This is a genomic window from Phenylobacterium sp. (assembly GCF_041920015.1).
Classification (GTDB): Bacteria; Pseudomonadota; Alphaproteobacteria; order Caulobacterales; family Caulobacteraceae; genus Phenylobacterium.
Map to the genome: position 1 here is coordinate 1 of NZ_JAYRST010000023.1, position 41,627 is coordinate 41,627.

Here is a 41,627-nt window from a genome sequence, read left to right on the forward strand (position 1 = left end):
GGCCTTCGGGTTCGCCGCGCCGATCTCGAAGCGTCTGGGCAAGAAACAAACCGCCCAGCTCACCAAGGTGCTGGCCTTCGTGATCGCCATCACGCCCATCGCCCTGCGCCTGCTGGACGTGTTCCCGGCCAACGATTCGCCAGCCCTGCTGCCGATCCTGTTCGTCCAGGCGGTGTTCTCGACAGGCTTCTCGATCATCTCGGCGATCCTGATCTCGTCGATGATCGCCGACGTGGTGGAAGACAGCGAACTGCAGACCGGCCGCCGATCGGAGGGCCTGTTCTTCGCCGCCGCCGCCTTCGTGGGAAAGGCCGTATCCGGCGTCGGCATCTTCGCGTCCAGCATGATCCTCCTGGCCATCGGCTTCCCCCAGAACGCCCAGCCGGGCCAGGTCAGCGAGGCGGTGGTGACCAACCTGGGCATGACCTACCTCTTCGTGCTGGGCGGGCTCTACGGCGCGGCGATCGCCTGCGTCTCGCTCTACAGGATCACCCGCGAGGGCCATGCGGAGAACATGCGCAAGCTGGCCGCCCAGGCCGAGCAGGTCGAAGGCGGCGAAGGCCCCGAGCACACGGCCTGATCCAACGAAAAACGCGCCGGACGAAGCCGCCCGGCGCGTCGATCGAAACTTGCGCTCGCCGCGCTACTTGGAAATGCGCAGCGAGTTGATGTCCTGGGCGATGGCCCGGAAGGCGATCTTCAGGTCGTTGCCGTTCGAGGGCATGTAGACGTATTCGGGCGAGGTCGCGCAGTTGCGCATCAGGCTCTTCACATCCTTGTCGGAGCCGACGTTGAACCCGACCGTATAGACGATCACGCCCTTGGCCTTCATGTTGGTGCACAGGGTCTCGGCCTGGTCGAACGGGTCGCCGTTGGTGGCGTTGCAGTTGATGTGGTCGCTGCTGCTGCCGCTGCCCGAGCCCGCATCCTTGGCGATGACCCCCTTGCAGTAAGGGCTGTTGAAGGCGCCGTCGGTCATCAGGATGACGACCTTGAGGGTTTCGGGCGTATCGTAGGCGGCCGGAGCGCTGGCGCCGGTCCAGAGCGCGTTCCAGTTGGGCGAGACCATGTACCAGCCCCAGGCCAGGCCGATCTGACCCGCCGTCGAACCGCCGTGCCGCAAGGCGTCGATCTTGCTCTTCAACATCGTCTTGCTCGAGGATAGCGGGACGATCGGTTGCGAATCGCAGGCGTTGCCGCTGCCGCCGTCATAGAGACGCCCGACCGGCGCAGCGGAGGGCGCGGCGTCCGTGTAGGCCTCCGAGCCGATCCGCTCACTGACGCAATTCCCGATGCTGAAGGTCTTCAGCTTGCTGGACGCATTGGTGAACGAGAACTTCTCGCACCCTTCCTTCAGGCAATAGACCTTGCCGCCACTCGCGTAGCTTCCCGAGAACTTGCTGTTCGAATAGTCGCTGAGCGAAAAGAGATCGTTCGACTCGCGGGTGACCTTGAACTCGGTGCTCATCGAGTTGCTGTCGACCTTGGCGCGGCCCATGTTCTCGAACAGCACGCGGTCGCCGGTCTGGAAGCCGTGGCCGACCGCCTTGACGATGATCTTCTTCTTGGAGCTGTCGGCGGTGACCGAGTCGACCGTGATGGGCCCCTTGTAGCTGCCGCGCGCGGTGTCGGCCCACGAGTCGACATTGACGCCGACCGCATAGGGCACCAGGGCGACTTTGGTGTAATACGGCACTTCCGGCGGCTGCTTGTCCTTGACCACCAGGTCCACCAGGTCCTTGGCGGCGGTGCGCAGGTTTTCCATCTGGTCGCTCATCGAACCGGTGGTGTCGAGCACCAGGGCGACCTCGACGTTGTTCGAGTTGCGCAGGACCTCGGAGTTCGCCTCGATGTCGTTCTGCACCCACAGGCGCGGCCCGATGCTGGGCGGCGAGATCCTGGCCGTGCTGATCACCTTGATCCCGTCGAGGGTGAACCTCGAATAGGTGATCTCCTGACCGCCGGAGAGCTTCAGGTTCGCTCGCAGCGAATTGTCGCCCACCACCTGGATGTCCTCGGTGGTGGTCTTGTCCGACCGCGCCGCATAGAGCGTGGCGGTGTCCAGCGCATCCTGTAGCTGGCTGCGCTGGGTCGTGATCATGTAGACGTCGACCAGCCCCAGCGTCACGGGCGCCATCACCAGCAACCCGATCGCGAAGAAGACGGCGGTCGCGCCGCGTTCGTCCCGCAGCACCGCACGCAGCCTGCCGGCCAATACAGTTCCGCGCCTGGCAGCTTTCACCTTGAAACCGTTCACGCCCTGAGCCCCAGAAAAGTCTTAGGATTTTCAGGGATTTTGACAGGCCAGGGTAAACGAACGGGCGCCGAAGACGGTTAAGGCGAAGCTTATTTCGGCGCCCAACCTGTCGCTACCAGCCGCAGGATTCGCCCTTGTTCTGAACGGTCAGCCAGTCGTTGAGCGGCTTGAAATAGGCGGTCACCGCGCTGGCGTCGCCGGTCTTCTCGCCGGTGAAGGCCTCCATGGCCTGGGGCCAGGGCTTGGAGGCGCCCATCTCCAGCATGGCGTTGAACTTCTGGCCCATCGCCTTCTGGTCGTAGACCGAGCAGCGATGCAGCGGCCCCTTCCAGCCGATCTGGCGGCAGGCGGCGCGGTGGAACTGGAACTGGTAGATGTGGGCCAGGAAGTAGCGGGTATAGGGCACGTTGGCCGGCACGTGATACTTGGCGCCGGCGTCGAAGGCGTCGGCCGGACGCTCGGCCGGCGGGGTAAGTCCCTGATATTTCAGGCGGAGCTTCCACCATTCGCTGTTGTAGGTTTCCGGCGTCGCCTGGCCGGAAAACACCTCCCAGCGCCAGCGGTCGACCATCAGGCCGAAGGGCAGGAAGGCGATCTTGTCGAGCGCCATCTTCAGCAGGAACGGAATATCCTCGTCCGCGCCCGGCGCCTTGTCGAGCAGGCCGATCTGCTGGAGGTAGGTCGGGGTCAGCGCCGACAGGCCGATGAAATCGCCGATCGCCTCGTGGAATCCGTCGTTTGCGCCGTTCTTGAACAGGAACGGCTGATCCTTGTAAGCGCGCTGGTAGAAGTTGTGCCCGAGCTCGTGGTGAACCGTATAGAAATCCTCGCCGTCGACCTTGGTGCACATCTTGATGCGGATGTCGTCGCGGTCGTCGAGGTCCCAGGCCGAGGCGTGGCAGACCACTTCGCGGTCCTTCGGACGGACGATCATCGAGCGCTGCCAGAAGGTCTCCGGCAAGGGCGACTGGCCGAGCGAGGTGTAGAAGCCCTCGCCGATCTTGACCATCTTGGTCGCGTCATAGCCCTTTGAAACCAACAGCTTATCCAGGCTGTAGCTGGAGCTGGCGGTCTTCGGCTGCACCACGTCGTAGATGTTGCCCCACTGCTGGGCCCACATGTTGCCGAGCAGGTCGGCGCGGATCGGCCCCTTCCGCGGCTGGACCGCATCGCCGTACTGGTCGTTCAGCCGCGCGCGCACATAGCAGTGCAGGTTGCGATAGAACGGCTCGACCTGGTTCCACAGCCGGTCGGTCTCGGCGGCGAAGGCGTCGGGGTCCATGTCGTAGTTCGAACGCCAGAGCGCGCCGGTGTCCTTGAAGCCCAGGCCCCTGGCCCCCTCGTTGGAGAGTTCGGCCAGCTTGGCGTAGTCGCTGCGCATCTGCGGGGCGACGGAATGCCAGCCTTCCCACACCGCCTTCAGCTCGGCCGGATCGCGGCTCCTGGCCAGGACGTCCTCGGCGTCGTTGAGGGTCAGGGTCTTGCCGCCGTACTGGAACTTGCCCGAGGAGAAGGTCGAGTCCAGGCGGGTGGCGATGGTGGCGAGCTCGGCCGCCGCGCCCGGCCGGTCAGGCGCGGGCGAGACCAGGAAGAGCTTGAGAAGCTTCAGCTTTCGGGCGGTAACCGGGTCGACGGCGACCCCGTCGTACTTGGCCGCCTCACGGGCGTAGCGGGCGGTCAGCTCGTTCTGTTCGGCCGTCGCCTTGGCTTCCAGCCACTGGGTGTCCTCGGTGATGTAGGTCGCCCGCACCCAGGCCGCCTTGGCGACGTACTGGTTGAAGGCGGCGAGGTCGGCCTCGGCCTTGTCCACGAAGGCCTTGGCCTGCGCAGGCGTGGGCTTGGCCCCTTGCGCGCCGGCGGCGGGGGCGAAGGCGAACAGGACGACCGCAGTGGCGGCCAGCAGTTGGGATTTCATTCTGGTCGACGTCCCTGAAGCGGAATTTGCGACCCTCCCGGCCGCGCTGTCAGGGAAAGGAACGCCTCAGGCGCGAGCCGTCAAGCCGAGAGGCGCGCCTCGGTCGCGGCGATGCGGATCGCGCTCTCCACGGACGCCTGGGCGTCGGATTGCGACAGGTCGACGCCCTGGGCGATGGTCTCGCCGTCCTCGTCGAAGATGCGCCAGGCCCAGCCGCTCTCGGCGTGGGCGAGGGAGTAGGCGAACGGGGAATCCGTCAAAAGCGCCTCCACTTGCTCATGCCGCAATGCAGCATGTCGGCTTTATGACGACTCCAACGCCGCACGGAGTCAAGCGTTGCGACGGTTGCGGCGCCACACGAAAATTTGGCCGGAGCCCAATGACGAGTTGGGAACTTAATAGTCGCGCACGCCGGTCCGGAGGAATTTCCATGTCAGATCAACCATCTGTGGACGAACTGAAACAGGCCGCGCGAGCCCTGATCCGCGAGGCGGCCCTGGTCGCGGGACGATGGGTTCCCGCCGATCCCATCGGCATCTCGATCGTCAATCCTGCCGATGGCGCGACGATCGGCAAGGTCCCAAAGCTGCCGAAAGACGAGGTCGAGGCCGCCATCGCCGCGGCCGCTCAGGCGTTCCCGGCCTGGGCGGCGCGCAAGGGCAAGGAGCGCGGCGAGCTGCTTCTTCAATGGGCTCAGAAGCTTAGCGAGCACGAAAACGCGCTGGCGGCGATCATCGCCCTGGAGAACGGCAAGCCGTGGAAGGAGGCGCTGGGCGAGGTCCGCTACGCAAACTCGTTCGTCACCTGGTTCGGCGGGTTGGCCGAAAGGCTGGATGGAAAGGCGATTCAGAGCCCCAATCGGCAGGATTTGATCCTCGCCTTCCACGAACCTGTCGGACCGGTGGCGGCGATCACGCCATGGAACTTTCCGGCCGCCATGATCACCCGCAAGGCGGCCGCCGCGTTCTGCGCCGGATGCCCGGTGGTGCTGAAGCCGGCCTCGGCGACGCCGTTCACGGCGCTGGCCCTCGCGGCCCTGGCGCTGGAGGCGGGAATTCCGCCGGCCTGCTTCTCGGTGGTGACCGGCGAGCAGGACGTGGTGGGCGGGGCGCTGACCGCGTCCAAGGCGATCCGCAAGCTTTCCTTCACCGGTTCGACCGAGGTCGGGCGCAAGCTGGCGGCCCAGTGCGCGCCGACCTTGAAGCGGCTGTCGATGGAGCTGGGCGGCGCGGCCCCGCTGATCGTCTTCGACGACGCCGACCTGGAGACAGCGGTCGCCGGAACCGTCGCCGGCAAGTTCCGCGCCGGCGGCCAGACCTGCGTCTGCCCCAACCGGATCTATGTGCAGGCCGGCGTCCGCGAGGCCTATCTCGAAGCCCTGGTCCGCGAGGTCGAGCGGCTGAAGGTCGGCGACCCGTTCGCCCCAGACACCGACATCGGCCCGCTGATCGACGAAAAGGGCGTGGCCAAGGTCGAGGCGCACATCGCGCGCACGACCGCGGCGGGCGGCAAGGTGCTGACCGGCGGCAAGCGGCTGGCCGGGACCTTCTTCCAGCCGACCGTGACCTTCGGCGGCGACGACGCCCTGTTCTGCGAGGAAGAGACCTTCGGCCCGCTGGTCCCGGTGTTCGAGTTCGCCAGCGAGGACGAGGCGATCGCGCGGGCCAACGCCTCGGACTTCGGCCTGGCCGCCTTCGTCTTCACCGACGACCTGAACCGCGCCATGCGCATGGGCCGGGCCATCGAGGCGGGTATCGTCGGCGTCAATACCGGCCTCGTCTCGAACGCCGCCAACCCGTTCGGCGGGGTCAAGCAGTCCGGCTACGGCCGCGAAGGCTCGGCCTACGGCGTCGAGGACTATCTGCAGGTCAGGGCGCTGACCCTGGCGCTGCGCTAAGGCGCCACGCATCATCGCAACCTTGGCGCGCGAAAGCCGGCATGCTACGGCCCCGCTCGGGTGGGAGAATGCAAGTGCTGGCTGCCTTTCTCGGTTTGAGCGCATTGGCCCAGGCAGCGGCGCTGCAGGCTGGCGCCGGCCTCGCCGACATCCGCGCGCCAGCCATCGCGACGGCGGCGCCCGTCACGGCGACGCCAGGGGTCGTCCGCCTCCCGGCCGGAACCCAGTTGGAGGTCGAACTGGTCGACCCGCTCAGCTCGGCGACGAGCAAGCTCGGAGATCGTTTCGCGCTGCGGCTGGCCGCTCCTATCGTTCATGACGGCGTCGAACTGGCACCCGCCGGCGCCATGGGCGAAGGAGAGGTCATCGATGCGGCCCGCGCCGGCATGAACGGCAAGCAGGGGAAGCTGATCATCTCGGCCCGCCACCTGGAACTGGCCGGCCGCCAGATACGCATTCGCGGCATGTCGCTGATGGCCGCAGGCAAGAGCCGCGTCGACCTGGCGACCGGAGTGATGCTCGTACCTTATGTCGGCCTCGCCTCGATACTGATCGAGGGCGGCGAGATTCAGATGCCAGCCGGGGTCCGCGGGACGGTGCGGCTGGCCGAAGACGTGGATTTTCCAGCCGGCGGGCCGCCGGCCATCCCGGGGGGAACGACACCATGAGAGCTTTAACCATCTTTGCGACAGGCGCCTGCCTCGCCTTCGCGCTCGGAACCTCCAGCCTCGCGCAGGAAGCTCAGCCCGAGGTCGCGCCCGCACCTGCCGCCGAAGCCGCCGAGGTCGCGCCGATCCCCGACGCCGCCCCCGAAACTGCGCCCGCCGCGTCCGCGGCCGACGACTCGGCAAATGGCAAGGCGCGCATCGTGTTCTTCCGACCGAGCCGCCTGAGCGGCGCGATCTACACCTATCACATCGTCGAGGTCGGCGACGACGGCAAGCCGGCCAAGGACGCCCCGCACCTCGGCGATCTGCCCAACGGGGGCGCCTTCGTGCTCGAGGTCGAGCCGGGCATCCACGCCTACAACATCACCGGACCCATGGCGGTGAACAAGGCCGAGGACCGCCTGCGGATGGAGGCGGAGCCGGGTGAGACCTATTATGTCGAGCAGACCGTCCGCATGGGTCTGGTCACAGGCGGCTTCCGGCTGGCGCCCGCAGACGAAGCCAGGTTCACGGCGTCCAAGGCGAAGCTGGCAAAATAACCCGCCAACCAACCACTCGCGGTTCCACGGAGACACGCGCCCACCTAGGCTCGCGCCATGTTCCACGACGAGGCCTGGCCGGACTGGATGGGTAGGGCGCAGCGGGCGGCGCGCACGCTGACGGCGACGACGCGGGGCGCGCGCGGGGCCGGGCATTCGGTCTATGTAGTGCTGCTGCGCGACCGGCGGCGGGCCGATCCGTAGGGGCTCTATGTCGGCCAGACCTCACGCGATCCCGACCTGCGCTTCGACCAGCACAAGGCCGGCTACAAGGCCAGCGGCGCGACCCGCCGGTTCGGGGTTCGGCTGCTGCCGGCGCTGACCGAGCACCTGAACCCGATGCGGGCCTGGGAGTCGCTGGACCTGGAAGCGGCCCTGGCCGAGGCGTTCCGGGCCGCAGGCGTGCCGTGGGTCGAGGGCGGGCATTAGGAGAATCTGGGATGAACACCTCGCTGCAAATCCGACCCGCGACCGCAAGCGATCTCGACGCCGTGGCGGATGTCTGGCGCGACAGCGCCGCGGCGATGGACGGTGCGCCGCCGGACCTTCCGACCCGCGACGAACTGTGTGCGCGTATCGATCGCGAGTTGGCGGCCGGCTGGGATTTACATCTAGCCACGCGCGGCCAAACGCCGGTCGCCATGCTGGCCCTGAAGCCTGCCGAGGGCGTGCTCGACCAGATCTTCGTGCTGCCAGACCAGCAGGGAAGCGGGCTCGGAACCGCCCTGCTCGGACTCGCCCAACGCCTGATGCCGGGCGGCTTCACCCTGCGTATGGCGGCTGCGAACCAGGCGGCGCGAAGCTTCTACGAGCGGCGCGGCCTGCGGCTGATCGGGCATGAGCGCCATCCACACACCGGCGCGCCGTCGTGCATCTATGGCTGGGAGCCGCGACCTTGGAGGCGGGACTAATGAGCGACTTCAACGAACTGGCGGAGCGGGCCTGGCGGGTGCGCCGTCTCTATGCCGAGTTGGAGACGCGCAATCACGGTCGCGCCTGGACGCGGGAAGAGGTCGCGCTGGGCTTCGTCGGAGACGTGGGAGACCTGGCAAAGCTGGTCCAGGCCATGGAAGGCGTGCGCGCCATTCCCGAAGCGCAAGCCAAGCTGGCGCACGAGCTGGCCGATTGCCTGTGGAGCGTGATGACCTTGGCCCGCCTCTACGACGTGGACCTGAAGGCCGCATTCGAAACCACGATGGGCGAGCTGGAACGCGGGATCGAGGCGCGGCTGGCCGCAGACCGGTGATCGGCCCTCAGCGAACCGCCGCCTCGCGCAGGTGGGCGCGTTCGTTGAGGGCGACGATGTTCCTCTGGCCGCCGCGGGAGCACATGTAGCGGTGGACGCTGGTGTAGCCCGGCTCGAAGAACAGGCGCGGGGTCAGGCCCAGCACATGGGCGGTCCAGACGTTGATGACCCCGCCGTGGCAGAAGACGGCGACGCGCTGGCCCGGGTGGGAGGCGATCACGTCCTCCAGGGCGCCGACCACGGCGGCGCTGAACGCCTCGACATCGATGTCGAGGTTCCCGTTGGCCATGGCGAGCCAGGCTTCGTAGTTCTCGCGCTTGAGCACTTCGGTGGGGATGTAGGAGCCGGAGTCGCGGTCGAACTCGGCCACGCCCTCGTGCAGGGCGATGTCGTGGCCGAGGTGGGCGGCGAAGGGCTGGGCGGTCTGGACCGCGCGGCGCATGGGGCTGGACCAGACCGCATCGGCGCCCTCGTGCGCCAGCCAGCGGGCCACGCGGCTCGCCTGGTCGTGGCCCTCGGTCGACAGGTCCGGATCGGAGCTGTCGTCGCGGCGCACCGGCAGGCCGTGACGGATGAGGATCAGTTCCATGACGCGTTTCCCCGACTGCGCCGGCCAAGCCGGCTATAGCCTGTTTATCTCCGAGCGCGCCGGCCGGCGCCAGAGGTTACGCTGCGGAAAGCGGCGATGAGCGCATCGCCTGGCCCCACGCGTTTGTGCATGTCCTTCGTGCGTCCGGCGGGCGATGGTCGCTTCGGAAGCCTGTGGGAGATTTGAGTTCGTGTTCGCCGCCCGCCTATTTGTCGTGCTCGCCCTCGCCGCCGCGCCGCTCGCCGCCTCGGCGGGGGAGACGTCGCCGAAGGAGACCAAGTGCCGCGAGTATCCCGACGGCTCCAGCCGCTGCGTCGGGCCGGACGGGCATGTGCGGACCGAACGGATCGGCGAGGACGGCCACCGGCGGACGACCTCGACCGATCCGAAGCTGTGGGGGACGTCGAACGGCGACGGCGGCGGGATCACGCCGCCGCCGGGGCTGCTGGACCATCGGCCGGATTATCGCCGCGCGGTCTATGGCCGGGTGACCGAACCCTGGACAGCGCGGAAGGCCGAGCCTCCGCCACCGTCCGCAGGCGTGCGCGTGCCGCGTTCGAACGGTTGCACGGTGGCGGGCGGCGAGATGCGCTGCCGGCGCTGAGCGGGGGACGCGGAACCGCGCCTCAATGTGCGCGGCGGGGACGCCGCTGGGGCGGGCCGCCGCGCGGGAAGGTCATCACGCAGCGCTGACCCTGCCAGACCACCACATGCGAGGCGCCGGGGTGCTCGACCAGCACCTCGATGGCGCGGGTGACGGCGATGGCGTCGGAGGCGCAGTCGGTCGCCTCGAAGCTCGGCGCCAACCCGTCGGGACGGGTCGGATAGAAGGTGTAGAGCGGCATCGGAGCTGTCCGGTTCGAGGATGAGGCCGCGAAAGCGAGTCTCTCACAACGCAAAGTCGAACCTACGCTTTTTGGGGTCGCTCGTGGGGCGAATTCGACGGGTTCGGCGATCACGTTAACGGCGCCGTGGCGAGGCATGGCGCGGCGAACCGCGCAGCTCAGGCCTGGGCGATCTGATCCATCAGCAGGCGCAGCGCCACGTCGAGGCAGGCCAGGCGCAGGGCCGCGCGGCCTGCGTTCCCGAACTCGGCCCGCTGGACTGCGGCCTCGCCGCTGCGGCGGGCGGCGGCGAACCAGACGCGGCCGGCCGGCTGGTCCGGCCCCGGCCCCTGCTCCATCCAGCCGGTGATCGCCGCCACGATGTCCGCCTGCGAGCGGGCCAGGGCGCCGGCGGCCATCGCACGGGCGACGGGCTCGGACACCGGGCCCGGATCTTCGAGCAGATCCGGATCGACCCCCAGCAACCCGGCCTTGGCGGCGTTGGTGTAGACCACGAAGCCGCGCTCGAAGGCGTGGGAGCAGCCGGGGACGTCGGTCAGCAGCGAGGCCAGCAGCCCGCCGGCGCAGCTCTCGGCCGTCGCGAGGCGCAGGTTCCGGCGGCAGGCCTCGGCCAGCACCTGATGGACCAGGCGCTCGGTGGGGGCGGGCAGGATGGGGCTGAGGGCCTCGGCCATGGTCAGCCTTGAACCCGAAGCCGCGCCGATTGTTCCGGTTTGCAAGCCGCCGGGAAGCGGTGGAGAGACGCCTACCGGCGATTGACGGCGCGGGGCCTTTCGCGTCCCCTGCGCGCGACAATCCGTCAATTTACGAGGGACCGATGGCCAGCGACCAGACGCCGGGCAAGCAGGGTTGGCTCCAGAGGCTGCGGACCAGCCGGATGCCGGGGCTGCTGGCCGCGGGGCTGGTGGCCGCCTCGTTCGGCGGCGGCTTCATCGCGGCCAAGGGCGTCGAGGGCTTCAGGCCGTCGGCGGCGGAGTCCAAGGCCGAGCCGGGCGCGCAGGGCTGGTCGCTGTTCGGCAAGCTGCGGGCGGCGAACGCCCCGCGGCGCGGCATCCCCAAGCCCGAGGGCTTCGCCGTCTGGCGCCACCGGATCGAGACCGGCGGGAACCAGCCGGCCGCCTGCATCGAGATGACCCGGCCGCTGGACGAGCGGAAGTCCTATGCCGACTTCGTGCTGGTCTCGCCGGACCTTGGCCGCACGCCGGCGGTGAGCGTCAAGGGCGCGGAGCTGTGCATCGGCGGGACCGGCTTCGCCGACCGGCGGGTGACCCTGCTGAAAGGGCTGCCCTCCAAGGGCGGCGAGACCCTGGCCGCCAACGCCGACGTCGATTTCACCTTCGGCGAGAAGCCGCCCTATGTCGGTTTCGCCGGCGAGGGCGTGATCCTGCCGCGCGAGGACGCCGACGGGATCGGCATCGAGACGGTCAATGTCAGCCGCCTTTCCATCGAGGTCTGGCGGGTGGTCGACCGCAACCTGGTGCGCAAGTCGATCAGCGCCCCCGATCCGACCGGCGAGGGCGAATGGGCGAGCGACTACGGGTCGGACAGCCCGGACGAGGAAGGCCGCGTGGTCTGGAAGGGCGAGGTCGACGTCAGCAGCCAGGGCCATGGCGAGCGGACGACCACCATCTTCCCGCTGGGCGCGGTGCTGAAGGAGATGAAGCCGGGCGCCTATGTCATCAAGGCGCGCGACGCCTCGGGCGGGCGCGACCTGAAGAGCGGCGACGACGACTACGACCCCAATCCCCCGGCCCAGGCGCGGCGCTGGGTGGTGTTCACCGACATGGCCCTGGCCGCCTATGACGGCTCCGAGGCGCTGGACGTGGTGGTCCGCTCGCTGAAGACCGCCAAGGTGATGGCGAACGTCAAGGTGACCCTGGTCGCCCGCAACGGCGAAGACCTGGCTGTCGCCAAGAGCGACGCCCAGGGCCGCGTGAAGTTCGACCGCCCGCTGCTGGAGGGCGAGGGCGCGGCCGACGCCAAGATGGTGATGGCCTATGGCGATCAGGGCGACCTGGCGGTCATGGACCTGGACCGCGCGCCGGTGGACCTGTCGAAACAGGGGATCGGCGGGCGCACGGAGGCTTCCGGCACATCCGGCCGCTCGGTCGCCAGCGCCATCGACGGCTATCTCTACACCGACCGCGGCATCTATCGCCCCGGCGAGACCGTCCACCTGAACGCCCTGCTGCGCGACCGCGAGGCCAAGGCGGTGAAGGACCGCAAGGGCGTGGTCGTGGTGCGCCGCCCTTCGGGCGTGGAGTTCAAGCGCTATCCGTTCGACAAGGCGCCTCTGGGCGCCGTGCCGGTGGACATCGAGCTGCCGGCGAGCGCGCCGCGCGGCCGCTGGACCGCCAAGCTGGAGATCGACGGGCTGGAGAAACCGGCGGGCGAGCTGTCGTTCCAGGTCGAGGACTTCGCCCCGCAGCGGCTGGCGGTGACGGCGGTGGGCCAGGAGGCGACGCCGCTGAAGATGGGCGAGACGCGCAATGTCGAGGTGACGGCGCGGTTCCTCTATGGCGCGCCGGGCTCGGGCCTGCAGACCCAGGGCGAGGCGCGGCTGCGGGTCGACCCCAACCCCTTCCCGGCCTTCGAGGGCTATGAGTGGGGCGACCAGCGCGAGCCCTTCGCCGAGAAGTTCATCGAGGTCGGCGAGAGCGTCACCGACGGGTCGGGCCGTGCGGTGCTGACCGTTTCTTCCGAAGAGGCGGGCGACACGGCCCAGCCGTTGACTGCGGCCTTCGTCGCCAGCGTGTTCGAACCGGGCGGGCGGCCCGTGCGCGAAAGCCTGGACCTGAAGGTCCGTACACGGAACGTCTATCTGGGCGCGAAGGTCGAGCAAGGCGATTCGACTGGCAAGGGCGATCCGGTCACCAGCATCGACCTGATCGCCGTGGACGCGGCCGGGCGGCGGATCGCAGCGCCCGGAACCACCTACGCCCTGATCGCCGAGAACTGGGACTACGACTGGTTCCAGCAGGACGGCCGCTGGCAATGGCGGCGCACCAGCCGCGACGTGGTGATCGCCCGCGCGAGCGTGAACATCGCCGCCAATGCGCCGACCAAGGTCAGCCGCCGGCTGGGCTGGGGCGACTATCGCCTGGAGATCACCGGGCCGGGCGGAGCCAGGAGCGTGATCCGCTTCGCCTCCGGCTGGGGCGCGCCGGCCAAGGACGTGGAGGCGCCGGACTTCGTGCGGGTCAGCGCCGGAACCTCGGCCTATGCGCAGGGCGACACAGTCGAGATCACCCTGAAGGCCCCCTATGAGGGCGAGGCGCAGGTGGCGGTGGCCACCGACCGGCTGATCGACCTGAAGACCGTCAGCATCGGCAAGGACGGGGCCAAGGTGCGGCTGAAGACCAGCGCCGCCTGGGGCGGCGGGGCCTATGTGCTGGTCAGCGTGATCCAGCCGCGCGACCCGGCGCTTTCGCCCAAGCCGCGGCGGGCGCTGGGGCTGGTCTATGTGCCGCTGGAGCCCAAGGGCCGCAAGCTGGAGGTGGCGATCGACACCCCAGCCAAGATCGACTCCAAGGCGGTGCTGGAGGTGCCGATCGTCATCAAGGGCGCGGGCTTCGGCGGACGCGCGCACGTGACCCTGGCGGCCGTGGACGAGGGCATCCTGCAACTGACCAGGTTCCAGAGCCCGGACCCGGTGAAGTGGTACTTCGGCAAGCGGGCGCTGACGCTCGACTATCGCGACGACTACGGGCGGCTGCTGGACCCGAACCTGGGCGCGCCGGCCAATGTCAATTTCGGCGCCGACGGCGTCGGCGGCGAGGGGCTGAGCGTGACGCCGATCAAGACCGTGGCCCTGTGGTCGGGCGTGGTGGAGACCGGGCTGGACGGCAAGGCGACGATCAAGCTGCCGGCCGCCCAGTTCAACGGCGAGCTGCGGCTGATGGCGGTGGCCTGGACCGACACAGCGGTCGGGTCGGCCAGCAAGCCGCTGACCGTGCGCGAGGCGGTGGTGGCCGACCTCGCCCTGCCCCGCTTCCTGGCGCCCGGCGACAAGGCGTTCGCGACGCTGGAGCTGCACAATATCGAGGGCAAGGTCGGCCAGTACGTCGCCGAACTGACCAGCGAGGGCGGGGTGCTGGCGCCGTTCAGAAAAGCCTTCCAACTGCTGCTGGGCCAACGGATCGCCGAGAAGATCGCCTTCGACGCCCCGATGCGGGCCGGGATCGGCAAGATCGGCTTCAAGGTCTCGGGCCCGGGCTTTGCGACCGGCAAGGACTATCCGATCCAGACGCGGCTGGGCTGGGGCGCGGTGACGCGGACCACCTACGAGCTGCAGGCGCCGGGAACGGCCTATACGCCGGCGGCGAGCCTGCTGGCCGGGATGGCGGCGGGGGACGTCACCCTGCACGTCAGCTATTCGCCGTTCCGCGGCTTCGACCCGGCGCCGATCGCGAACGCCCTGTCGCGCTATCCCTACGGCTGCACCGAGCAGACGGTCTCGGGCGCCTATCCGTTGATCTATGCGGCGGAGGTGGCGAGCGATCCGAAGGCCAGGCGCTCCTCGGCGGCCCTGGCCGGGGCGGTCGGGCGGCTGCTGGACCGCCAGACCCTGGACGGGGCCTTCGGTCTCTGGCGGGTCGGGGATGGCGAGGCCGATCCCTGGCTGGGGGCCTATGTCACCGACTTCCTGATCGAGGCGCAGAAGGCCGGAGCGCCCGTGCCGCAGGATGCGATCGACCGGGCGCTGTCGGCCATGCGGCAGGTTTCGCGGCCGGACGGCTGGGCCTCGGTCTCCTACCGGATGGAATATCCGCGCTGGTGGGCGGGGTCCGAAGACGCCTCGAAGAAGGCGACCGAGCGGATGCGCAGCCGCGCCTCGGCCTATGCGCTCTACGTGCTGGCCAAGGGCGGGCGCGGCGACCTGGCGCGCCTGCGCTGGTGGCACGACGTGCAGATGAAGAGCGAGGCCTCGCCCCTGGCCAAGGCGCAGGTCGGGGCCGGGCTGGCGATGATGGGCGACAAGGCCCGAGCGCGCTCGGCCCTGCGCCAGGCGTCCGCCTCGCTCGGCTGGCGCGACGAGGCCGACTGGTATCAGAGCCCGCTGCGCGACATCGCCGCCGTGGTCGCCCTGGCCTACGAGGCCGGCGAGGCCGACATCGCGCGCAGCCTGCAAAAGCGGCTGGAAAACGCGGTGAAGGACCCCGACGCCCTCAACACCCAGGAACAGGCGCGCCTGCTGCAGGCCGCCCACTGGATGCTGAAGGCGGCCGGCGCGATCCGCATCGACGCCCAGGGCGCCCAGCCGCTGACGGCGGCCGGCGGCGCGCCGCGCTGGGCGGTCGGCAAGCTGGCCGAGGCGCGCTTCGTCAACGCCGGCAAGGGGGCGCTGTGGCGGACGGTGACGGTGACCGGAACCCCCGCAGCCGCGCCGCCGGCCGAGGCGAACGGCCTGTCGCTCGACAAGCGGCTGGTGGGCTTCAGCGGCGGGGCGGTCGATCCGGCGGCCCTGCGCCAGGGCGACCGGGTGATCGTGCTGGTCACCGGGCGCTCGGACCAGGCGCGGTCGATGGCCCTGGTGATGGACGACCCGCTGCCGGCCGGCTTCGAGATCGAGACCGTGCTGGGGCCGGACGATGCGCAGAGCGGCCCGTTCAAGTTCCTGGGCGAGCTGTCCGGCGCCGACGTGCAGGAGGCGCGCGACGACCGCTATGTCGCGGCCATGGACCTGGCCGGAAAGGGCCGCTTCGCCTTCGCCTATGTGGCGCGGGCGGTGACGCCGGGCGACTTCCTGCTGCCAGGCGCCCAGGCCAAGGACATGTACCGCCCCAGCCTCTCGGCCCGCACCGCCGCCGCCCGCACGGCCATCGCGCCGGGGCCATGAGGGGGAAGTCTCGTTCCTCGCCCTCTGGGGGAGGTGGATCGGCGCAGCGCGCCGAGACGGAGGGGGACCGCTCTTCAGGGAAGTCAAAGTCTCCCTCAGTCGGCCGGTCGGCCGACAGCTCCACCAGAGGGGGAGCAACGGGGCGGGTGCGTCGCCTGACCTTGGGGCTCGTCGCCTTGCTTGGGGTCGAGGTCGGCGTATTTGCGCTGGACGCGGCCTTGCCGCCGGACATGGGGCGGGGCGAGCGGGCTTCGCCGGTGGCGCTGGATCGGCGGGGGGCCTGGCTGCGGGCTCTGCCGGTGGAGGATGGGCGCTGGCGCATCCGGGCGGACCTTCGCCGCACCGACGAGACGTTCCAGAGGCGGCTGGTCGCCATCGAGGACAAGCGGTTCTGGCTGCATCCCGGGGTCGATCCGGCGGCGGTGATGCGGGCGGCGGCTTCGGCGGCCCTGCACGGGCGGGTGAGTTCGGGGGCCTCCACGCTCAGCATGCAGACGGCGCGGCTGCTGGAGCCGCGGGCGCGGACCATCCCCGCCAAGCTGATCGAGATGGCGCGGGCGGTGCAGATCGAGGCGCGGCTCTCCAAGCGCGAGATCCTGGCGCTCTACCTGACGCTCGCTCCCTATGGCGGCAACCTGGAGGGGGTGCGGGCCGCCAGCCTCTCCTATTTCGGGCACGAGCCGGAGACGCTGACCGCCGGGGAGCAGGCGCTGCTGATCGCCCTGCCGCAGTCGCCCGAGGCGCGGCGGCCCGACCGGCGGCCGGAGGCGGCGCGGGCCGCGCGGCGCGAGGTGCTGGACAAGATGATCCGCACAGGCGCCCTGACCGAGGTGGAGGCGGCCGAGGCCGAGGAAGAGCCCCTGCCCGGCCGCAGCCCGTTCCCGGCCCTGGCCTGGCACGCGGCGGGCGAGCTGGCGCGGGGCGCCAAGGCGGGTGAGGCTTCGGTGGTCTCGACCCTGGACGCGCGGCTGCAGACGCGGCTGGAGCCGCTGGCCGCGGCGGCGGCCCGCGCGCAGGGGCCGGAGGCGACGGCGGCGATCCTGGTGGTGGAGATCAAGGGCCGGGCGGTGCGCGCGGCGGTCGGCTCGGGCGGGCTGTCGCGGCCCGGCGGGTGGATCGACATGACGCGGGCGATCCGCTCGCCCGGGTCGGCGCTGAAGCCGTTCATCTACGGCCTGGCCTTCGACGACGGGCTGGCCGCGCCGGACACGCAGATCGAGGACGCGGCGCGGCGGTTCGGCGACTACCAGCCCGAGAACTTCGACCGCATCTTCCGCGGCAAGGTGACCGCGCGCGAGGCGCTGGCCCACTCGCTGAACGTGCCGGCGGTGGAAATGCTGGACAAGCTGGGGCCGGCGGCCTTCGAGGCGCGGATCGACGGGACCGGCGTCAACCTGGTGCGGCCGCGGGCGCAGACGCGCGAGGCGGGCCTGGCCATGGCGCTGGGCGGCGTGGGGATCAGCCTGCGCGACCTGGCGACGCTCTATGCGGCCCTCGGCGACGAGGGCGTCGTCAAGCCGCTGGCCTGGACGGAGGCGGAGGCGGAACGGCGGGAAAACCAGGGCGGGCGACGGCTGATGCGCGCCGAAGCCGCCGAACAGGTGCTGGCCATCCTGCGCGAAACCCCGCCGCCAGCCGGGGCGACGGCCGCGGCCCTGACCAAGGGGCGGCCGGTGATGGCCTTCAAGACCGGCACCTCCTACGGCTTTCGCGACGCGGTGGCGGCCGGCGTGGTCGGGCCTTACGTGGTGGCGGTGTGGACCGGGCGGGCCGACGGCGGCGCGCGCGGCGGGCTGACTGGGCGGGACGCGGCCCTGCCGCTGCTGTTCGACGCCGCCGACCTGATCGACGCGCCGGCCAGCGCTCCACGCCCGATCGCCCCGCGCGGGGCGCCGGCCGCGCTGGCCAGGCTGGAGACGCAGGACGCAGGGCCGCGGCTGGTCTTCCCGCCGGACGGTTCCACCGTGCAGGTCGAGGCGTTCGGGCCGACCTCGCGGGGGCTGGTGCTGGCGGCCGGGGGCGAGGGCCTGCGCTGGTACGTGGACGGCGCGCCGCTGGGCGTGGACGCGGTCAGCCGGCGGACGGTCTGGCGGCCGAAGGGGCCGGGGTTCTATCGGCTGACGGTGGTGGACGGCCAGGGGCGCAAGGCGACCGCGCGCGTGCGGGTGAAATGACCCCCAATGCCTTCCCGCTCTGGGGAGGCGCATATGAGGCAAAGAGCCGCCGTCACCTCCTTCGCATGTCGTCCCGGAAAGCGCGCAGCGCTTGTCCGGGATCCATGGACACCTGAGCTTTCAGGATATTGCACCGTCGGGACGGATTCTGAACCGCCCGTGTTCATAGGTCCCGGTCTTGCTTCGCAAACCGGGAAGACACCCCAATAGGCGATACCCTGCCCGCTGGAAGGTGGATCGCGAAGGCGAGACGAAGGAGGCCAAAGTCCCCCTCAGTCGGCTTTGCCGACAGCTCCCCCAGAGGGGGAGCAATCGCGCGCGGCGCCCTACCGCCCGCCGTCGATGGCCTGGGCGAGTTGGTCGGGGTTGGAGATGGTGCAGTTCTGGTCGGTGATCAGGCCGTTGGCGATGGAATAGACCCAGCCGTGAACGCTGACGCTCTGGCCGCGGGCCCAGGCGTCCTGGACGAAGACGTCAGAGGCGACGTTGCGAACCTGGCGCATGACGTTGAGCTCGATCAGGCGGTCGATGCGCGCGTGATCGTGCAGGGCCTCCAGCTCGGCGCGGTGCTCGGCGTAGACCTCGCGGATCGGATGGAGCCAATGGTCGACCAGGCCGCGGCGCTGGCCGTCGACCGCGGCGGCGACGCCGCCGCAGCCATAGTGGCCGACGACCAGGATGTGCTTCACCTTCAGCACGTCCACCGCGAACTGCAGCACCGAGAGATAGTTGGCGTCCTGCGGCGGGGTGAGGTTGGCGACGTTGCGGTGGACGAACAGCTCGCCCGGATCGAGGCCGACGATCTCGTTGGCCGGGACGCGGCTGTCGGAACAGCCGATCCAGAGATATTCCGGGCTCTGCTGGGCGACCAGGCGCTCGAAGAAGCTGGGGTCGACGGACAGCTTGCCGGCGGCCCAGCGCCGGTTGTTGTTTTTCAGGTCACTGAGCATTGGCGGCGTCCGGCTGGCGATCGGGATGGGCGGCGGCGAAGGCGGGATGGGCGGCGGCGCGTTCGGCCGCCCCGGCGATCGCCGGGAAGGGAGACAGGTCGACCTTGTAGCGATGGGCCGAATAGACCTGGGGCGCGAGGCAGCAGTCGGCCAGGGTCGGCGCATCGCCGAAGGCGAAGCCGGCGCCGTGGACGGCGACCATCGGTTCGAGCGCGGAGAAGCCCTCGACGATCCAGCGCTGGCTCCAGGCCAGGCGAGCGGCCGCATCGACGCCCAGCCCCTCGAGCGCCTGCTGGACGCGCAGGTTGTTCAGGGGATGGATGTCGCAGGCGACGAGGGCGGCCATGGCCCGCACCACGGCCCGGGCGAAGGGCGCCTGCGGCAGCAGCGGCGGGGACGGATGGGTTTCCTCCAGCCATTCGAGGATGGCCAGGGACTGGGTCAGCACCTGGCCGTCGACCTCCAGGGCCGGGGTGAGGTGCTGGGGGTTGCGGGTCGCCACATAGTCCGGCGCGTGCTGCTCGCCCTTCAGCAGGTTCACCGGGACATAGTCGTAGGGCAGCCCCTTGAGGTTGAGGCCGATCCGCACCCGGTACGGCGCCGTCGCGCGCCAGTAGGAGTGCAGGGTCAGGCTCACGCGGTCACCTTGAAATCCAGAGCGCCGACGCCCTCGATCTCGCCATGCACGACATCGCCCGGAACGAGCGGGCCGACGCCTTCGGGGGTGCCGGTGAAGATCAGGTCGCCAGGGGCGAGGGTCCAGAGTTTGGACGCCTCGGCGACGATCTCGGCGACGTTCCAGATCATGTCGGCGAGCGCGCCGTCCTGGCGGACCTGGCCGTTGACGGAAAGGGCGATGCGGCCCTGCGGCGGGGCGCCGTCCCACTTGCGGATCGCCGAGATCGGGGCCGAGGCGTCGAAGGCCTTGGAGGCTTCCCACGGCTGGCCTTTGTCCTTGGCGGCGTTCTGCAGGTCGCGGCGGGTGAGGTCGACGCCGACCGCATAGCCGTAGATATGGGCGAGGGCCTCGGCGGGGGCGATGTCGGCGCCGCCGGCCTTGAGCGCGATGACCAGCTCGATCTCGTGATGGAGGTTGGCGGTGCGCGGCGGATAGGGAACCTCGGCGCCCGGCGGGACCAGGGCGTCGGCCGGCTTGGAGAAGAAGAACGGCGGATCGCGGTCGTCGCCGCCCATTTCGCGGCGGTGGGCGGCGTAGTTGCGGCCGACGCAGAGGATGCGCCGCACCGGGAAGGCGCCGGCCTCCCCCTCCACGGGCGCGACCACAAGGGACGGCGGGGTCAGGACATAGGCGCTCATGGGGCCGCCTTACGCCCGCCCGCAGGCGATGTGAACCCCTGCCGCCGTGGGAGGGGCGACGACCATTGTCCTCGGTGGGGGCGCCGCCCGCCGAATGGCCGAGGCTGGCGCAATTTTCCTCCCCCGCTGCGCAGGGGAGGAAAAGAACGCTGGACCCCATATGCGATCCACCTCCCCCGAGGGAGAGGAATGGAAGGCTACTTCAGGGCGTCGCGGATGGACTTGGCCTGGTCGTGGTGCTGCTGGACCATCGGCGCCGTCGCGGCGGCGAAGGTCCTGATCTGGGCGACGTCGCCGTCCTGGGCGTAGCGCTGCATGACGTCGAGGGCGGCCTGGTGGGCGTCCACCTGGTTGTCCATATAGGCGATGTCGAAGTTGTCGGCCTTGTTCAGGTCGTTCAGCTTGTCCTGCAGATCGCTCGGCAGGGCAGCCGGCAAGGTCAGGGTCTGGGCCTGACCGGCGTCGGCGATGGCCTTCTTCAGGTCGGCCGTCGTCTTGGTGTGGGCGGCGATCATGTCGGCGGCGAATTTCTTCACGTCGGCGTTCTTGGCCCGCTTCTGGGCGATCTTGGCGGCCTCGATCTCGAACATGTCGCTGGCGGCGGCCTTGGAGACGAAGTCCGGGGCGGCGGCCTCGTTGGACGGCGTCGGGATGGTGGCGGCCGGGTTGGCGTCTGGCGTGGCGGCCTGTTCGGCCGGCGTCGCCGCGCCCTTGGTCTCGGTCTTCTGGCCGCAGGCGGCCAGGCTCAAGGCAGCAACAGCCGCGCCCGCGATAAGCAGGTGTCGGGTCATGGACCTCTCCTCGTACTTCATGATCTGCAATGGTCCGCGCGGCCCGTCAGCCGGCGCACCGGGAACAAACTCACGGGCGCGTGATCCGTTCCTACAGCCAAGATCGTGATTGACAGACGCCGCGACGGCCCGCTCTCAAGACCGCAAACCGATCGAGAAGGGAGCCGCCGATGAGCCAAGCCGGCGACGGGCCGCTGAAGGGCCTGAAGGTCATCGAGATGGGGACGCTGATCGCCGGCCCCTTCTGCGGCCAGATCCTGGGCGACTTCGGGGCCGACGTGGTCAAGATCGAGGACCCCGGAACCGGCGACCCGATGCGCCAGTGGGGGCGCAGCCTGCCCAAGGGGCTGTCGCCCTGGTGGCCGGTGATCGGGCGCAACAAGCGCTCGGTGACGCTGAACCTGCGCACGCCGGAAGGTCGCGAGATCGCCCAGAAGCTGATCGACCAGGCCGACGTGCTGATCGAGAACTTCCGGCCCGGCACGCTGGAGAAGTGGGGCATGGGCTACGAGACCCTGGCCGCCCGCAATCCGCGGCTGATCGTGGCGCGGGTGTCGGGCTTCGGCCAGACCGGGCCGTGGGCCAGCCGCGCGGGATATGGCCTGATCGGCGAGGCGATGGGCGGCCTGCGCCACGTGACCGGCGAGCCGGACCGCCCGCCGGCGCGGGCCGGCATCTCGATCGGCGACAGCCTGACCGCCATGCATGCGGTGATGGGGATCACCATGGCCCTGCACGCGCGCGAGCGGACGGGACGCGGCCAGATGATCGACGCGGCGCTCTATGAGAGCGTGCTGGCGGTGATGGAGAACCTGGTCACCGAATACGACCTGACCGGCTATGTGCGCGAGCGGTCGGGGTCGATCCTGCCGGGCATCGCGCCCTCGAACGTCTATCCGTGCGCGGAAGGCGAGATGATCCTGATCGGCGGCAACGGCGACACGGTGTTCGCGCGGCTGGCCCAGGCCATGGGCCAGGCCGGTCTGGCGTCCGATCCGCGCTATGCGACCCACGCCGCGCGCGGGACCAACCAGGCCGAGCTGGACGCGATCATCGCGGCCTGGACGCAGGGCTGGAAGCTGGACGAGCTGCTGGCGCACCTGGAGGAGAACGGCGTGCCGTGCGGGCGCATCTTCCGCGCCCCCGACATGCTGGAGCACGAGCAGTTCAAGGCCCGCGAGGCCGTCGTCGAACTGGACCATCCGGTGTTCGGCAAGGTGAAGATGCAGAACGCCTTTCCCAAGCTGTCGGAGACGCCGGGCGCGGTGCGCTGGCCAGGACCGGACCTGGGACAGCACACCGACGAGGTGCTGGCCGAGATCGGCCTGGACGCCGAAGCCGCCGAGGCGCTGCGCGCCAAGGGCGTGGTGTAGCCTGCACCATAGGCGCGCAGGAGCATCTGGTTCCCCTTGCCGATGCGGGAATATCGGCCCCTAATCGACCTCGGGTTTTCTTTCGGGGGCGAGCATGTCCATCATTCAAGACCGTCGCACGCTGCTGACCGGGGCCGCGGCCGCGAGCCTGTTCGCGCCAGGGCTGAGCCTTGCGACCAGCGGCGACATGGCCACGATCCGCAAGGCGGCCGAGGGCGGGTTCGACGCCTCGGTCAAACGCATCCAGGACTGGATCGCCCTGCCCTCAATCGCCGCCGAGAACCGCGACATGGAGAAGGGCTGCGAATACATGATGGCCCTGGCCAGGGACGCCGGGTTCCAGCAGGTGGAGCGCATTGCGACCGACGGCTTTCCGGGCGTGTTCGCGACCCTGGACGCGGGCGCCAAGCGGACCATCGGCATCTACTTCATGTACGACGTGAAGCAGTTCGATCCGGCCGAGTGGTCGAGCCCGCCGCTGGAAGCGCGCCTAGTCGACAAGGACGGCTTCGGCAAGGTCATCGTCGGGCGCGGGGCGGTGAACCAGAAGGGGCCGGAGGCGACCTTCCTGGCCGCGCTGCACGCGATCCGCGCCGCCGGCAAGAAGCCGCCGGTGAACATCGTGCTGGTCTGCGAAGGCGAGGAGGAGATCGGCAGCCCGAACTTCCGCCAGATCGTCACCCAGCCGAAGGTGCTGGCCGCGCTGAAGACGTGCGAGGGCGTGGTGATCCCGGCCGGCTGGCAGAGCCCCAGCGACGGCGGGGTCAGCGTCAACCTGGGCGCCAAGGGCGTGGTGGAATTCGAACTGGTCGCCAGCGGCGCGAAGTGGGGCAAGGGCCCGAAGACCGACATCCATTCCAGCGAGAAGGCCCGCGTCGACAGCCCGGCCTGGCGGCTGGTCTCGGCGCTGGCCACCCTGGTCACGCCCGACGGCAACACCCCGGCGATCGACGGCTATTTCGAGAAGGTGCGGCCGCTGACCGCCCGCGAGAAGGAACTGCTGGCCATGGCCGCCAAGCAGATGAGCGAGGCCGACGCCAAGACGGCGCTGGGCGTCGGCCGCTGGATCGACGATATGAGCTGGGAGCAGGCGCTCGAGCGCCTGGCCAGCCAGCCGACGATCAATATCGAGGGCCTCGTCTCCGGCTATACCGGACCGGGCGGCAAGACCATCCTGCCCGGCCGGGCGGTGGCCAAGATCGACACCCGGCTGGTGCCGAACCAGACCAAGGACGACGCGGTGGCCAAGATCCGCGCGCACCTGGACAAGCGCGGCTTCACCGACATCGAGCTGAACGTCACCGGCGGCTACGACCCGACCGAGACGGACGAGAACAGCCGCCTGATCAAGGCCGAGATCGCCACCTACCGAAAGGCCGGCGCGCCGGTCAGCGTCTATCCGCGGCTGGCCGGGTCTTGGCCCGGCGCGGTCTTCACCTCGGCGCCGGTCAACCTGCCGGCCGGGCAGTTCGGGCTGGGCCACGGCAGCGGGGCGCACGCACCGAACGAGTACTATGTGATCGAGTCCAGCAACCCGAAGGTCGAGGGCCTGGTCGGGGCGACCATGAGCTATGTCGACTTCCTCTACGAGATCGCGGCGATCCGGTAGCTTCAGACCGCAACGCCGAACGCCTTGCCGACCGCGGCGGTGACGGCCATGGCGGCCGCGCCCCAGAGCAGGACGCGCGCCACCGCCTTGGCCATGGGCGCCTTGCCGAGGAAGGCGCCCAGCGCCCCCAGCGCGCCGAGATAGGCGATGGAGGCGGCGAAGACGACCGGCGTCACCATCGGCAGGGGCGCGAGCATGGCCGCGGCCAGCGGCAGGGCCGCGCCGGCCGAGAAGGTCAGCGCCGAGGTGACGGCGGCCTGCACCGGCCGCGCTGCGGTAAGCTCCGACATGCCCAGTTCGTCGCGGGCGTGCGCGGCCAGGGCGTCCTTGGCGGTGAGCTGGACGGCGACCTGGCGGGCGAGGTCCGGCTCCAGGCCGCGGGCGACATAGAGGCCGGCCAGCTCCTCCAGTTCGAGCTGCGGCTGGGTGGCCAGTTCGTGCCGCTCCAGGCTGAGGGCGGCGCGCTCGGTGTCGCGCTGGGAGCTGACCGAGACATATTCGCCGGCCGCCATCGACATGGCTCCGGCCACCAGGGCCGCGCCGCCGGCGATGAGAATCTCGTGGCGTCCCTGGGCCGCGGCCGCGACGCCGACGATCAGGCTGGCGGTGGAGACGATGCCGTCGTTCGCGCCCAGCACCGCGGCCCGCAACCAGCCGATGCGGTCGACCGGATGGTTCTCCCGATGAGTCGCCTTCATGCCCCCTCCTTGGCCCAGCCCGCGCTTGTACTAAGGTTCGCACGAACATCCGCAGGAAACCGACCATGCCTTTCGCCGCCGTGAACGGACTTCAATTCTATTTCGAGCGCGCGGGGAGCGGCGAGCGGCTGCTGTTCATCTCCGGCACCGGCGGCGACCTGCGCAACAAGCCCAACCAGTTCGACGGCCCCTTCGCCAAGGCGTTCGACATGATCTCCTACGACCAGCGGGGCCTGGGGCGATCGGACAAGCCGGACGTTCCCTACAGCATGGCTCAATATGCGGACGATGCGGCGGCGCTGATGGAGAGCCAGGGATGGGATCGCGCGCACGTGGTCGGCGTCTCGTTCGGCGGCATGGTCGCCCAGGAGTTGGCCCTGCGTCATCCGCAGCGGATCTCACGGCTGGTGCTGGCCTGCACCTCGCCAGGCGGGGCGGGCGGCGCCTCGTTCCCGTTCCACGAGATCGAGCATCTGAAGGGCGAGGACCGGGCGCGGTATCTGACCCCGATCTCCGATGTCCGGCGGACCGACGAATGGGCGGCGCAGAACCCGGAGGCCTACGCCAAGCTGATCGCCCTGGGCGCGGCCGATCCCTATGGCGACGAGCCGGGGCATGCAGCCGGCGCCCATCGCCAACTGGAAGCGCGCGCGCTGCACGACACCTGGGAGCGCCTTGCGCAGATCTCGGCTCCGACCCTGGTGGCCGGCGGCCGTCATGACGGGATCGCCAAGCCGGAGACGCTGGAACGGCTGGCCGGGCGTATTCCGGACGCCGAGCTCGCCTTCTTCGACGGCGGGCACCTGTTCATGATCCAGGACCGCGCCGCGGTCCCGGCGATGATCGACTTCCTGAAACGCTAGATGACGCGGCGGGGCGCGGCGCAGACGAAGGCGCCCGCCTCCTTGCCGATGCGCAGGCGCCCGCCGCCGTCCTGGAAGACGCGGCCGATCTCGGCGGCCAGGGCGCGGGCCTCGTCGGCGGTGGCGTCGATGCCGGGCGGGCTGGAGCGCAGATAGGCGGCGACGTCGACCGGATCGGTGCAGTCGAGGTCGTCGTGGTGGCGATGCAGGGCGACGTGGCCGAAGGCGCGTTCGAGGAGATCGCGGCCGTTCTCCAGCCCGAACAGCTCGGCGGCGCCGGCCTCGGCCGCTCCGGGCCAGACGGAGGTTTCGATCTGGACCAGCTCGCGTAGGTGGCCGCGGCCGTTGGTGGTGATCAGGGCCACGCCGCCGGGGCGCAGGACGCGGGCCAGCTCGGCGATGGCCCGGGCCGGATCGGGCACGTGGTAGAGCATGTGGAAGGCCATCACCACGTCGAAGCTGGCGTCGGCGAACGGCAGGCGGGCGGCGTCGAGCGCCCGGCCCTCGACGGTCCAGTCCGGCCCGGCCTGGGCGGCGCGGGCGCAGGCGGCCTCCACCATGCCGGAGGAAAGGTCGGTCAGGGTCAGGGCGAGACGGGCGGGCAGGATGTCGGCGGCCGCAGTCCAGAACCAGCCGGGGCCGCAGCCCACTTCCAGCACCCGGTCGCCCTCGCTCCAGGAGATCTGGCTGGCCGCCCACGGATACCAGTCGTCGCGGCCGTACTTGCGGTGCAGACGCGCGCGCGCGTCGAGATGACGAGCGTCGGCGTACTGCGCCCGGCGCAGATAATCCGGATCGTTGAACATCGGCGTCTCCTGAGCGGCGCGGAGACTTAGGTCAAACAGGAGTTGAGTCAAACGCCAATCAGCTCGCCATGGTTAAGCAGCCAGACCGTAGGCCGGCGCTATCCGGCCGCCAGCAGGCCCGACACCGCCGCGGCGACCTGGGTGACGTCGTAGGGCTTGCGGATCACCGGGGCGTCGAAGCCCATCGGGGCGCCGGTGTCGCCATAGCCGGTGGCGAAGACGAAGGGCACGCCGCGCGCTGCCAGGGCCTCGGCCACCGGCGTGACCGACAGGCCGTTGAGATTGGCGTCGAGCACGGCCGCGTCGATCGGCTGGCCCAGGAGATTGAGCGCTTCCTGCAGTTCGTAGGCCGGGCCGACCACGGACGCGCCGGCTTCGGAAAGGCCGGTCTCCAGCTCCAGGGCCAGCAGCACCGCATCCTCGACGATCAGCACGCGCGCGCCCTGCAGGTCGGCCGGGCCGTGGGCGGCGGGCGCCGGTTCATAGGTCTGGGGCGCGGGAGTCTCGGGCACGGTCTCGGGGCGCGAGACCACGGCGGCTGGGCCGGCGCGCAGCCGAGCGGTCACCCCGGCGCGGCGATACTCGACCGCCGCATCGCCCATAAGCTCGCGGCCGGTCACCTGGTCGAGCAGGGTCGAGCCGAAGCCCTTGTGGGTGGGGACGACGACCGGCGGCCCGCCGGTCTCGGTCCAGATGAGCTCGAAGCCGCCTTCGGGCGTGCGCGCCCAGCGCACCTCGACCCGGCCGCTCTCGGTGGAAAGCGCCCCGTACTTCACCGCATTGGTGGCCAGTTCGTGCAGGGCCAGCGACAGGGCGTTGGCCGCGCGGGGCGTGAGGAAGAGTTCGGGCCCGTCCCAGCGGGTCTGGCCAGGGGCGATGCCGCCCAGCTCGGCCGCGGCCAGGTGGCCCACCGCGGCCCCGCGCCAACGGGCGGCGGTCAGCAGCTCGTTGGCCGAGGCCATGGATTTCAGCCGGCCGGCGAAGGTGGCCAGGAAGCTGTCGAGCGAGGTGGTGCGCTTGGCGGTCTGCACCGCCAGGGCCTGGACCGCGGCCAGCACGTTCTTCACCCGATGGTCCAGCTCGGCCATCAGGGCGCGGCGGCGATCCTCCTCGGCGCGGCGCTCGCCGATGTCCTGCACCAGCCCGACCGCGCGCAGCGGGCGGCCCTGCTCGTCGGAGACCAGCACGCCGGAGGTGCGGGTCCAGATGATGCGGCCGTCGTCTTCGCGGATGCGGCGATACTCGACCTCGAAGCGCCCCTCGGCGCGCATGGCCTCCTCGATGCTGCGCCGGGTCGCCTCGCGCTCCTCGGGATGCACGCCCCGATAGAGGAACTCCCCGCGCTCGGCGGGCCATTCGCCGACCGGCAGGCCGGTGATCGCCGACATGCGCGGACTGACCGAGACGACGTCGCGCGCCATGTCCCAATCGTACTCGCCGAGGCGCGCGGACTGGAGCGCCAGTTCGAGACGTTCGTGGTCGGAATGGATATCGGCGCCGGGTTTCGCCATGACGCGACCATAAACCCAGGTTCGCGCGAGAGCGACAGGAACCCAAGGTTGCAGGCGCCCATTTCGGGGCCTTGGAGCCAACAGGTTTTCGTCATAACCGGAACCGGGTCTTGTCTTTGACGTTCCGGCAAGGCTTTCATGAGACGCCAAGCTTGAGAAAAGCTACACCTACCTGAATACCTGGAGATACGGACATGGCCACGAACGCCGTCGACAACGCCAAGGATGAAGCGAAGGCTACGGCGAGCGCCTTGGCCGAGTCGGCTTCCAAGCTGTCGGCGGAAGCCCAGCGCAGCTTCGGCGAAGCCGCCAAGAAATTCGAGAAAGTGGTCTCCGAAGGGCTGGAACAGATCCGCGCCCAAAGCCGGACCTATGCCGACAGCGCCGGCGAGCAGTTCGACGACGCGCAGCGCTATGTCGTGGAACGCGTGAAGGAACGCCCGCTGGTGGCGACGGGCGCGGCGCTCGGCGTCGGCCTGCTGATCGGTCTGCTGCTGGCCAGCGGACGCAAAGATTGATCCTCAAGCGAGCGATCTATTACGCCGTCGCCGTCGTCGCGCTCGCCGCGACGGCGGTGATCTGCGTCACGTTCCTGGCGATGGCGCTGCATGCGGCGCTGACGCCGGCGGTGGGCGAGGCGTGGGCCGGCGTGCTGGTGGCCGGGGCGGCCGCCCTGCTGGCCGCCGCCATTTCGGCGATGATCCTGCTGCGGGCCAATCCCCCGCGCCGCAAGACGCCCGAGCAGGACCGCGACATGACCTCGCGAATGTTTGAACTGGCCCAGGCCAAGCCCTGGGTCGCGCTGGGGATCGTGGGCGCGGTCGCCGCCGTGGCCCTGAAGAATCCACGCACCACGGCGACCGTGGTGTCCGCCCTGCTGGCCGGCCGAGCGACGAAAAAATAGCGAACCAAAGTTGGAGCTTCAGTGTTTTCGTGGGATTGCGAATGCGCATTCAGCTTCCCTCCAGGAAAACACGATGTTCAAGCTTCCCGATCTACCCTACGACTACGCCGCCCTGGAGCCTGTGATCTCGCAGGCGACGATGCATCTGCATCACGACAAGCACCACAAGCGCTACTTCGACGTGACCAACCAGATCGTCGAGGAACAGGGCCTGTCCGGCAGCCTCGAAGACCTTGTCCGCGGCGCCGCCGGCAAGGCCGAGAGCCGCAAGCTGTTCAACAACGCCGCCCAGGCGTGGAACCACACCTTCTTCTGGGTCTGCATGAGCGGTGAGCGCCAAGCTCCCGAAGGCGACCTGGCCGCCGCCATCGACCGCGACCTCGGCGGGCTGGAGAAGCTCAAGACCGACTTCGTCGCCAAGGGCGTGGGCCACTTCGGCTCCGGCTGGGTCTGGCTGGCCGCCAAGCGGGACGGAACCCTGGTCATCGTCGACAGCCATGACGGCGAGAACCTGCTGAGCGACGACGGCGTCCTGCCGCTGCTGGTCTGCGACCTGTGGGAGCACGCCTATTACCTGGATCACAAGAACGACCGCGAAGGCTTCCTGAAGGCCTGGTTCGACGCCCTGCCCAACTGGAAGTTCGCCGGCGAGCAGTACAGCGCCGCCAAATCGGGCGGAAAAGGCTGGCAGCACCCGTAATCGGGAGGCGTCACCGGAACGCCTGTCCAGGCTGGACGTTCTTATCGGCGTAAGACACTCCGGAGGAACGACATGCTCGGTTGGGCTTTGACTTTCCTGGTGGTGGCGTTGATCGCAGGTGTGCTTGGTTTTACCTCGATCGCTGGCGCGGCCATGGGCGTTGCGAAGATTCTGTTCTTCGTGTTCCTGGTCCTGTTCGTCGTCTCGTTGGTCATGCACATGGTGCGAGGACGCGGCGCGCTTTAGCAGCCACCTCACTTGAAAACGGAACGCCCGCCCCTGGAGGAAGGGGGCGGGCGTTCTGCGTTGTGGGGTCCCGACGCCGCTTAGGCGGGCGCGCGGTCCAGGGTCCAGGTCCGGTAAGGCTCGAACCGCGAACCGGCCCAGGCATGGGCGACGATACGAATCTCGCGGGCGTCGGCCTCGATGGTGTTGAAGCCGGGCGGGACGCCGCGTTCGCGCACCGACAAGGTGCCGGCCCCGACGGCGTGCGTGCGGCCGCCCGCGAACGGATAGGGCCAGACGAACGGCGCGTGGATATGACCCGACAGCACCAGGTCCACCCCGCCCTCGGCCAGGATGCGGGCCGCCGCCTCCCCGCCCCAGACCCGCGCGGTCATCGGGCCGCCGATCATCTCGGCGAGCGGATGATGGCAGACCATCACCCGCAGGCCCGGCGGGGCGGCGGCGAACCAGGCGGCCGCCTCGGCCGCCTGGCGCGGGGCGATCTGGCCCTTCGACCAGTTGAGGCGCGGCTGCACGCCGCGCGCGGTGTTGACGCCGCGCACCGCCAGGCCCGGCGCCAGGAAGGTCTGGGGATCGACCGGGCCGATGAAGCGCGCGAACCGTCCGAAGGGATGGGTGAAACGCTCCCACCAGGCGAGATAGGGCGCATCGTGATTGCCAGGGCAGACCAGCCGCGGCGGAGCCAGGGTCTCGAGCCAGGCGGCGGCGGCCTCGAACTCGCCCACCGCGCCGAACTGGGTGAGATCGCCGGAGACCACGGCCAGGTCGAAAGCGCCGGCGTTGACGAAATCGGCCGCCGCCTTGACCGCGGCGACGTTCTCGCCGCCGAAATGGATGTCGGAAAGGTGGACGAGCCGGATCATGCCGCCGGGGCGGGCGCGGCCGGCGGCGCCAGGATGCGCGCCACCTTCGGCCGCCATTCGATGCGCGCCGTGGAGGGCAGGCGGGCCGGTTCGCCGTCGAGCACGGCCGGAATGCGCCCCGCCGCCCAGACGCCGGCCGTGCGGCAGGTCAGGGAGGTGACGGAGGGGTCGTTGCGCCAGTCGGCCACCATGGCCGAGAGCCCGATGCGGGCGGCCTGGGCCAGGCCCTGCGGATCGATGATCGCCGCCTCCAGCGCCTGATCGTCGTCGGCCATCACCTTGGAAGCGATCGGGCACATGAAGGCCAGGGCCTCGGCCTTGCCGCGCGGGCCGCCGTCGAGAGCGTAACGCAGGCGGCCCGAGAAGGCCCGCGTCCAGGCCCGCCGCATGCGCCCGAGGGCCAGGGAGATGCGCCCGTCCCGCATCGCCTCGCGCGCGGGAGCCCAGAGGGCCGGGGCGCCGAGGATGGCGGCGACCAGGAAGCTGCGGCCGTCGACGCAGCCGCCGCCCAGGCCGCGTTCCTCGCCCGCCTCCAGGATGCCCGCCAGGGCTTCGTCCCAGGGGCCGTCCCCATAGATCGCATAGGGCAGCATGTTCATGGTGCCGCCGGCCAGGGGCGCGATCAGCGGGCCGTCGGGGCCGGCCATCTCGGCGGCGGCGCGGGCGGTGCCGTCGCCGGCCAGGACCGCCACCAGGTCGGGGCCTGCATCGATCGCCGCGCGCAGGCTGCGCCCCACCTCCTCGCCCTGGACGGCGTGGACGCGGACGGAGAGGCCATGCTCGGCCAGCAGGGCGGACATGCGTTCGGCCGCTTCGGGCGAAGCCGTACCGGATGCGATATTGACCACGGCTTCAACGCGGGTGATTCGGTGTTTCTGCGCCATGGCTCCTCAATCGGCCTCAAGGCCGGCCTGCCGGTAACGGCGAAGGTTGGGGGCGGTTCCTCCCGGAACCTCGTCTTGGCGCGAGGCGTTGGGTCGGCGGGATATGTAAGGAGAGCCATATGCTCAAGGCCAAATCTCTCATGCCGCTGGTTGCGATGGCGGGCGCAGGCCTGCTCGCGGCCTGCACCACCACCGGCAATGTCGAGCGCAACGCGGCCGGGGGCGCAGCGCTGGGCGCCCTGGCCGGCGCGGTGATCGGCAACAATGTCGGCGGCGGCGACGCCGGGACCGGGGCCGCCATCGGGGCGGCGATCGGCGGCACGGCGGGCGCGGTGCGCGGGTGCCGCCAGGACGGCGGCTGCGGGGCCGAAGCGCCCAATCGCCGCCAATATTACGACGAGCGCGCCGGCCGCTATTACTACTACGACTCCGGCAGCGGCCGTTACTACTGGGAAGACGGCAGCCCGCGCTGAGGCGCCGGCGAAGGCTTGACTGGCGAGAACCGGGCGGTCGGCTATGCTGGCCGCCCTTTCCATTTGTGCAGGACGTGATCATGGGACCGGGGCTGAAGACTTTCGGAGCGCTGGGGCTGGCGGCGGCCGCCCTGGTCCTGGCCGGTTGCGAGACGCCGGGCGGCGCGCGGGGGCGCATCGTCCAGGCGCCGCCGGCCTGTGAAGACGTGACGGTGCAGATCTATTTCGAGGCCGACAGCGCCGAGGTCACCGACGAGGGCCGCGCGATCCTGGCCCAGGCGGCGAGCACGGCGAAGACGTGCAAGGTCGATCGGGTGCGGGTGCTGGGCCTGGCCGATGCGGTCGGCGCGCCGGCCGCCAACATGGAGCTGTCCAAGCAGCGGGTGGCCGCCGTCACCAAGGCGCTGGTCGCCAACGGCCTGCCGTCCGGCGAGTTCGACCTGGCCGCGGCCGGCCAGGCCGGCGCCACGGCCGCCGACGGCGAGGCCCGGCCCCTGCGCCGCCGCGCCGACGTCACCATCGAGCTGAGCGCGCCGTAAGACTGCAGATACAAAGAAGGCGGGCCGTGGGCCCGCCTCTCAAGTGCGCATCATCGAGAAAAGGGGTGCGGAGGCGGCAGACCGGCATGGTCGCCGGCCTCAAGTCGGGGGGGGCGTCGCCGCCTCCGCAAATCCTAAACCCGCCGCCGGGGGGTTCGTTCCCCGGCCAGAGAAAATTTTTCGCCGACCTCAGTCGACCGCCACCGGCGGCATGGCGTTGAACTCGGCCTGGGTCAGCGGGGCGATCAGGCTGTCGCCCTCCAGCTTCAGCGCCGCATAGGCGATGCTGCGCGGGCCGGCGGTCGGCGGGCCCTTGGGCCGCACCAGCACCTGGGCCGGCGTGCCGTTGGGGCGCAGGATGACGCGCTCGACGACGCCGAGCACGACGCCCTTCTGGCCGCGCACCAGCTTGCCCTCCAGCGCCGAAGCCGTGGCCGGCGGCGTCTGGGCGTAGGCGGGCGCAGCCGCCGCGCCGGTGAGCATGAGGCCGGCGATGACGATCCCGGCCGCAGTCTTCGTGATGTTCATGTGACGATAGATAGGGGTCCCGGACCCCTTCGCGAAGCCCCCTGCGACACCGGCCGCATGCAATCCACGGGAACGTGAGCCGCCGCCGGGACGTTTGCCAGATGCGGGCGAGCGGTCCCGCAAGCGTTCGAGGGCAGGCGATGGCGATGCAGGTCGAAGTCCGCGGGTCAGGCCCCGCCGCCGGAGTCTCGCTGCGCCGACGCTGGCTGGCGGTCGTGGTCATCCTGACCGTGGCTCTGGCGAGCGCGCTTCTGAACCAGATGTCGGTCGTGCGGCATGACGCCCTGCGCCCGACGCCGCCCGGACCGCTGGACGCCCTGCCGTTGTAACGGAGGAAGCACATGGCTATCAGCCGCGGCCTGAACGCCACCCGCGCCCGACAGGGGCGCTTTGGAATCCACATGTTCTGGGTGCTGGCGATCTCGACCGCCCTGGCGGCGCTGGCGCTGTTCGGCGCCTGGTCCTGGCGGGCCGACGACCTGAACTCGACCCTGCCCAGCAAGGCCGGCGCGGCGCGGACCGCCCAGCACTTCGACATGGGCGAGCCGGCGGCCCTGCAGACGGCGCCCTCGCCCACCCAGCCAGCTCCCTAGCGGCGACGGCCAGCCCCGGACCTGACATCCGGGGCTTGGCGCGCGGCTAGAGCACCGAGCGCCCGCGGAACGCGCGCACGGCGAAGGTCGCCACCAGCAGCACCAGGAAGACCACGAACAGGATCTTGGCCGCCGTGGCGGCGAAGCCGGCGAGGGTCGTGAAGCCGAGTACGCCCGCGACCACCGCGAGCAGGGCAAAGACAAGGGCCCAACCGAGCATTGACGTCTCCTCTGAATGCAAAACGCCGCGCCGATGAGAGGCGCGGCGTTTCGGAAACGCGAGGTCCGGGCGGCCGTTCCTAAGCCGCCTGACGCGTATTGCGCGGATGGAAGAACAGCGCCTGGCCGATGGCCGCCTTCACCGTTTCCGGCTGGAACGGCTTGGTGATGAGGAAGGTGGGCTCGGGACGCTCGCCGGTCAGCAGGCGCTCGGGGAAGGCGGTGATGAAGATCACCGGCACGTCGAGGCGGGCCAGGATGTCCTTCACCGCGTCGATGCCCGACGAGCCGTCGGCGAGTTGGATGTCGGCCAGGACAAGGCCCGGCGTCTTGCGGGCGACGGCGTCGACCGCCTCGGTGCGGGTGGCGGCGATGTCGACCACCGTATGGCCGATCTCGGTCACCAGGGCCTCGATGTCGGCGGCGATCACCGGCTCGTCCTCGATGATGAGGACGTCGGTGGCCAGTTCGGCGTCGATCTCGGCTTGGGCCTCGGCGATCAGCCGCTCGATCTCCGGGAACTCGACCCCGAGGATCTGGGCCGCCTCGGAGGGCGTGAACCCTTCCAGGGCGGTCAGCAGGAACGCCTGGCGCGAGCGCGGGGCGATGCGCATCAGCCGGCGGCTGGCGTCGTCGCCCGACTGCTCGTCGCGCGGGGACTCAAGCTGGGCGCCGCTGCTGAGCCAGATGGCGTGGAACACATGATAGAGGGCGACGCGCGGCGTGAGGCTGGCCTCCAGCACCCGGTCGCCGGCGGCGAGAGCCTCCAGCGCCACCCGGACATAGTGATCGCCCGTCGTCTGGTCGCCGGTCAGGGCGCGGGCGTAGCGGCGCACATACGGCAGATGCGGAGCCAACCGGGCAAGCAGACTCAAATCAAACCCCTCCCTTTGAAGATCATGTCCCGGCCACAGGGAAACACTCCCCTGGCGGGAGCCGACATTCGCCCCAAACGCGGCCCTTGGGAACCGGTTCCCTCAGAACCCGGTTTTCTGCATGTTATGAACTTTACTTTGTGGAACCCTGGGTAGGGTGAGGCGTTGACGGGCGACCAGAAGGAACCGAGGGGGCAAGCTCTGCGCAAGCCGGGCGCCGGTGACATGATCGAACAAAGTGCTTCAGAGGACCGTCGACGCGCGCCTGCCGCGCTGGACGAAGCGCGCCTGCGCCAGCAGGCCATCGGCGTTCGCCTGCGGCAAATGTTCGACGAGGTGGTCAGCGAGCCCGTTCCCGAGGAGTTCCTCGCCATCCTTCGCCAGGCGGACAAGAAGACGGCGGAGAATGACTGATGGCCTCCGCCAGCAACGCCGGCCCGAGCGGAAAGTCCGGGACTGACGAGGCCTTCAAGCGCGAACTGGTGGGGCTGATCCCCCACCTGCGCGCCTTCGCCCGCACCCTGGCGGGCGATCCGGCCAGCGCCGACGACCTGGCGCAGGACGCGATGATGAAGGCCTGGGACGCACGCGCCAGCTTCCAGATGGGCACCAACATGAAGGCCTGGACCTTCATGATCCTGCGCAACCAGTTCTATTCCGAAAAGCGCCGGTCCTGGCGCCAGAGCCAGCTCGACCAGGAGGCGGCCGAGCGGACGCTGGTGGCGGTGGACGACCCCGAGGCGCCGGTGGCGCTGGACGAGCTGCGGCTGAGCCTGGCGGCGCTGCCGGCCGAGCAGCGCGAGGCGCTGATCCTGGTCGGCGCGGGAGGCTTCGCCTACGAGGAAGCGGCCGAGATCTGCGGCTGCGCGGTCGGGACGGTGAAGAGCCGGGTGAGCCGCGCGCGAAAGGCCCTGCACGCCATTCTGGAGGACGGTTCCTACGAACGCGATGGAAGCGCCGCCAGCGACGCCATGGGCGCCATCCTTGCGGATGCGGAGCGCCTGAGCAGCGCTCGCTGACAGGACGAGGAGGATGGACAGCGCGCCCTGGGGATCTCTCTCAACCATACGGGTCCGGCTGACCGCGGCGCTGGCGGCCGCCCTGTTGCCGGTGATGATCCTGGGCGTGCTGCAATCGGCGATCGCCTTCCGCCGCGAGGCGGTGCAGCTCCGCGAGGAGCTGGCCGCGGCCTCCGAGCGCAGCGCCGCGACGGCGCGGGCGCGGATGGAGGCGGCCGACATCCTGCTGGAAACCCTGGCCCCCGGCTCGGTCGGCTTCAACTGCGCCCAGCGGCTGGCCGAGGTCAGCCAGCGCATCCCCGGCTATCAGAACCTGATCCGCTTCGACCGCATCGGCCGGGTGGCCTGCGCCGGCGGCACGGTGCCGGCCGATCCGCTACGCCAGACACGGCCATGGTTCCAACGGCTGGCGGCCGGCGACAGCCTGGTCATCACGCGCGACGCGGGCGCGACCTACGCCACGGTCCCCGCCCTGCTGGCCGCGGTGCCCGCCAAGGATCGGGCTATAGGTTTCGACGGCGCCCTGGTGGCGGTCATCACCCTGGAGAGCCTGGCCCCGCGGACGGCCGACCGCTCCCTGCCGGAAGAGGCCGAGGTCGCCCTGGCCGACGGCGAGGGCAAATATATCAACGCCACCGACAAGGAAGCCTTCCCCATCCTGCCGGCCGACTGGCGGGCCAAGGCGCTGAAACAGGGCTCGCTGGTCTGGTACGCCCGCGACGAACGCGGCGACCGGCGGGTCTATTCGGCCGCGCCCCTGGTGGGGGACGAGCTGTTCGTGGTGCTGTCGGCGCGCTCGGGCGGCCTCTTCACCTGGGCGACGCTCAACCCGCTGACCAGCATCGTCTTCCCGATACTGACCTTCATCCTGGCCCTGGTGGCGGTGTCGGTGGTGACCGAGCGGGTGGTGATCCGCTGGATCGCCTATCTGCAGCGCATCGCCGCCCTCTACGCCCGCGGGCGCCTGACCGTGCGGCCGGTGCAGGCAGAACAGGCGCCGCCGGAGATCCGCGACCTGGCCGAGACGCTGGAGGACATGGCCGACGCCATCGTCGGGCGCGACGCCTCGCTGCGCGACTCCCTGGCGCAGAAGGACGACCTGATGCGCGAGATCCACCATCGGGTGAAGAACAACCTTCAGGTCATCTCGTCCCTGCTCAACATGCAGCAGCGGGCGCTGTCGGACCCGGCGGCGCGCGCGGCGATGTCCGACACCCGCCAGCGGATCACCGCGCTCGCCCTGATCTATCGGGCGCTCTACCAGGGGCCGGACCTGAAGCGGGTCGACCTGCGGGCCTTCCTGGAGGAGCTGACCGCCCAGCTCATCGCCGCCGACGGGCCGCACGGCGCCCAGGTGCGGACCGACATCCATGTCGACGACCTGGTGATCGACCCCGACCGCCTGGCGCCGCTGGCCCTGTTCGCGGTGGAGGCGGTGACCAACGCCCAGAAGCACGCCTTCGCCGGTCGCGGCGGCGCCCTGACCGTCAACTTCACCGTGCGCGGCGAGGAGGCCGAACTGGAGATCAGCGACGACGGCGAACCGCCCGAAGACGCCCTCACCTCATCGGGCGTCGGCCGCACGTTGATGACCGCCTTCGGCCGCCAGTTGCGCGGCCGCTCGGAGGTGGTCCGCAATGCGACGGGGGGCGTCACCGCGCGCCTGATCTTCCCCACGCCGACCGAAGATCACGGCAATCGGCGGAGCGCGCCGAGGGGGAACCAGGCCGCAGCTTGACCGTTTTTGCCTGGCAACTTCACTCCCCGAGAGAGGCATTCCATGCGCAAGTTTGTGGTCCTGGCCGTTCTGGCCGCCAGCCTGGCCGTCACCGCCTGCAACACGATCTCCGGCGCCGGCCGCGACGTGAAGGCCGCCGGCCAGGCCGTCACCAACACCGCCGAAGACGCCAAGAAGTAGGCGCCCGACCGGCGCCGCCCGAAAAGGGCGGTCAGGCCGCGATGCGGAAGGCCGGGTTCCTCGCATAGAGGCCGGGCCTTCCGCCGACCGGCTGGAAGGCGCCCTGGAGGCCGGCGACGTCCTCGTCCTGGCCCAGGAACAGGAAGCCCTCGGGCGCCAGCGCCCGGGCGAGGTTTTCCAGCAGCCGCACCCGCATCGGTTCGACCAGGCCGGAAATCACGTAGCGGCAGAAGATCACGTCGAACCGCCCCGCCGTGCTGAGGTCGGCGACGAGGTTCACGCGCCGCCAGCGCACCATCTGGCGGATGCGGGGCGAGATCGCCCACATTTCTCCATCCCGCTCGAAATGGCGGATGAGCAGGCGGATGGGCAGGCCGCGCTGCACCTCGAACTGGGTGTAGAAGCCGCTCTGGGCCTTTTCGAGCTGGCGCTCGCCGATGTCGGAGCCGAACAGCTCGACCTTCAGGCCCGGCAGCTTGCTCCGCTCGTCCTCGACGATCATCGCCAGGGAATAGGCCTCCTGGCCCGCGGCGCAGGCGGCCGACCAGATGCGCACCGGCTCGCCGCCGCGCAGGTTGACGATCGTGGGCAGGACCTCCTCGCGGAACAGGGCGAAAGGCGTCCGGTCGCGGAAGAAGGCGCTTTCGGTCGGCGCCATCGCCTCGACGATCCCCCAGGCCAGGCGGTCCTCGCGCTTCTGGCGCAGGGCGGCCATCATGTCCTCCAGCGAGCCGAAGCCCTCGCGCCGCGCGACGGAGCCCAGCCGGCTCTCGATCAGATAGCTCTTGTCGGGATCGACGTGGAGACCGGCCCTGGCGGCGCAGAGCTGGGCGACGAGTTCGCGGTCCTGGGGGCTCATGTCAGGCCCGCCTCGGCGAACTTGACGGCGATGATGTCGCCGTCGAACGGCTTCATGATGTATTCGTCGGCGCCGCAGTCCAGCGCCTCGCGGATGCGGTCCACGTCGTTCTCGACCGTGCAGAAGACCACGGTGGGGCGCTCGCCCCCCGGCTCGGCGCGCAGGATCTTCAGGAACTCGATCCCCGTCATCACCGGCATGTTCCAGTCGAGCAGCACCGCGTCGGGCATGGCCGCCCGGCACCAGGCGAGCGCCTCCAGCCCATCGGACGCCTCGGCGATGTCGAAGCCGATGTCCTCCAGGATGCGGCGCGCGACCTTGCGGATCACACGGCTGTCGTCGACGACCAGGCAGGTCTTCAAGTGGAACGCCTCCCTTCCAGCCCGTTTCTGACGGGGGTTGGTTAAGGAGCCGTATGGGCGCGCGAAAGATTCCTGCGGGCGAAGCGCGGGGCGAGCGGGATCACGGATGCGATTTCCTCCCCCGCTGCGCAGGGGAGGAAAAGAACGCTTGGCTAGACCAGTTCGGCGGGCGTGACGCCCAGCTCCTTCAGCAGCGGCTCGGCGTAGTCCACGCGGCCGGTCACCGTCTTCGGATCGCCGCTGGCCAGGCGGTAGACCGCCTCGGCGATGTACTCGATCGGCTGGACGCGGTCCTTGGTCGCCTCGTTGATGAGGCCGTGGACGGCGACGCCGGGGGTGTCGACCAGGCCGGGCGAGACGACGTTGACCGCGATGTTGTCGCTATAGACCTCCGAAGCCAGGCCGGTGGAGAACCGCTCCAGCGCGGCCTTGCACATGCCGTAGACCGTGCCGCCGCGCGCCGCGCCATAGGGCTGCTTCGGGTGGATGCCGGCCGGCGAGGAGATGTTGACGATCCAGCCGCCGCCCTTGTCGCGCATGCCCGGGATGACGAGCTGGGAGAGGTGGAACGGCGCGTAGACCTGCACCTCCATCATCAGCTTGAAGCGCTTTTCGGGGAATTCCTCGACCGGGATGAAATAGGTGATGGCGGCGTTGTTGATGAGGATGTCGACGGGGCCGTAGAGGGCCGAAGCCTCCTCCACCAGGCGCTCGCGCTCGATGGCCTGGGCCAGGTCGGCCTTGATGAAGGCCGCCTCGCCGCCGGCCTTGCGGATACGGTCGACGGTGTCGTGCAAGGTGCCCGGCAGGCGGCTCTCGCCGCTCTCGGCGGTGCGGGCCGAGGCGACGACCTTGGCGCCCTCCTGGGCCAGGCGCGCGCAGATCGCCTCGCCGATGCCGCGGCTGGCGCCGGTGACCAGGGCGACGCGGCCCTTCAGCGACCCGTTGGGATTGATGACAGCCATGTTCGAAATCTCCCTAATGAAATGTCTTTGGTCTTATCGAGAACCGGGCCGCAGGCCCATGGGGGGTCTTATCGAGAACCGGGCCGCAGGCCCGTGGAGCGATGAAACTACGGGCGCGGCGGCGAGGCCAGCCCGTTCCGCTCGCCCCCATGCCGAGCCGCCTGGACGGCGGCGGCGCGGAAGCTAGAGTGCGAGCGTCACAAGGGGGGAACATCCATGCGTAGAGTCGCCACGTCCGTCGTCGCCATGCTGCTGGGCCTGGGGTTGGCCGGCCATGCGGGCGCGCAGGGCCAGCCCGCCGCCGCCAAGGCCGTGGTGATCCATGCCGGCGCCCTGCTGGACAAGCCGGGCCAGGCGCCGCGCGGCGCCAGCACCCTTGTTGTGCGGGGCGGCAAGATCGAAGCGGTGCGCGACGGCTTCGCCGCGCCCGAGACGGTCGGCGCGCCCGGCGCCCAGGTGCTGGACCTGCGCGACCAGTTCGTGCTGCCCGGACTGATCGACAGCCACGTCCACATCTTCAGCGACGACGACAAGGTGAAGGCCCGGATGGAGGGCTATAACCGCGACATCGAAGACAACATGGTGATCGCGATCGACAACGCCCGCCGCACCCTGGAAGCCGGCTTCACCACCATCCGCGACCTGGGCAGCGACATTCACGGCGTCACCGCCCTGCGCGACGGGATCGACAAGGGCCTGGTCACCGGCCCGACCATCGTGGCGGCCGGCCGCGCCATCTCGGTCACCGGCGGCCACGGCGACGGGTCCAACAACCTGAACCGCGACATGGCGGACCTCGCCCACCGCCACGCCGAGAACGTCTGCAACGGCCCCGAGGACTGCCGCCGCGCGGTGCGCAGCCAGATCGGCCAGGGCGCGGACGTCATCAAGTTCACCGCCACCGGCGGGGTGCTGTCGAACGTGGCCGGCGGCCTGGGCGCCCAGATGTTCGACGACGAGATGAAGGCCGTGGTCGAGACCGCCCACATGTTCGGGCGCAAGGTCGCCGCCCACGCCCATGGGACCGACGGCATCCTGGCGGCGCTGAACGCCGGGGTCGATTCGATCGAGCACGGCACCTTCGGCACGCCGCAGACCGACGCCCTGTTCAAGAAGACCGGCGCCTATTTCGTGCCGACCATGCTGGCGCCGCAGACGGCGCTGGAGCAGGCCCGCGCCGGGGCGCGCTCGAAAGCCTCGCTGGACAAGGCCGAGGTCGCCGCCAAGGCGGCGATGGAGAACCACAAGCGCGCCATCGCCTCGGGCGTGAAGATCGCCTTCGGCACCGACACCGGGGTCTCGGCCCACGGCGACAACGGTAAGGAATTCGCCCTGATGGTCAGCGTCGGCATGACCCCGGCCGAGGCGATCAAGGCCGCGACGGTGAACGCCGCCGACCTGTTGGGCCGCTCGGCCAGCATCGGCACGCTGGAGCCGGGCAAGGACGCCGACATCATCGCCGTGGCCTCGAGCCCACTGGCCGACGTCACCCAACTGGAGCGCCCGACCTTCGTCATGCACCGCGGAACGGTCGCCAGGATCGGCGGCCAGCGCGCGCCGTTCCCGCCGAACTAGGGGCCGCATTGCTCCCCCTCCGGGGGAGCTGTCGGCGAATGCCGACTGAGGGGGATTTCTGACTCCGCAGGCCCCCTCCGTCTCGGCGCCTTGCGCCGATCCACCTCCCCCAGCGGGCAGGGCAATCGCATATGAGTGTCCTCCCGGTTTGCGAAGCAAGACCGGGACCCATTCGCGTCTGAATTGAAGGGCGAGGCGCGGCCGAGCCGCATCCTGCT

General features: G+C 70.1%; 47 protein-coding genes. 26 read left to right on the forward strand and 21 right to left on the reverse strand.

What is annotated here, in order from left to right; all coding sequences use genetic code 11:
* Positions 1–580 (forward strand): MFS transporter (locus tag ACE3TL_RS06925; protein WP_374577989.1); only part of this gene is annotated, 580 nt, incomplete at its 5' end.
* Between the two features lie 63 nt (positions 581–643).
* Here ACE3TL_RS06925 and ACE3TL_RS06930 read toward each other — a convergent pair.
* The 3 genes from ACE3TL_RS06930 to ACE3TL_RS06940 all read right to left on the reverse strand — a co-directional run bounded on the left by ACE3TL_RS06930 (position 644) and on the right by ACE3TL_RS06940 (position 4,432).
* Complete coding sequence (locus ACE3TL_RS06930; protein ID WP_374577990.1) at positions 644–2,257, reverse strand: pilus assembly protein TadG-related protein; 1,614 nt, start codon at positions 2,255–2,257, stop codon at positions 644–646.
* A gap of 112 nt (positions 2,258–2,369) precedes the next feature.
* Positions 2,370–4,172, reverse strand: a complete 1,803-nt coding sequence (locus ACE3TL_RS06935; protein WP_374577991.1) for a M2 family metallopeptidase — start codon at positions 4,170–4,172, stop codon at positions 2,370–2,372.
* Positions 4,173–4,252: 80 nt separating this feature from the next.
* Positions 4,253–4,432, reverse strand: a complete 180-nt coding sequence (locus tag ACE3TL_RS06940; protein ID WP_374577992.1) for a hypothetical protein — start codon at positions 4,430–4,432, stop codon at positions 4,253–4,255.
* A 170-nt stretch (positions 4,433–4,602) separates the two neighbouring features.
* Here ACE3TL_RS06940 and ACE3TL_RS06945 point away from each other — a divergent pair, with 170 nt between their 5' ends.
* From ACE3TL_RS06945 to ACE3TL_RS06970, 6 genes are all read left to right on the forward strand, one after another.
* The gene (locus ACE3TL_RS06945) at positions 4,603–6,069 is read left to right on the forward strand and encodes an NAD-dependent succinate-semialdehyde dehydrogenase (RefSeq protein WP_374577993.1); all 1,467 of its coding nucleotides are present in this window, start codon (positions 4,603–4,605) and stop codon (positions 6,067–6,069) included.
* A 74-nt stretch (positions 6,070–6,143) separates the two neighbouring features.
* Entirely contained in the window at positions 6,144–6,737 is a 594-nt protein-coding gene (locus tag ACE3TL_RS06950; RefSeq protein WP_374577994.1) for a hypothetical protein, read from the forward strand.
* Positions 6,734–7,276 (forward strand): hypothetical protein, encoded by a 543-nt coding sequence (locus ACE3TL_RS06955; protein ID WP_374577995.1) that lies wholly within the window; start codon positions 6,734–6,736, stop codon positions 7,274–7,276. The genes ACE3TL_RS06950 and ACE3TL_RS06955 overlap by 4 nt, the downstream gene beginning before the upstream one ends.
* Before the next feature lie 57 nt (positions 7,277–7,333).
* Positions 7,334–7,480, forward strand: coding sequence for a hypothetical protein (locus ACE3TL_RS06960; RefSeq protein ID WP_374577996.1), 147 nt, complete (start codon positions 7,334–7,336; stop codon positions 7,478–7,480).
* Positions 7,481–7,716: 236 nt separating this feature from the next.
* Positions 7,717–8,187: an N-acetyltransferase family protein gene (locus ACE3TL_RS06965; protein WP_374577997.1), complete on the forward strand. Its 471-nt coding sequence runs from the start codon at positions 7,717–7,719 to the stop codon at positions 8,185–8,187.
* The gene (locus ACE3TL_RS06970; protein ID WP_374577998.1) at positions 8,187–8,522 is read left to right on the forward strand and encodes a MazG nucleotide pyrophosphohydrolase domain-containing protein; all 336 of its coding nucleotides are present in this window, start codon (positions 8,187–8,189) and stop codon (positions 8,520–8,522) included. Before ACE3TL_RS06965 ends, ACE3TL_RS06970 begins: the two co-directional genes overlap by 1 nt.
* Before the next feature lie 7 nt (positions 8,523–8,529).
* Here the strand turns inward: ACE3TL_RS06970 and ACE3TL_RS06975 are convergent, their stop codons facing one another.
* Entirely contained in the window at positions 8,530–9,111 is a 582-nt protein-coding gene (locus ACE3TL_RS06975; protein WP_374577999.1) for a histidine phosphatase family protein, read from the reverse strand.
* A 190-nt stretch (positions 9,112–9,301) separates the two neighbouring features.
* Between ACE3TL_RS06975 and ACE3TL_RS06980 the strand changes: the two genes are divergently transcribed.
* Positions 9,302–9,715 (forward strand): hypothetical protein, encoded by a 414-nt coding sequence (locus ACE3TL_RS06980; RefSeq protein ID WP_374578000.1) that lies wholly within the window; start codon positions 9,302–9,304, stop codon positions 9,713–9,715.
* A gap of 22 nt (positions 9,716–9,737) precedes the next feature.
* Here ACE3TL_RS06980 and ACE3TL_RS06985 read toward each other — a convergent pair whose 3' ends face one another.
* Positions 9,738–9,956 carry a hypothetical protein gene (locus ACE3TL_RS06985; RefSeq protein ID WP_374578001.1) on the reverse strand — a complete coding sequence of 73 codons (219 nt, stop codon included), beginning with the start codon at positions 9,954–9,956 and terminating at the stop codon, positions 9,738–9,740.
* Between the two features lie 158 nt (positions 9,957–10,114).
* The gene (locus tag ACE3TL_RS06990; protein WP_374578002.1) at positions 10,115–10,630 is read right to left on the reverse strand and encodes a CinA family protein; all 516 of its coding nucleotides are present in this window, start codon (positions 10,628–10,630) and stop codon (positions 10,115–10,117) included.
* A 143-nt stretch (positions 10,631–10,773) separates the two neighbouring features.
* On the opposite strand from ACE3TL_RS06990, the gene ACE3TL_RS06995 reads away from it, so the two are divergent.
* Positions 10,774–15,795, forward strand: a complete 5,022-nt coding sequence (locus tag ACE3TL_RS06995; protein ID WP_374578003.1) for an alpha-2-macroglobulin — start codon at positions 10,774–10,776, stop codon at positions 15,793–15,795.
* 146 nt (positions 15,796–15,941) lie between these two features.
* On the forward strand, positions 15,942–17,969 hold the full coding sequence (pbpC, locus tag ACE3TL_RS07000) for a penicillin-binding protein 1C (RefSeq protein WP_374578004.1): 2,028 nt from the start codon (positions 15,942–15,944) through the stop codon (positions 17,967–17,969).
* Between the two features lie 326 nt (positions 17,970–18,295).
* Here pbpC and ACE3TL_RS07005 read toward each other — a convergent pair whose 3' ends face one another.
* The 4 genes from ACE3TL_RS07005 to ACE3TL_RS07020 all read right to left on the reverse strand — a co-directional run bounded on the left by ACE3TL_RS07005 (position 18,296) and on the right by ACE3TL_RS07020 (position 21,027).
* Positions 18,296–18,919 (reverse strand): carbonic anhydrase, encoded by a 624-nt coding sequence (locus ACE3TL_RS07005; RefSeq protein ID WP_374578005.1) that lies wholly within the window; start codon positions 18,917–18,919, stop codon positions 18,296–18,298.
* Positions 18,909–19,556, reverse strand: coding sequence for a maleylacetoacetate isomerase (gene maiA, locus ACE3TL_RS07010; RefSeq protein ID WP_374578006.1), 648 nt, complete (start codon positions 19,554–19,556; stop codon positions 18,909–18,911). Before maiA ends, ACE3TL_RS07005 begins: the two co-directional genes overlap by 11 nt.
* Positions 19,553–20,236 (reverse strand): fumarylacetoacetate hydrolase family protein, encoded by a 684-nt coding sequence (locus ACE3TL_RS07015; protein ID WP_374578007.1) that lies wholly within the window; start codon positions 20,234–20,236, stop codon positions 19,553–19,555. Before ACE3TL_RS07015 ends, maiA begins: the two co-directional genes overlap by 4 nt.
* 197 nt (positions 20,237–20,433) lie before the next feature.
* Positions 20,434–21,027, reverse strand: a complete 594-nt coding sequence (locus ACE3TL_RS07020) for a DUF4142 domain-containing protein (protein WP_374578008.1) — start codon at positions 21,025–21,027, stop codon at positions 20,434–20,436.
* 170 nt (positions 21,028–21,197) lie between these two features.
* On the opposite strand from ACE3TL_RS07020, the gene ACE3TL_RS07025 reads away from it, so the two are divergent.
* Positions 21,198–22,400 carry a CaiB/BaiF CoA transferase family protein gene (locus ACE3TL_RS07025; protein ID WP_374578009.1) on the forward strand — a complete coding sequence of 401 codons (1,203 nt, stop codon included), beginning with the start codon at positions 21,198–21,200 and terminating at the stop codon, positions 22,398–22,400.
* Positions 22,401–22,494: 94 nt separating this feature from the next.
* A complete protein-coding gene (locus ACE3TL_RS07030) occupies positions 22,495–24,009 on the forward strand; it encodes a M20/M25/M40 family metallo-hydrolase (protein ID WP_374578010.1) in 1,515 nt (504 codons plus the stop codon).
* A 2-nt stretch (positions 24,010–24,011) separates the two neighbouring features.
* Here the strand turns inward: ACE3TL_RS07030 and ACE3TL_RS07035 are convergent, their stop codons facing one another.
* Positions 24,012–24,707 carry a VIT family protein gene (locus ACE3TL_RS07035; RefSeq protein WP_374578011.1) on the reverse strand — a complete coding sequence of 232 codons (696 nt, stop codon included), beginning with the start codon at positions 24,705–24,707 and terminating at the stop codon, positions 24,012–24,014.
* A 65-nt stretch (positions 24,708–24,772) separates the two neighbouring features.
* Between ACE3TL_RS07035 and ACE3TL_RS07040 the strand changes: the two genes are divergently transcribed.
* Entirely contained in the window at positions 24,773–25,570 is a 798-nt protein-coding gene (locus tag ACE3TL_RS07040; protein WP_374578012.1) for an alpha/beta fold hydrolase, read from the forward strand.
* Here the strand turns inward: ACE3TL_RS07040 and ACE3TL_RS07045 are convergent.
* Positions 25,567–26,376, reverse strand: a complete 810-nt coding sequence (locus tag ACE3TL_RS07045) for a class I SAM-dependent methyltransferase (protein WP_374578013.1) — start codon at positions 26,374–26,376, stop codon at positions 25,567–25,569. The genes ACE3TL_RS07040 and ACE3TL_RS07045 overlap by 4 nt on opposite strands.
* Before the next feature lie 98 nt (positions 26,377–26,474).
* Positions 26,475–27,887, reverse strand: coding sequence for an HWE histidine kinase domain-containing protein (locus tag ACE3TL_RS07050; RefSeq protein ID WP_374578014.1), 1,413 nt, complete (start codon positions 27,885–27,887; stop codon positions 26,475–26,477).
* Between the two features lie 194 nt (positions 27,888–28,081).
* Between ACE3TL_RS07050 and ACE3TL_RS07055 the strand changes: the two genes are divergently transcribed.
* From ACE3TL_RS07055 to ACE3TL_RS07070, 4 genes are all read left to right on the forward strand, one after another.
* A complete protein-coding gene (locus ACE3TL_RS07055; RefSeq protein ID WP_374578015.1) occupies positions 28,082–28,405 on the forward strand; it encodes a hypothetical protein in 324 nt (107 codons plus the stop codon).
* Positions 28,402–28,791 (forward strand): hypothetical protein, encoded by a 390-nt coding sequence (locus ACE3TL_RS07060; protein WP_374578016.1) that lies wholly within the window; start codon positions 28,402–28,404, stop codon positions 28,789–28,791. The genes ACE3TL_RS07055 and ACE3TL_RS07060 overlap by 4 nt, the downstream gene beginning before the upstream one ends.
* A 73-nt stretch (positions 28,792–28,864) precedes the next feature.
* Positions 28,865–29,491 (forward strand): superoxide dismutase, encoded by a 627-nt coding sequence (locus ACE3TL_RS07065; protein ID WP_374578017.1) that lies wholly within the window; start codon positions 28,865–28,867, stop codon positions 29,489–29,491.
* Positions 29,492–29,563: 72 nt separating this feature from the next.
* A complete protein-coding gene (locus tag ACE3TL_RS07070; protein ID WP_082532120.1) occupies positions 29,564–29,737 on the forward strand; it encodes a DUF1328 domain-containing protein in 174 nt (57 codons plus the stop codon).
* 80 nt (positions 29,738–29,817) lie between these two features.
* On the opposite strand, the gene ACE3TL_RS07075 is transcribed toward ACE3TL_RS07070, so the two are convergent.
* Positions 29,818–30,600 carry a metallophosphoesterase gene (locus tag ACE3TL_RS07075; RefSeq protein ID WP_374578018.1) on the reverse strand — a complete coding sequence of 261 codons (783 nt, stop codon included), beginning with the start codon at positions 30,598–30,600 and terminating at the stop codon, positions 29,818–29,820.
* Positions 30,597–31,484 (reverse strand): diacylglycerol kinase family protein, encoded by an 888-nt coding sequence (locus tag ACE3TL_RS07080; protein WP_374578019.1) that lies wholly within the window; start codon positions 31,482–31,484, stop codon positions 30,597–30,599. Before ACE3TL_RS07080 ends, ACE3TL_RS07075 begins: the two co-directional genes overlap by 4 nt.
* A gap of 140 nt (positions 31,485–31,624) precedes the next feature.
* Here ACE3TL_RS07080 and ACE3TL_RS07085 point away from each other — a divergent pair, with 140 nt between their 5' ends.
* Together ACE3TL_RS07085 and ACE3TL_RS07090 are read left to right on the forward strand one after the other, a co-directional pair.
* Complete coding sequence (locus ACE3TL_RS07085) at positions 31,625–31,957, forward strand: YMGG-like glycine zipper-containing protein (RefSeq protein WP_374578031.1); 333 nt, start codon at positions 31,625–31,627, stop codon at positions 31,955–31,957.
* A gap of 80 nt (positions 31,958–32,037) precedes the next feature.
* Positions 32,038–32,496, forward strand: coding sequence for an OmpA family protein (locus tag ACE3TL_RS07090; protein ID WP_374578020.1), 459 nt, complete (start codon positions 32,038–32,040; stop codon positions 32,494–32,496).
* Positions 32,497–32,685: 189 nt separating this feature from the next.
* On the opposite strand, the gene ACE3TL_RS07095 is transcribed toward ACE3TL_RS07090, so the two are convergent.
* Positions 32,686–33,024, reverse strand: a complete 339-nt coding sequence (locus ACE3TL_RS07095; protein ID WP_374578021.1) for a hypothetical protein — start codon at positions 33,022–33,024, stop codon at positions 32,686–32,688.
* Positions 33,025–33,170: 146 nt separating this feature from the next.
* Here ACE3TL_RS07095 and ACE3TL_RS07100 point away from each other — a divergent pair, with 146 nt between their 5' ends.
* Both ACE3TL_RS07100 and ACE3TL_RS07105 read left to right on the forward strand, forming a co-directional pair.
* A complete protein-coding gene (locus tag ACE3TL_RS07100) occupies positions 33,171–33,353 on the forward strand; it encodes a hypothetical protein (RefSeq protein ID WP_374578022.1) in 183 nt (60 codons plus the stop codon).
* Positions 33,354–33,365: 12 nt separating this feature from the next.
* Positions 33,366–33,617, forward strand: a complete 252-nt coding sequence (locus tag ACE3TL_RS07105) for a hypothetical protein (protein ID WP_374578023.1) — start codon at positions 33,366–33,368, stop codon at positions 33,615–33,617.
* A 46-nt stretch (positions 33,618–33,663) separates the two neighbouring features.
* Here ACE3TL_RS07105 and ACE3TL_RS07110 read toward each other — a convergent pair whose 3' ends face one another.
* Positions 33,664–33,837, reverse strand: coding sequence for a DUF1328 domain-containing protein (locus ACE3TL_RS07110; protein ID WP_374578024.1), 174 nt, complete (start codon positions 33,835–33,837; stop codon positions 33,664–33,666).
* A gap of 79 nt (positions 33,838–33,916) precedes the next feature.
* Positions 33,917–34,711 carry a response regulator gene (locus ACE3TL_RS07115; RefSeq protein WP_374578025.1) on the reverse strand — a complete coding sequence of 265 codons (795 nt, stop codon included), beginning with the start codon at positions 34,709–34,711 and terminating at the stop codon, positions 33,917–33,919.
* Between the two features lie 225 nt (positions 34,712–34,936).
* On the opposite strand from ACE3TL_RS07115, the gene ACE3TL_RS07120 reads away from it, so the two are divergent.
* From ACE3TL_RS07120 to ACE3TL_RS07135, 4 genes are read left to right on the forward strand one after another with little or no spacing between them, the layout of a single operon-like run.
* Positions 34,937–35,125 (forward strand): NepR family anti-sigma factor, encoded by a 189-nt coding sequence (locus ACE3TL_RS07120; protein WP_374578032.1) that lies wholly within the window; start codon positions 34,937–34,939, stop codon positions 35,123–35,125.
* Positions 35,125–35,730, forward strand: a complete 606-nt coding sequence (locus tag ACE3TL_RS07125; protein WP_374578026.1) for a sigma-70 family RNA polymerase sigma factor — start codon at positions 35,125–35,127, stop codon at positions 35,728–35,730. Before ACE3TL_RS07120 ends, ACE3TL_RS07125 begins: the two co-directional genes overlap by 1 nt.
* Positions 35,731–35,743: 13 nt before the next feature.
* Positions 35,744–37,468, forward strand: coding sequence for a sensor histidine kinase (locus ACE3TL_RS07130; protein ID WP_374578027.1), 1,725 nt, complete (start codon positions 35,744–35,746; stop codon positions 37,466–37,468).
* A 42-nt stretch (positions 37,469–37,510) separates the two neighbouring features.
* Positions 37,511–37,648 (forward strand): entericidin A/B family lipoprotein, encoded by a 138-nt coding sequence (locus ACE3TL_RS07135; RefSeq protein ID WP_374533939.1) that lies wholly within the window; start codon positions 37,511–37,513, stop codon positions 37,646–37,648.
* Between the two features lie 31 nt (positions 37,649–37,679).
* Here the strand turns inward: ACE3TL_RS07135 and ACE3TL_RS07140 are convergent, their stop codons facing one another.
* From ACE3TL_RS07140 to ACE3TL_RS07150, 3 genes are all read right to left on the reverse strand, one after another.
* Entirely contained in the window at positions 37,680–38,507 is an 828-nt protein-coding gene (locus ACE3TL_RS07140; RefSeq protein ID WP_374578028.1) for a protein-glutamate O-methyltransferase CheR, read from the reverse strand.
* Positions 38,504–38,869 carry a PleD family two-component system response regulator gene (locus tag ACE3TL_RS07145; protein WP_374533937.1) on the reverse strand — a complete coding sequence of 122 codons (366 nt, stop codon included), beginning with the start codon at positions 38,867–38,869 and terminating at the stop codon, positions 38,504–38,506. The genes ACE3TL_RS07140 and ACE3TL_RS07145 overlap by 4 nt, the downstream gene beginning before the upstream one ends.
* A 152-nt stretch (positions 38,870–39,021) precedes the next feature.
* The gene (locus ACE3TL_RS07150; RefSeq protein ID WP_374578029.1) at positions 39,022–39,834 is read right to left on the reverse strand and encodes an SDR family NAD(P)-dependent oxidoreductase; all 813 of its coding nucleotides are present in this window, start codon (positions 39,832–39,834) and stop codon (positions 39,022–39,024) included.
* 216 nt (positions 39,835–40,050) lie between these two features.
* On the opposite strand from ACE3TL_RS07150, the gene ACE3TL_RS07155 reads away from it, so the two are divergent.
* Positions 40,051–41,409 carry an amidohydrolase family protein gene (locus tag ACE3TL_RS07155; RefSeq protein ID WP_374578030.1) on the forward strand — a complete coding sequence of 453 codons (1,359 nt, stop codon included), beginning with the start codon at positions 40,051–40,053 and terminating at the stop codon, positions 41,407–41,409.
* Positions 41,410–41,627: the final 218 nt, after the last annotated feature.

Coding starts and splice junctions, on each gene's coding strand:
- ACE3TL_RS06935 (WP_374577991.1), bottom strand. CDS start 4,172: ATGAAATCCCAACTGCTGGCCGCCACTGCGGTCGTCCTGTTCGCCTTC.
- ACE3TL_RS06945 (WP_374577993.1), top strand. CDS start 4,603: ATGTCAGATCAACCATCTGTGGACGAACTGAAACAGGCCGCGCGAGCC.
- ACE3TL_RS06955 (WP_374577995.1), top strand. CDS start 6,734: ATGAGAGCTTTAACCATCTTTGCGACAGGCGCCTGCCTCGCCTTCGCG.
- ACE3TL_RS06960 (WP_374577996.1), top strand. CDS start 7,334: ATGTTCCACGACGAGGCCTGGCCGGACTGGATGGGTAGGGCGCAGCGG.
- ACE3TL_RS06965 (WP_374577997.1), top strand. CDS start 7,717: ATGAACACCTCGCTGCAAATCCGACCCGCGACCGCAAGCGATCTCGAC.
- ACE3TL_RS06970 (WP_374577998.1), top strand. CDS start 8,187: ATGAGCGACTTCAACGAACTGGCGGAGCGGGCCTGGCGGGTGCGCCGT.
- ACE3TL_RS06975 (WP_374577999.1), bottom strand. CDS start 9,111: ATGGAACTGATCCTCATCCGTCACGGCCTGCCGGTGCGCCGCGACGAC.
- ACE3TL_RS06985 (WP_374578001.1), bottom strand. CDS start 9,956: ATGCCGCTCTACACCTTCTATCCGACCCGTCCCGACGGGTTGGCGCCG.
- ACE3TL_RS06990 (WP_374578002.1), bottom strand. CDS start 10,630: ATGGCCGAGGCCCTCAGCCCCATCCTGCCCGCCCCCACCGAGCGCCTG.
- ACE3TL_RS06995 (WP_374578003.1), top strand. CDS start 10,774: ATGGCCAGCGACCAGACGCCGGGCAAGCAGGGTTGGCTCCAGAGGCTG.
- ACE3TL_RS07005 (WP_374578005.1), bottom strand. CDS start 18,919: ATGCTCAGTGACCTGAAAAACAACAACCGGCGCTGGGCCGCCGGCAAG.
- ACE3TL_RS07015 (WP_374578007.1), bottom strand. CDS start 20,236: ATGAGCGCCTATGTCCTGACCCCGCCGTCCCTTGTGGTCGCGCCCGTG.
- ACE3TL_RS07020 (WP_374578008.1), bottom strand. CDS start 21,027: ATGACCCGACACCTGCTTATCGCGGGCGCGGCTGTTGCTGCCTTGAGC.
- ACE3TL_RS07025 (WP_374578009.1), top strand. CDS start 21,198: ATGAGCCAAGCCGGCGACGGGCCGCTGAAGGGCCTGAAGGTCATCGAG.
- ACE3TL_RS07030 (WP_374578010.1), top strand. CDS start 22,495: ATGTCCATCATTCAAGACCGTCGCACGCTGCTGACCGGGGCCGCGGCC.
- ACE3TL_RS07035 (WP_374578011.1), bottom strand. CDS start 24,707: ATGAAGGCGACTCATCGGGAGAACCATCCGGTCGACCGCATCGGCTGG.
- ACE3TL_RS07040 (WP_374578012.1), top strand. CDS start 24,773: ATGCCTTTCGCCGCCGTGAACGGACTTCAATTCTATTTCGAGCGCGCG.
- ACE3TL_RS07045 (WP_374578013.1), bottom strand. CDS start 26,376: ATGTTCAACGATCCGGATTATCTGCGCCGGGCGCAGTACGCCGACGCT.
- ACE3TL_RS07050 (WP_374578014.1), bottom strand. CDS start 27,887: ATGGCGAAACCCGGCGCCGATATCCATTCCGACCACGAACGTCTCGAA.
- ACE3TL_RS07055 (WP_374578015.1), top strand. CDS start 28,082: ATGGCCACGAACGCCGTCGACAACGCCAAGGATGAAGCGAAGGCTACG.
- ACE3TL_RS07065 (WP_374578017.1), top strand. CDS start 28,865: ATGTTCAAGCTTCCCGATCTACCCTACGACTACGCCGCCCTGGAGCCT.
- ACE3TL_RS07070 (WP_082532120.1), top strand. CDS start 29,564: ATGCTCGGTTGGGCTTTGACTTTCCTGGTGGTGGCGTTGATCGCAGGT.
- ACE3TL_RS07075 (WP_374578018.1), bottom strand. CDS start 30,600: ATGATCCGGCTCGTCCACCTTTCCGACATCCATTTCGGCGGCGAGAAC.
- ACE3TL_RS07080 (WP_374578019.1), bottom strand. CDS start 31,484: ATGGCGCAGAAACACCGAATCACCCGCGTTGAAGCCGTGGTCAATATC.
- ACE3TL_RS07085 (WP_374578031.1), top strand. CDS start 31,625: ATGCCGCTGGTTGCGATGGCGGGCGCAGGCCTGCTCGCGGCCTGCACC.
- ACE3TL_RS07090 (WP_374578020.1), top strand. CDS start 32,038: ATGGGACCGGGGCTGAAGACTTTCGGAGCGCTGGGGCTGGCGGCGGCC.
- ACE3TL_RS07095 (WP_374578021.1), bottom strand. CDS start 33,024: ATGAACATCACGAAGACTGCGGCCGGGATCGTCATCGCCGGCCTCATG.
- ACE3TL_RS07100 (WP_374578022.1), top strand. CDS start 33,171: ATGCAGGTCGAAGTCCGCGGGTCAGGCCCCGCCGCCGGAGTCTCGCTG.
- ACE3TL_RS07105 (WP_374578023.1), top strand. CDS start 33,366: ATGGCTATCAGCCGCGGCCTGAACGCCACCCGCGCCCGACAGGGGCGC.
- ACE3TL_RS07110 (WP_374578024.1), bottom strand. CDS start 33,837: ATGCTCGGTTGGGCCCTTGTCTTTGCCCTGCTCGCGGTGGTCGCGGGC.
- ACE3TL_RS07120 (WP_374578032.1), top strand. CDS start 34,937: ATGATCGAACAAAGTGCTTCAGAGGACCGTCGACGCGCGCCTGCCGCG.
- ACE3TL_RS07125 (WP_374578026.1), top strand. CDS start 35,125: ATGGCCTCCGCCAGCAACGCCGGCCCGAGCGGAAAGTCCGGGACTGAC.
- ACE3TL_RS07130 (WP_374578027.1), top strand. CDS start 35,744: ATGGACAGCGCGCCCTGGGGATCTCTCTCAACCATACGGGTCCGGCTG.
- ACE3TL_RS07135 (WP_374533939.1), top strand. CDS start 37,511: ATGCGCAAGTTTGTGGTCCTGGCCGTTCTGGCCGCCAGCCTGGCCGTC.
- ACE3TL_RS07140 (WP_374578028.1), bottom strand. CDS start 38,507: ATGAGCCCCCAGGACCGCGAACTCGTCGCCCAGCTCTGCGCCGCCAGG.
- ACE3TL_RS07150 (WP_374578029.1), bottom strand. CDS start 39,834: ATGGCTGTCATCAATCCCAACGGGTCGCTGAAGGGCCGCGTCGCCCTG.
- ACE3TL_RS07155 (WP_374578030.1), top strand. CDS start 40,051: ATGCGTAGAGTCGCCACGTCCGTCGTCGCCATGCTGCTGGGCCTGGGG.